49 protein-coding genes (2 of these 49 running past the window's edge) are annotated in these 57069 nt (G+C 71.5%); 34 read left to right on the forward strand and 15 right to left on the reverse strand.

Annotated elements, in window-relative coordinates; all coding sequences use genetic code 11:
* Positions 1–195, forward strand: the 3' end of a protein-coding gene (locus ACF062_RS19245; protein ID WP_392139592.1) for an SAM-dependent methyltransferase. The gene continues 678 nt to the left of window position 1, outside the view; 195 of the gene's 873 nt are visible here — the last part of the coding sequence; its start codon lies off the left edge, out of view; the stop codon is at positions 193–195.
* A gap of 364 nt (positions 196–559) precedes the next feature.
* Positions 560–1507: a TauD/TfdA dioxygenase family protein gene (locus ACF062_RS19250; RefSeq protein WP_392139594.1), complete on the forward strand. Its 948-nt coding sequence runs from the start codon at positions 560–562 to the stop codon at positions 1505–1507.
* A gap of 24 nt (positions 1508–1531) precedes the next feature.
* On the opposite strand, the gene ACF062_RS19255 is transcribed toward ACF062_RS19250, so the two are convergent.
* Positions 1532–2065 (reverse strand): GNAT family N-acetyltransferase, encoded by a 534-nt coding sequence (locus tag ACF062_RS19255; protein ID WP_392139596.1) that lies wholly within the window; start codon positions 2063–2065, stop codon positions 1532–1534.
* Positions 2066–2198: 133 nt separating this feature from the next.
* Between ACF062_RS19255 and ACF062_RS19260 the strand changes: the two genes are divergently transcribed.
* Entirely contained in the window at positions 2199–2621 is a 423-nt protein-coding gene (locus ACF062_RS19260; RefSeq protein WP_392139598.1) for a hypothetical protein, read from the forward strand.
* Here the strand turns inward: ACF062_RS19260 and ACF062_RS19265 are convergent.
* The 3 genes from ACF062_RS19265 to ACF062_RS19275 all read right to left on the reverse strand — a co-directional run bounded on the left by ACF062_RS19265 (position 2606) and on the right by ACF062_RS19275 (position 5406).
* Positions 2606–3346 carry a cupin domain-containing protein gene (locus ACF062_RS19265; RefSeq protein ID WP_392139600.1) on the reverse strand — a complete coding sequence of 247 codons (741 nt, stop codon included), beginning with the start codon at positions 3344–3346 and terminating at the stop codon, positions 2606–2608. The genes ACF062_RS19260 and ACF062_RS19265 overlap by 16 nt on opposite strands.
* Before the next feature lie 160 nt (positions 3347–3506).
* Entirely contained in the window at positions 3507–3947 is a 441-nt protein-coding gene (locus ACF062_RS19270; protein ID WP_392139602.1) for a subtilase-type protease inhibitor, read from the reverse strand.
* A gap of 289 nt (positions 3948–4236) precedes the next feature.
* Complete coding sequence (locus tag ACF062_RS19275) at positions 4237–5406, reverse strand: diaminopropionate ammonia-lyase (RefSeq protein WP_392139604.1); 1170 nt, start codon at positions 5404–5406, stop codon at positions 4237–4239.
* A 115-nt stretch (positions 5407–5521) separates the two neighbouring features.
* Between ACF062_RS19275 and ACF062_RS19280 the strand changes: the two genes are divergently transcribed.
* On the forward strand, positions 5522–6445 hold the full coding sequence (locus tag ACF062_RS19280) for a LysR substrate-binding domain-containing protein (RefSeq protein ID WP_392140242.1): 924 nt from the start codon (positions 5522–5524) through the stop codon (positions 6443–6445).
* A gap of 15 nt (positions 6446–6460) precedes the next feature.
* On the opposite strand, the gene ACF062_RS19285 is transcribed toward ACF062_RS19280, so the two are convergent.
* The gene (locus tag ACF062_RS19285; RefSeq protein ID WP_223772784.1) at positions 6461–6904 is read right to left on the reverse strand and encodes a DUF3093 family protein; all 444 of its coding nucleotides are present in this window, start codon (positions 6902–6904) and stop codon (positions 6461–6463) included.
* A gap of 149 nt (positions 6905–7053) precedes the next feature.
* Here ACF062_RS19285 and ACF062_RS19290 point away from each other — a divergent pair, with 149 nt between their 5' ends.
* On the forward strand, positions 7054–9828 hold the full coding sequence (locus tag ACF062_RS19290; RefSeq protein ID WP_392139605.1) for an alpha/beta hydrolase family protein: 2775 nt from the start codon (positions 7054–7056) through the stop codon (positions 9826–9828).
* A gap of 115 nt (positions 9829–9943) precedes the next feature.
* Positions 9944–10441 (forward strand): GNAT family N-acetyltransferase, encoded by a 498-nt coding sequence (locus ACF062_RS19295; protein ID WP_392139607.1) that lies wholly within the window; start codon positions 9944–9946, stop codon positions 10439–10441.
* On the opposite strand, the gene ACF062_RS19300 is transcribed toward ACF062_RS19295, so the two are convergent.
* Entirely contained in the window at positions 10349–11224 is an 876-nt protein-coding gene (locus ACF062_RS19300) for a slipin family protein (protein ID WP_392140244.1), read from the reverse strand. The genes ACF062_RS19295 and ACF062_RS19300 overlap by 93 nt on opposite strands.
* Before the next feature lie 117 nt (positions 11225–11341).
* Positions 11342–12175, reverse strand: a complete 834-nt coding sequence (locus tag ACF062_RS19305; protein ID WP_392139609.1) for a hypothetical protein — start codon at positions 12173–12175, stop codon at positions 11342–11344.
* Between the two features lie 170 nt (positions 12176–12345).
* Here ACF062_RS19305 and ACF062_RS19310 point away from each other — a divergent pair, with 170 nt between their 5' ends.
* Positions 12346–13077 carry a class I SAM-dependent methyltransferase gene (locus ACF062_RS19310; protein ID WP_392139611.1) on the forward strand — a complete coding sequence of 244 codons (732 nt, stop codon included), beginning with the start codon at positions 12346–12348 and terminating at the stop codon, positions 13075–13077.
* A gap of 58 nt (positions 13078–13135) precedes the next feature.
* Here ACF062_RS19310 and ACF062_RS19315 read toward each other — a convergent pair whose 3' ends face one another.
* The gene (locus ACF062_RS19315) at positions 13136–13612 is read right to left on the reverse strand and encodes a VOC family protein (protein ID WP_392139613.1); all 477 of its coding nucleotides are present in this window, start codon (positions 13610–13612) and stop codon (positions 13136–13138) included.
* A gap of 103 nt (positions 13613–13715) precedes the next feature.
* A complete protein-coding gene (locus ACF062_RS19320; protein WP_392139615.1) occupies positions 13716–14522 on the reverse strand; it encodes an arylamine N-acetyltransferase in 807 nt (268 codons plus the stop codon).
* Positions 14523–14893: 371 nt separating this feature from the next.
* On the opposite strand from ACF062_RS19320, the gene ACF062_RS19325 reads away from it, so the two are divergent.
* The 3 genes from ACF062_RS19325 to ACF062_RS19335 all read left to right on the forward strand — a co-directional run bounded on the left by ACF062_RS19325 (position 14894) and on the right by ACF062_RS19335 (position 21049).
* Entirely contained in the window at positions 14894–16081 is a 1188-nt protein-coding gene (locus tag ACF062_RS19325; RefSeq protein ID WP_392139617.1) for an epoxide hydrolase family protein, read from the forward strand.
* Between the two features lie 143 nt (positions 16082–16224).
* The gene (locus tag ACF062_RS19330; RefSeq protein WP_392139619.1) at positions 16225–18489 is read left to right on the forward strand and encodes an ATP-binding cassette domain-containing protein; all 2265 of its coding nucleotides are present in this window, start codon (positions 16225–16227) and stop codon (positions 18487–18489) included.
* A 340-nt stretch (positions 18490–18829) separates the two neighbouring features.
* Positions 18830–21049 (forward strand): MMPL family transporter, encoded by a 2220-nt coding sequence (locus ACF062_RS19335; RefSeq protein WP_392139621.1) that lies wholly within the window; start codon positions 18830–18832, stop codon positions 21047–21049.
* Between the two features lie 152 nt (positions 21050–21201).
* On the opposite strand, the gene ACF062_RS19340 is transcribed toward ACF062_RS19335, so the two are convergent.
* A complete protein-coding gene (locus ACF062_RS19340; RefSeq protein WP_223772774.1) occupies positions 21202–21624 on the reverse strand; it encodes a helix-turn-helix domain-containing protein in 423 nt (140 codons plus the stop codon).
* Between the two features lie 105 nt (positions 21625–21729).
* Between ACF062_RS19340 and ACF062_RS19345 the strand changes: the two genes are divergently transcribed.
* Entirely contained in the window at positions 21730–22548 is an 819-nt protein-coding gene (locus tag ACF062_RS19345) for an NAD(P)H-binding protein (protein ID WP_392139623.1), read from the forward strand.
* Between the two features lie 116 nt (positions 22549–22664).
* On the opposite strand, the gene ACF062_RS19350 is transcribed toward ACF062_RS19345, so the two are convergent.
* Entirely contained in the window at positions 22665–23675 is a 1011-nt protein-coding gene (locus ACF062_RS19350) for a hydroxyacid dehydrogenase (protein WP_392139625.1), read from the reverse strand.
* A 504-nt stretch (positions 23676–24179) separates the two neighbouring features.
* On the opposite strand from ACF062_RS19350, the gene ACF062_RS19355 reads away from it, so the two are divergent.
* From ACF062_RS19355 to ACF062_RS19385, 7 genes are all read left to right on the forward strand, one after another.
* On the forward strand, positions 24180–25508 hold the full coding sequence (locus ACF062_RS19355) for an extracellular solute-binding protein (RefSeq protein WP_392139627.1): 1329 nt from the start codon (positions 24180–24182) through the stop codon (positions 25506–25508).
* Positions 25505–26476 (forward strand): carbohydrate ABC transporter permease, encoded by a 972-nt coding sequence (locus ACF062_RS19360; RefSeq protein ID WP_392139629.1) that lies wholly within the window; start codon positions 25505–25507, stop codon positions 26474–26476. Before ACF062_RS19355 ends, ACF062_RS19360 begins: the two co-directional genes overlap by 4 nt.
* On the forward strand, positions 26473–27339 hold the full coding sequence (locus ACF062_RS19365; protein ID WP_223772769.1) for a carbohydrate ABC transporter permease: 867 nt from the start codon (positions 26473–26475) through the stop codon (positions 27337–27339). The genes ACF062_RS19360 and ACF062_RS19365 overlap by 4 nt, the downstream gene beginning before the upstream one ends.
* 56 nt (positions 27340–27395) lie before the next feature.
* Positions 27396–28685, forward strand: coding sequence for an alpha-L-fucosidase (locus ACF062_RS19370; protein WP_392139631.1), 1290 nt, complete (start codon positions 27396–27398; stop codon positions 28683–28685).
* Positions 28686–28734: 49 nt separating this feature from the next.
* A complete protein-coding gene (locus tag ACF062_RS19375; RefSeq protein WP_392139633.1) occupies positions 28735–30177 on the forward strand; it encodes a chondroitinase-B domain-containing protein in 1443 nt (480 codons plus the stop codon).
* Positions 30178–30612: 435 nt separating this feature from the next.
* Complete coding sequence (locus tag ACF062_RS19380) at positions 30613–31263, forward strand: SGNH/GDSL hydrolase family protein (RefSeq protein WP_392139635.1); 651 nt, start codon at positions 30613–30615, stop codon at positions 31261–31263.
* 81 nt (positions 31264–31344) lie between these two features.
* Positions 31345–32193, forward strand: a complete 849-nt coding sequence (locus tag ACF062_RS19385) for an N-acetylmuramoyl-L-alanine amidase (RefSeq protein ID WP_392139637.1) — start codon at positions 31345–31347, stop codon at positions 32191–32193.
* Positions 32194–32211: 18 nt separating this feature from the next.
* Here ACF062_RS19385 and ACF062_RS19390 read toward each other — a convergent pair whose 3' ends face one another.
* Entirely contained in the window at positions 32212–33198 is a 987-nt protein-coding gene (locus ACF062_RS19390; RefSeq protein ID WP_392139639.1) for a LacI family DNA-binding transcriptional regulator, read from the reverse strand.
* Positions 33199–33461: 263 nt separating this feature from the next.
* Here ACF062_RS19390 and ACF062_RS19395 point away from each other — a divergent pair, with 263 nt between their 5' ends.
* The 8 genes from ACF062_RS19395 (at position 33462) to ACF062_RS19430 (ending at position 44357) form a co-directional block, all read left to right on the forward strand.
* The gene (locus tag ACF062_RS19395) at positions 33462–34388 is read left to right on the forward strand and encodes a carbohydrate ABC transporter permease (protein WP_392139641.1); all 927 of its coding nucleotides are present in this window, start codon (positions 33462–33464) and stop codon (positions 34386–34388) included.
* 4 nt (positions 34389–34392) lie between these two features.
* Positions 34393–35331 (forward strand): carbohydrate ABC transporter permease, encoded by a 939-nt coding sequence (locus tag ACF062_RS19400; RefSeq protein ID WP_392139643.1) that lies wholly within the window; start codon positions 34393–34395, stop codon positions 35329–35331.
* Positions 35332–35374: 43 nt separating this feature from the next.
* Positions 35375–36715 (forward strand): ABC transporter substrate-binding protein, encoded by a 1341-nt coding sequence (locus tag ACF062_RS19405; RefSeq protein ID WP_392139645.1) that lies wholly within the window; start codon positions 35375–35377, stop codon positions 36713–36715.
* Between the two features lie 89 nt (positions 36716–36804).
* Entirely contained in the window at positions 36805–38859 is a 2055-nt protein-coding gene (locus ACF062_RS19410) for a beta-galactosidase (RefSeq protein ID WP_392139647.1), read from the forward strand.
* Between the two features lie 72 nt (positions 38860–38931).
* Positions 38932–40965 carry an RICIN domain-containing protein gene (locus ACF062_RS19415; RefSeq protein ID WP_392139649.1) on the forward strand — a complete coding sequence of 678 codons (2034 nt, stop codon included), beginning with the start codon at positions 38932–38934 and terminating at the stop codon, positions 40963–40965.
* A gap of 111 nt (positions 40966–41076) precedes the next feature.
* A complete protein-coding gene (locus ACF062_RS19420; protein WP_392139651.1) occupies positions 41077–41892 on the forward strand; it encodes a PTS sugar transporter subunit IIA in 816 nt (271 codons plus the stop codon).
* Positions 41893–41923: 31 nt separating this feature from the next.
* Positions 41924–43501, forward strand: a complete 1578-nt coding sequence (locus tag ACF062_RS19425) for a PTS ascorbate transporter subunit IIC (protein WP_392139652.1) — start codon at positions 41924–41926, stop codon at positions 43499–43501.
* A gap of 43 nt (positions 43502–43544) precedes the next feature.
* Positions 43545–44357, forward strand: coding sequence for an APH(3') family aminoglycoside O-phosphotransferase (locus ACF062_RS19430; protein ID WP_392139654.1), 813 nt, complete (start codon positions 43545–43547; stop codon positions 44355–44357).
* Positions 44358–44364: 7 nt separating this feature from the next.
* Here ACF062_RS19430 and ACF062_RS19435 read toward each other — a convergent pair whose 3' ends face one another.
* On the reverse strand, positions 44365–45255 hold the full coding sequence (locus ACF062_RS19435) for an endo alpha-1,4 polygalactosaminidase (protein ID WP_392140246.1): 891 nt from the start codon (positions 45253–45255) through the stop codon (positions 44365–44367).
* Positions 45256–45368: 113 nt separating this feature from the next.
* A complete protein-coding gene (locus tag ACF062_RS19440) occupies positions 45369–46250 on the reverse strand; it encodes an SGNH/GDSL hydrolase family protein (RefSeq protein WP_392139656.1) in 882 nt (293 codons plus the stop codon).
* Between the two features lie 150 nt (positions 46251–46400).
* Between ACF062_RS19440 and ACF062_RS19445 the strand changes: the two genes are divergently transcribed.
* From ACF062_RS19445 to ACF062_RS19455, 3 genes are read left to right on the forward strand one after another with little or no spacing between them, the layout of a single operon-like run.
* Positions 46401–47045 carry an HXXEE domain-containing protein gene (locus tag ACF062_RS19445; RefSeq protein ID WP_392139658.1) on the forward strand — a complete coding sequence of 215 codons (645 nt, stop codon included), beginning with the start codon at positions 46401–46403 and terminating at the stop codon, positions 47043–47045.
* A gap of 51 nt (positions 47046–47096) precedes the next feature.
* Positions 47097–47717 (forward strand): DJ-1/PfpI family protein, encoded by a 621-nt coding sequence (locus tag ACF062_RS19450; RefSeq protein ID WP_392139660.1) that lies wholly within the window; start codon positions 47097–47099, stop codon positions 47715–47717.
* A 47-nt stretch (positions 47718–47764) separates the two neighbouring features.
* Complete coding sequence (locus ACF062_RS19455; RefSeq protein ID WP_392139662.1) at positions 47765–48760, forward strand: ArsR/SmtB family transcription factor; 996 nt, start codon at positions 47765–47767, stop codon at positions 48758–48760.
* Positions 48761–48832: 72 nt separating this feature from the next.
* On the opposite strand, the gene ACF062_RS19460 is transcribed toward ACF062_RS19455, so the two are convergent.
* Complete coding sequence (locus tag ACF062_RS19460) at positions 48833–49462, reverse strand: hypothetical protein (protein WP_392139664.1); 630 nt, start codon at positions 49460–49462, stop codon at positions 48833–48835.
* Between the two features lie 211 nt (positions 49463–49673).
* On the opposite strand from ACF062_RS19460, the gene ACF062_RS19465 reads away from it, so the two are divergent.
* The 5 genes in view from ACF062_RS19465 to ACF062_RS19485 are tightly spaced (at most 59 nt apart) and all read left to right on the forward strand, a layout consistent with a single transcriptional unit that may run on beyond the window.
* Positions 49674–51056, forward strand: a complete 1383-nt coding sequence (locus ACF062_RS19465) for an ABC transporter substrate-binding protein (RefSeq protein ID WP_392139665.1) — start codon at positions 49674–49676, stop codon at positions 51054–51056.
* Positions 51053–52030 (forward strand): carbohydrate ABC transporter permease, encoded by a 978-nt coding sequence (locus ACF062_RS19470; RefSeq protein ID WP_392139667.1) that lies wholly within the window; start codon positions 51053–51055, stop codon positions 52028–52030. Before ACF062_RS19465 ends, ACF062_RS19470 begins: the two co-directional genes overlap by 4 nt.
* Before the next feature lie 36 nt (positions 52031–52066).
* Positions 52067–52879: a carbohydrate ABC transporter permease gene (locus ACF062_RS19475; protein WP_392139669.1), complete on the forward strand. Its 813-nt coding sequence runs from the start codon at positions 52067–52069 to the stop codon at positions 52877–52879.
* A gap of 33 nt (positions 52880–52912) precedes the next feature.
* Positions 52913–56098 (forward strand): alpha-mannosidase, encoded by a 3186-nt coding sequence (locus ACF062_RS19480; protein WP_392139671.1) that lies wholly within the window; start codon positions 52913–52915, stop codon positions 56096–56098.
* Between the two features lie 59 nt (positions 56099–56157).
* On the forward strand, positions 56158–57069 hold the 5' portion of the coding sequence (locus tag ACF062_RS19485) for a class I mannose-6-phosphate isomerase (RefSeq protein ID WP_392139673.1). It continues 813 nt past the right edge of the window; the window shows 912 of its 1725 coding nt (coding positions 1–912); the start codon lies at positions 56158–56160; the stop codon falls past the right edge of the window.

A 57069-nucleotide genomic window follows, 5' to 3' on the forward strand; every position in this document is an offset into this window, starting at 1 on the left:
GTCGACGCCCTCTTCGCCGGCTTCGAACCGCTGGAGCCGGGCCTCGTGAACCTCGTCGACTGGCGCCCCGACCCCCAGCAGCCGCCGCTCGCCCCCGTCGACCCCGACCTCGTGCCCTACCTCGGCGCCACCGAACTCAACAAGGGCATCTACGAGTACGGGGGAGTGCTGCGGGCGCGGCCCCAGGAGGGCTGAGCCGCCCGGGGGCGGTTGACCTGGGGCGCATGGCGTCCCACAATGACGACCATGATCCAGCACCTGACCGCCGCCGTACGGACGTTCGGCGTCCCGTGGCGGCGCGGGTGCGAGCGATCGGGCCGCTAGGGCCTGTCTGACAATTCCCGCCTGTCTCGCGGCGCCATGCACGCACTCTCGCCGCACCGGGCGCAGAGCCAGGTACATCCAGTACGAGGCCCTACGCCCGGCACGCCGAGAGCACGCACCTGACGCCGCGAGGCCGCCCTCCGGGCGACGACGCGAATCGTCAGACAGGCCCTAGCCGTACGGAGTCCGCTCCGCCCGGCCCGCCCGCTTCCGCACCCGAAGGATCGTCTCCCCCATGACTGCCACGGACCGCACCACCGTCCTGCCCCACGCCCCTCTGCGGGAAGCCCGCGTCCCCGCCGACGGCATGTACGAAGGCCGCCGCACCCTGCGCCGGCTGCCCGATGGGTGGCAGGAGCAGCCGTACGAACTGATCGACGTCGTGCCCCAGGGCCGCCTCATCGGCGCCGAGATCCGCGGCGTCGATCTCGCGCGGCCCCTCACGCCCGCCGTGCGCGAGGAGTTGAACCGCGCGCTGCTGGAGTGGAAGGTGCTGTTCTTCCGCGGCGCGGCCATCACGGCCGAGCAGCAGCGTGCCTTCGCCCTCAACTGGGGTGAGCTGGAGACCAACCCGCTGCTCGCCCGCGGCTCCGCCGACGACGTCGTCCGCTTCGACAAGGGGGGCAGCGCCACCCCGACGTACGAGAACGTCTGGCACGCGGACGTCACCTTCCGCGAACGCCCCGCTCTCGGCGCCGTGTTGCAGCTGCGCGAGGTGCCGCCGTACGGCGGAGACACGCTGTGGGCCGACATGGCCGCCGCGTACGACAACCTCCCCGACGCCGTGAAGGAGCGCATCGAGGGCGCGCGGGCCGTGCACGACTTCATCCCCGGCTTCGCCCGCTTCTACGGGCCCGAACGGCTCGCCCCGCTCCAGGACCGCTTCCCGCCCGTCACCCACCCCGTGGTGCGTACACACCCGGAGACCGGGCGCCGGATGCTCTTCGTCAACACCTCCTTCACCACGCACATCGTCGGCATGGAGCGGGAGGAGAGCGACCGCCTGCTGAGTCTCCTCGTGCGCCAGGCACATGTGCCGGAGTACCAGGTGCGGTTCCACTGGCAGGCGGGCGACGTCGCCTTCTGGGACAACCGCGCCACCCAGCACTACGCCGTCGACGACTACGCCCCGCACCGCCGCGTGGCGGAACGGGTCGCGATAGCGGGCGACCGCCCCTACTGACTGCCCCCCTACCGACTTCCGCCCCTACAGGGACGCCTCCCAGCGGATCTCGCCGTCGTGGACCTTGTCCGTGGCGGCGAGACCGGCCGCCATCGCGACGGCGGCGGACGCGCCGTGGTCCGGGTGGACGTGCGCGACCAGCGTCCGTACACCCTGTCCCGCCAGCCAGTCCACCAGGCCCCGGGCCGTCTCCGACGCGAAGCCGCGCCCCTGCCAGGGCGTTCCGATCACCCAGGCGATCTCCGCGAGGGCGCCTTGCGCGCCGGGCACGACCGTGGCCTGCACCGTCCCGACCAGAGGCGCGGACTCGCCCTCCTGAGAGCCCTCCCGGAAGCCGACGACCCAGTTGCACCAGGAGACACCGGGGTCGGATGAGCCCGCGAGCATCCGCCGGTAGCGGTTCCGCAGCGCCTCGGCGTCGTCGGGGGAGCCGCCGATGAAGGCGTGCAGCGCGGGATCGCCGAGCACGACGGCCATCTCGGCGGCGTGCTCGACGCGCAGCGGCACGAGGTCGAGTCGGGCGGTGCGGATCTCGTCGGCGGTGATCGGAGGGGGCATGGGCACATTGTGCGCCGGACCTGTGGGCGTCAGACATGTGGGCGGTGTGCGGTGGGCGAGTTCGCATGCCGACGAGGCACCCCTGAGCTGCGGCGACGCATGATTGTCAGTGGTCGGTGCGAGAGTGAACGGCATGACACCACTGCTCTTGAGCGACATCGAGGCGGCGCTGCGCGACAGTTGGGGCGCGGACACGGCCGACCCGCGTTCCGGTGAGACCTGGCCGCCGGACAATCCAGCGCGGGACCAGTGCGGCGTCACCGCGCTCGTCGTGAACGACCTGCTGGGCGGCGAGTTGATACTCGGCGAGGTCCACGTCGCGGGCGAGCGGACGGGATACCACTGGTGGAACCGCCTCGCCTCGGGGATCGAGATCGACCTCACCCGGGGCCAGTTCCTGCCGGGCGAGACCGTGACGGAGGGCGTCGCCGTCGTCAGACCCCCGGAGATCCGCCACTGCCGGGAGGAGTACGAGCTGCTGCGCACACGCGTGTCGAGCAGGCTCGACGCGGTGGCGCGTGAGCGTGCCACGGCGGCCGTTCACGCCACGTCGTAGACGTCCAGCCGTCCACACATGCCGAACTTGCCTCGTGCTGACGGCTGTTCGGCCCGCACGACGGCGTGCGCAAGGTAGTCGGCCTCGCCGCGTTCGAGCCGGTCCAGCTGCGTGGCGGTCGCCCCGGCCGCGGCGGCGGCCCCGGCCCGCCAGCGCTCACGCCACCGAGCGGCCAAGGGGCGTACGAGTGCCAGGGCCGCGCGGTGGAAGACCGCCAGTGGCTCCGGGTCCCCGGCCTCGGTGGCCTCGCGCAGCGCGGTGAAGCCTTCGACGGCGAGATCGCGGCGGCGCAGGGCGGCCGCTGCCAGCTCCGCCTCGTCGCCCTCGGCGGGCAGGGTGACGGCGGCGCGATAGGCCCCGGCGTCGGCGAGGAGCGCGGGCGGCAGGGTCAGGACGGCGTCGCCCGCCTCGGGCAACCCGCAGTTCTGCATGAGGACGTGGAGGGTCAGGTCACCGTCGTTGACCAGGCGGTGGATGGTCCCGGGCGTGAACCACACCAGGGCCCCGGGCGACAGGGGCGTCTCCTGGAAGCCGGCAGCGGTCAGGGTCTGCACGACGCCGCGGCCGCTGGTCACCGCGTACCCCTCCGAACAGGTCAGGTGCACATGGGGAGTTCCGCCGCGCCGCCCGTCGGCGGCCGGCCACTCGTACACCCTCAGCCGTGACACTCCGATGCCGCCGGGCAGTCCTGCGTACGGTGCGGGCGCGTCGGACGGATTCACCATGGGCTCCTCGGCTTCCTCGGGCTCCGCGCCGGGCGGCGGCTTCGGGAAACACTACGGCCCCCGGTGCCCGAGGACACCGGGGGCCGCCCCGCATCCCGGCAGCCTTCCCCCACGAAAGGTCACCGGGACTCCCCTGAGTGTGGATCAGGGTGAGATCTCGTCAGAAGGTCAATGCGGCACCCTCCCCGAGACCCGCCTTCATCATGCACCGGTTGGCGAAGGTGGTGGACCAGCCGACATGCTTGCCGTTCCACACACCGGAGACGGTCACCGTGACCGGCTGCCACTCCTTGGTACACATGACGTTGGACGTGTCGCGCACCAGGTGGGTCGGCTGGCCCCCCACCTCGGCGAGCTCGGCGCAAGCCGCGGCCGGCGTCGGGTGGGTCCCGGCGGGGCGCGGCGCACAGGTCAGTGTCACGGCACGCTCGACTGCCGCGGAGGTGGCGTCCTCGCCCTGGCCGACCGTGAGCACCAGGGCAGAGGGCGCGTAGAGGCTCGTCGGCTTCGGTGCCTCGGCCTGCGCGGTGCCTGATGTCGCGGCGAGGACGCAGGTGGCCGCCGCGGCGGTTGCTCCTATCGTCCTGAGGGTGCGACGCATGGTGGACTCTCCTTCGCTGGTTGCGGTTGGTGACTGCGGTGGGGAGTCTTGCCGGTGCGGAGAGTGAGTGCCAGGCGGATGGTCGATTTCCGGATGTGTGCGTCCGGTGCACGGTTCCCGTACGAGCGTTCGGGCAGCTCAGGAGCGGTGGCCCGGCCGCGCGGCGCTTGTCCAGCATATGGACAAGCGGCATTGGTATAAACGCTAACTACGCCCTGACCTGCGACTATATGAAATTGGTTCTTTTTTCGACCACCTGTATCGACCGGAAATCATCGCTCAGGCGCGGTTAAACGAGGTCCTTGCGAGCCTGCGGAGCTTGTGACGGGGGCACGGCGGCCGCACCCTCGGTGCTGAGCAACACCACCGTCGAGGCGGCTCCGATGCCCAGAGCGGCCCGGCGCCCGGCGCTTCCCTCACCCGTGAGGGCGGCACGCGCCCCCGCGAGGGAGGCGGCGCCGCACGGCCCGGACGAGACGCCCAGGTCCGCCAGGTCACGCATGGCCGCCGCACTGTCGGCGTCGCGGACGGCGATCGCCGCGTCCAGGCCGTCGCGCAACGCGGGCCATGCGAGCGTCGAAGGCGTGCCGCAATTGAGCCCCGCCATCGTGGTCACGCCGGTCTCCACGCTGGTCGGCCGCCCCGCCCGGAGGCTCGCGAGGACGCACGCGGCCACCTCCGGTTCCACGGAAAGGAGCGCGGCGGGCGCCTCACCGGCGGCCGTCGTGACGGACCGCCGGCTCCGGTAATGCGCCACGGCCGCCTGGGCCAGAGACCCCACGCCCACCGGGACCGCGACCAGGGACGGCGACGGCGCGCCCGCCGCGGCCAGTTGGGCGTCCACCTCCGAGAACAGCGTCGCGTACCCCTCGACGATCAGCGCCGGAACCTCCTCGTAGCCGTCCCACGCCATGTCCTGGATGAGCACCGCGTCCGGCGCCCCGGCCGCGTCCGCCGCCCTGCGCACCGCCGCGTCGTAGGACCCGGCCACGGTGGTGACCTCGGCGCCCTCGCCGCCGATGGCGACCACGGCCGCCGGGTGGACGCCCTCGGGGACGAAGACGTGCGCGCGCAGGCCGAGTTGCCGCGCCATTCTGGCCACGGCCCGCCCGTGGTTGCCGTCGGTGGCGGTGACCAGGCACAGCCGCCGGTCGTCCGAGGCCGCCGCAAGGACCCGATGGATCGCCCACGACGCGCCGAGCGCCTTGAACGCGGGCAGGCCGAGCCGCTCCGACTCGTCCTTGACGAAGACCCGCCCGACCCCCAACTCCTCGGCCAGGGCGGGCAGTTCATGCAGGGCGGTCGGTGTATAACCGGGCAGCGCGGCATGGAACGCGTGGGCGTCCGCCCCGGGCGCGGCGCAGGTCCAGGACCGTGCGGCGGGCCGCGCGAACCAGGGGAGCCGGGGGAGGGAGGAGCGGGCGGACGATGACGAAGGGAAGGCGGGGGAATCGGCCATGGGGGAAGTCTCGTGTTCCATCATGGGAACAGCCTGCGGCGCCGCGCTCCCTTCGGTCCAGCGATTCTTTCCGACCGATAATGGTCGGAGAAACCGATGAATGGGAGGCCCGAGGGTGTTCGATCTGCACCGGCTGCGACTGCTGCGCGAACTGAAACACCGCGGCACACTCGCCGCCGTCGCCACGGCCCTCTCCTACAGCCCGTCCTCGGTCTCCCAACAGCTCTCCCAACTGGAGACGGAGGTGGGCGTCCCGCTGCTGGAACCGATCGGCCGACGCGTGCGCCTGACCCCACAGGCCGAGATCCTCGTCGCCCACACCGAGGCGGTCCTCGCCCGCCTGGAACGCGCCGAGGCGGACATCGCCACCTCGCTCTCGGGGCTGACAGGAACCCTGCGGATCGCCTCGTTCCAGACCGCGGCCCTCGCCCTGGTGCCGACCGCGCTCACCCTGCTGCGCGAGGAGCACCCTGCCCTGCGCGTCCACGTCACCCAGGCCGAACCGGAGGCCGCGCTGCCCGCGCTGCTCGCCCGCGACTTCGACCTCGTCGTCGCCGAGGAGTATCCCGGCGACCCCGGCCCCCGCCCCGCCGAGCTCCACCAGGAAGACCTCCGCCAGGATCCCCTGCGCCTTGCCCTGCCCGCCCCGCCGGACGAGGCCGCGTCGCCGCACATGAGGGGCGCACGGTCCGCGCTGCTCGCCTGCGCCGAGCGGCCCTGGGTCATGGAACCGCACGGCAGCGCGGCCCGGCGCTGGGCGACCACGCTGTGCCGCACCGCCGGGTTCGAGCCCGACGTGCGCTTCGAGTCCACCGATCTCCTGCTGCATCTGCGTCTGGTCGAGCAGGGCCACGCCGTGGCGCTCCTGCCCGACCTGGTGTGGGGCGGGCGCCGACCGGCGGTGCGGCTGGTGCCGCTGCCCCGGGGGCAGCGGGCCCGTCGCCTGTTCACCGCCGTCCGCGCGGGCCGCAGCACCCACCCGGCGGTCCTCGCCTGCCGCCAGGCGCTCCGTCAAGCGGCCGACATGCCCGCCGGATGACGGGACGTCGCGGGGTCAGCTCCGGGAGAAGGCCAGCACCGCCGCGAGGTTCATCGGCTGCCGCGTCGACACGTAGACGTACGGCGCGCCGCCGTAGGAGTTCCTCAACTCGATGCGCAGGGCCGTAGGGACGTAGGAACGCAGGAGCAGCAGCGCGTACGGATTCGCCCTGACCGTGCGCCACTCGAAGGCCTCCCGCTCGTCGAGGATCTCGGTGGCCCCGAGCGCCTCGATCGGGATGGTCCGCCCGCCGACGACGAGCGAGCCCGGCGTCACGAGGATGCGCACGCTGCCGTGCGCGTGCACGATCGCGGCGGCCACCGCGATGCCGGCCGTGGCCGTGATCACCGCGGCCATCACGCCGAAGGGAATGGCCCCGAGCCCCAGTCCGAATCCGCCCAGCGCGACCAGGGCCCACCAGGAGCGGGGGACACTCAGCCGCTCTTCGTAGATGTGCATGACCGAATCCTGGCAGGTCGTCCGCCGCCGCGGACAGAGGGTCCGTCGTGAGGCAACGCGATGCCTCCGATTGCCGTCCTCCAAGAGACAAGAGGGGCACATGAGTTCGTTTGCGTGTCCTGAGAAGTGTGATGAGGAGGAGGACCACTTTGAGACGCGTCTCACGAGTGGCGACCACGGCGCTCGCGGTACTCGCGATCGCGGCGGCGGTCCCGGGGGCGGCCCACGCGCTGCCGCCCACCGATGCCCCGCCACCCGCGTCGTCCGCCCGGCCCGGCAGCGACGATGACCTTCCCGAAGGCTGGCGACTGGCCGGTGAGGGAAGCGGTGAGGAACTGGTGTGGGCCTCGCCGAAGCCGGTGCCGATGGGGGACGCCCGGGTCGAGTTCTACTCCGGCGACAAGCTCCTCGGCAGGCCTGTGGCCGCCCAGGACGGCCGCTCGTTCCGGTTGCCGCTCAACGGCGCGAGTGTCGGCCCGGCGAAGAAGCTGCGCGTACTGGCCGGCGGGCGCCGCCTGGACGAGGCGGGCCGTGGCCAGAAGCCGACTGCCCCGCGCGCCGCTTCCCCCGGGGCCCTTCCGCCCGCGGGCGCGGTCGACCCCGGCAAGCCCGGCCGCTACCGCACCGTCAGAGGCGGATACACCCTCAAGTCCGTGCGGCTGCCCGGCTTCCCGGAGTCGGTGGAGATGCGGGCCGACGTGGTCGGGCCCGCCGACGCGCCGGGGAAACGGCCGCTCGCGCTGTTCCTGCACGGCCGTCACTACACCTGCTACGGCACCGGGGACCAGGCAAGCGGGGACTGGCCCTGCCGGGCAGGCATGAAGCCGATCCCGAGCCAGGACGGCTACCAGCAGGCCCAGAAGCTCCTCGCCTCCCAGGGCTACGTCACCGTGTCCATCGCCGCCAACGGCATCAACGGCCAGGACCACCTCGCCGAGGACGCCGGTGCCCAGGCGCGCTCCTCGCTCGTGAGGCTGCACCTCGCCCACTGGGCGGACTGGGCGCAGAAGCCGGCCGACGCCCCCGCGGCCGTGCGCGCCGTCGCCCCCGCCGACCTGTCACGCGTCCTCCTCGTCGGTCACTCCCGCGGCGGCGAGGGCGTCAACAGGGCCGCGCTCGACAGCCTCTACGCGCCGCCCGCCGACCAGGACGGCTACCACGGCCCGGTCCGCTGGAAGATACGCGGCAACGTCCTGATAGGCCCCACCATCTTCGGGCAGAACCCGGTCCCGGACGTCCCCTCGGCGACGATCCTGCCCGGCTGCGACGGAGACGTCTCCGACCTCCAGGGCGAGATCCACGTCGACGGGACGCGCCGTGTCGGCAGCGGCACCGCCCTGCACAGCGCGGTGTACATGGTCGGCGCCAACCACAACTTCTTCAACAGTGAATGGACTCCGGGGCAGGCGAAGGCGCCCGCCGAGGACGACTTCCACTCCGGCGACGACCCCGTGTGCTCCCCGGGCAAGAAGACCCGCCTGACCGCCAAGCAGCAGCAGGCCGCGGGTGCCACGTACATAGCCGCGGCGGCCCGGCTGTTCGTCGCAGGCGACGACCGGGTGCGCCCCCTCCTCGACGGCTCGAACCGGCGCGCTCCCTCGGCGGACCCCGCGCGGGTCTTCACCCACGCCGTCGGCGCCCGCCGCACGGAGGCCTTCCTGCCGGATTCCTCCGCCACGGTCAAGGGTGCCCGGCTCTGCGCGCAGGTGTCCCCCGACGCCGCCCGCGCCTGCCTGCCGCCCGCCACGGCAGGCGCGTCACCGCACTTCGCCGGCTGGGACGTCTCCCCGGAGCCCGGCCGTGACGCGGTGGCGATGCGCTGGACCCGGCCGGGTTCCCCGGCCCGGCTGAGCCCCGCCCGCCCGGTCTCCCTGGCCGGCGCCAAGGACGTGGCGCTGCGGGTGATCGTGCCGCCCAACAGCAAGGGCACCCGGCTCGACGTGACACTCGTCGACAAGGCGGGCCACCGCGCGAAGCTCGGCACCGCCCGCATCGACGGGCTGCCGGGCAGCGACCGGACCGCCTCGTACTGGGGCCGCGAGGTCCGCGTGCCGCTGACGGCACAGGCGAAGGACGAGCTGGACCTGAAACGGGTGAAGACCCTGGAGCTCACCCCGCGCAGCCGCTCCGGCAAGGCCTGGCTGATGGACGCCTGGGGCTGGCGCCCCGGCACCCCCGCAGTCAAGGCGGCCGCCATGCCCCGCGTCGACATCGGCCGGCTGACCGTCGACGAAGGAGACTCCGGGGTGCGGACCTATCACGTCCCGGTACGCGTCTCGGGCAAGGGCAGCGGCCAGGTCCGGCTCTTCGCTCCCAGGCCCGGCTCCGACGAGGTCACGTCCCGGCTGGTGACGGTCCGCCCCGGCGGTCATGCCATCGACGTACCGGTGGAGGTCAAGGGCGACACCCGCTACGGCTACGACCTCGCGCAGGACGCGTTCGCCAAGGCGGTGCGCGGTGCCGTCGTCGGCTCCCACCACGGTGGCGTGACGGCACGCAACGACGACCCGATGCCCGAACTCACCCTTGAGCCCGTCACCGACCGCGTTACAGAGGGCAAGCCGCTGAAGTGGCGGATGACGCTCGCGGAACCCGTCGACGTGGACATCGCTGCCGGCATCGCCTTCCTGCCGGTCGACAGGGGCGCCGAGCTCTCCACGCTCGACGTGGACCCGCGCTGGCTGGAGGACGAAGTCGGGCAGTCGCCCCGGCCAGGGCGTGCGCTCTCCAAGATGGCGGACGGTGAGTCCCTGTACGTCACCCTGCCCGCCGGCAAGAAGAGCGTCGATGTGCGCGTCCCCACCATCAAGGACACCGCGCGCGAACCGGACGAGTCCCTGAAGGCCCAGCTGTTCGTCTACGACCAGAACTGGGAACCGCAGGAGGGCCCGGTGTTCACCGGCACGGTCCGGGACAGCAGGTAGCACGAAGCGGCCGGTAGCACGGGACGGGCGGTCAACTCGGCGTGATGGGCGCCGGGTTGACCGCCTCTCCACGCTTTCGGACCGACACCGCCGACGGCATACGTAGGGTGCAGCCATGCCCAGAGACGTGATCAACGCCGAACTGCAACTCCTGCGCCCCGACCACGCGCCCGCCCTGCTCGCCTTCGAGGAGGAGAACCGCGCCTACTTCGCCGCGTCCGTCCCGGACCGGGGCGACGCCTACTTCCGCGACTTCGCGGCCCGGCACAGCGCCCTGCTCGCCGAGCAGGCGGCCGGGCTCTGCTTCTTCCACGTACTGGTGGACGACGCGGGCGAGGTGCTCGGGCGGGTCAACCTGATCGACGTGGCGGACGGCGGCGCCGAACTCGGCTACCGCATCGCGGAGCGCGCCACCGGGCAGGGCCTCGCCACCCGGGCCGTCCGGCAGGCCCGCGACCTGGCCGCCACCGCGTACGGCCTCACCGAACTGCGCGCCGTGACGACGTGCGACAACCCGGGCTCACGGGCCGTGCTCGCCCGCGCCGGGTTCGTGGCCACCGGCGGCATCCGGCTCGACGGCCGCCCGGGGACCAGCTACGTACTGAGCCTCTGACACCTGCGTCTCCGGTGCGGACTGCTGCTGGGCCCGCTCCAGGAAGCGCAGCAGCTCCACCGGGAAGGGCAGGACGAGGGTGGAGTTCTTCTCGGCGGCGACGGCCACCACGGTCTGCAACAGGCGCAGTTGGAGCGCGGCGGGCTGTGCGGACATCTCCTTCGCCGCCTCGGCGAGCTTCTTGGACGCCTGGAGTTCGGCGTCGGCGTTGATGACGCGGGCCCGCCGCTCGCGGTCCGCCTCGGCCTGGCGGGCCATCGACCGCTTCATGGTCTCCGGCAGCGACACGTCCTTGATCTCGACGCGGTCGATCTGCACGCCCCAGCCGATGGCCGGACTGTCGATCATCAGCTCCAGGCCCTGGTTGAGCTTCTCGCGGTTGGAGAGCAGATCGTCCAGGTCGCTCTTGCCGATGATCGACCGCAGGGACGTCTGTGCCATCTGCGAGACCGCGAACCGGTAGTCCTCCACCTGTACGACGGCGTTCGCCGCGTCGACGACCTTGAAGTAGATGACGGCGTCCACGCGGACCGTGACGTTGTCCCGCGTGATGCCGTCCTGCGCGGGCACGGGCAACGTCACGATCTGCATGTTGACCTTGCGGAGCCGGTCGATGCCCGGGACGATCATGGTGAAGCCGGGGCCGCGCACCTGGCCCGAGAGCCGGCCCAGGCGGAAGACCACCCCGCGCTCGTACTGCTTGATCACGCGGGCCGCCGCCATCGCGTACATGAGGCAGCCCGAGGCGGCCGCGGCGCCTGCTGTCAGCAGCTCCTGAACCATGGCGACCCCCCTGACGTCCGAGTCGGCCATTTATGTCACGATATGCCGGTATATGCCCTGTGGTCGAGCCCTGTGGTCGAGCCCGAGGTGCCGGATGCCGCCGGAGAGCGCCGCGGGTCAGTCCGTGCGGGGCCGGGACTCGTACAGCCACGTGTGGTAGCGGCCCTCGGACTCGTGCCCCGTCGGGTCCTCACCGGCCAGGATCACCTCCCGCACGGCGTCCCGCCGCTCCCGCTCGCTGGTGAAGAGCCGCTGCGGATACGTCCGCGAGGTGTCCATGGCCGTGGCCAGGCCGTGCGCGGCCAGCGTGGCGGCGATACGCCGGTACGGCACGGTCCGCAGCGCGAACGCGCTCACCCACACCGGCGTCCTGGCACAGTCGAGCAACGCGTCGAACGTACGGTGGGAGATGTATCCGATCCCCCCGGTGACGGTGATCAGACCGACGCGGGCGACTGCGTGGCACAGCCCGGAGCTGGGCGGATGCCGTTCGAGATCCTCCGCATACGCCTCGTCCAGCAGGCCCGCGTCCAGCGCGTACCGGGTGGCGTTCGCCGCGGCGTCGAGCCCGATCATCGGCGTGGCGTCCGGGCGCCGCCGCGTGGCGTAGAACTCCTTGTCGCACTCGATGAGTTCCTGCGGCGTGAGCGCGGCGGTCGCGGCGGAGGTGTAGTGCGCGTACAGGTCGGCGAGCGTGAGGTCGTGGTTGAGCAGCGCCGCGTTGATGCCGTAGGAGCAGCACACGTCGAGGACCGTCACGGGACCCTCGCCGCCCGGCATCCGGGAGCGCAGTTCGCGCGTGCGGCGGAAGACGGCCTGGGCGTGGTGCGGGATCTCGTACTCGTAGGGCGCCAGCGTCCGGAAGTAGGCGCGCGGGTCCGGCTGGTCGTAGATGTCGTCGAACCGGGTCTTGCCCGACGGGGTCGCTGTCCTGTGCCGATCTGTGGCCATGGAGCACCTCCGGGAACGAGGGACGGATCTGGGACGGACGTGCACCTCTACCCGACCCGTGCCACCCCCCGGTAGGCCTCCTGGCGGTAACCGGCCACGGCGCCGTCCGGCCGTCTCGGCCGTGTCTGCGGCGTCGTGTGAAGGCCGCCTCCCTGGCTACCCTGGAGCCGATGTTCTCCTCCCAGGGTCCCACGCTGCGCGAGCTGGCCGTCCAGGCGCTCTCCTCCACCGAGCGCGGTTACGACCTGCTCGCCCCGAAGTTCGACCACACGCCGTTCCGCACCCCTGACCGGTTCCTGGCGGCGACCGCCGAGGCCCTGCGCCCGCTCGGCCCCTTCGACGCCGGCCTCGACGTGTGCTGCGGGACCGGCGCTGGCGTCCGGACGCTGCTGCCGCTGTGCCGGGAGCGGCTCTGCGGCGTGGATTTCAGCGCGGGGATGCTGGCCGTCGCCGACCGGGCGGTCCAGCGGCCGGGCGGGAGCGGCCCGAGGGTCCAGTGGGTGCGCGCCGACGCCCGGGCGCTGCCCTTCACCGAGGGCTTCGACCTCGCGGTCAGCTTCGGGGCGTTCGGCCACTTCCTGCCCGCCGAGCGGCCCGCCCTGTTCGGCGGCGTCCACCGGGCGCTGCGCCCCGGCGGTCTCTTCGCCTTCCCGATCGGCGCGCCGCAGCCCGTCACCTCCCCGTGGCACTGGGCCCTGCTCGGCTTCGACCGGATGATGCGCGTGCGGAACCTCCTGTGGCGGCCCCGGTTCGTCATGTACTACCGCACCTTCGCCCTGGGCGACGTACGAAAGGACCTGGTCGACGCCGGGTTCGACGTGTCGCTGCGGCCCCTGGAGGAGTTCGGCCGCCGCCCGGACGGCAGCCCCCGGTGGCGCCTGGTGGTGGCCCGCAAGGGGTGAGGGCCCGCAGGGGGTGGCGGCCGGCGTCCCAGGGGGTGGCGGCCCGCGTCCGTCTGCCTTACGCCTTGCCGTCGGCCGCCGCCCGCAACGCCGCCACGTCGAGCTTCTTCATGCCGAGCATGGCCTGCATGGCGCGCTGGGCCCGCTCGGCGTCCGGGTCGGACAGGAGCTCGACGAGAGCGGCCGGCACGACCTGCCAGGACACGCCGTACTTGTCCTTGAGCCACCCGCAGGGCCCCTCCGAGCCCCCTGCGGAGAGCTTCGCCCAGTAGTGGTCGACCTCCTCCTGGTCGGCGCAGTCGATCGTGAAGGAGATGGCCTCGCTGAAGGTGAACTCCGGGCCGCCGTTGAGCGCCATGAACGGCTTGCCGTCCAGGCCGAACTCCACGGTCAGCACGGTGCCGGCCGGGCGCGGTGCGCCCTCTCCGTAGTACGAGATGTTCTTGATCTCCGAGTTCGGGAAGACCGAGACGTAGAACTCCGCCGCCTCCTGGCCCTCGGTGTCGAACCAGAGGCAGGGTGTGATCGTGGGCATGGCACTCTCCTGTCGCGTACGAGCTGTCTCTGCCTATGCGCGTCTTACCTATGCGCTGTCTCCAGGGTGACCGTCGCACCGACCGGAACTCATCGCCACCCGGTCACCCGGTTTTCCGTACGCTCGGCTCCCGCTCCAGGCGGATGCCGAAATGCCGCTCGTACGCCGCGAGCACCTCCGCCTCCGAGGACAGTTCGGTGACCTGCCGCTCGCCGTCCACGGTGGCGGTGAGGGTGCGGCCGCTGAGGGTGAGCCGTCCGTCATCGGTGACGATCGAGCAGACGAGGGAGCGGGCGAAGTGGGAGGCGGGCGAGGTGCGGTGGTACCAGGCGCCGACCGTGAAATCGGCGAGCGCGCGCGGGCGCGGTTCGAGCAGGTACTGCCGCTTGCCGTCCTTGAGGACCTCCAGGTCGCCCGACGGACCACTCGCCGGATCACCCTCCGCGGACTCCACGAGACGGAACGTGCCGCCGGGGTCGTTCTGCTCGCCCCGCTCACCGAAGGCGAGCGGCAGGTGGCTGTGGGCACCGAAGCCGACGTCCGCGAGCCAGTCGCCGCCGTCCCGCGTGCCCACGCGCAGCGCCAGGTGGTCGTACGGGATGCCGAGCCGCCCCGTGTCGTCGTACACCCGGGCCTGTAGCAGCGTGACGTCGAAGCCGAGAGCCGTCAGGAGGGCGGCGAAGGCGCCGTTGAGCTCGTAACAGAAGCCGCCGCGGCGCGCGTCCACGACCTTGGTCACCAGTGCCCCGGCGGTGAGCTCGATCTCCTCGCCGAGGTGGACCGAGAGGTTCTCGAAGGGAATGGCGCGCAGATGCGCCAGATGCAGGTCGCGCAAGGCCTGCGCGGTGTGGGCGGCGGGGCGCACGGCGCCGATGCGCCGCAAGTAGGCGTCGGTCTGTTCGGTGTCCATGGGGTCAGTGTGGCGGGCAGGCGACGGCCGGGCCAGGGACCACCGGACGCACCCCGCCCCGACCTCGGCCTTAAGACCTCCGGACGACCCGCCTCGCCCTCTCCGTCCCCCGCGCCCGCGCGCGTCAATTGCCGGATGACGTACGCCAGTACGTGTGTATAGTCACCGGTGACGCACGCGTCCCGCCGGGACGCGCCACGACGCGAGACCCAGGAGGTGAGCCCGATGACCACGCAGCACTCTTGCCGGGCCCTCCTGACCGCAGTCCGCGCCTGACGCCTGTTCCTCCCGAACACCGACAGACCGCGCCGCCCAGGAGCAACCGCGCCCACCGCGATCGAACACTCCTGAGCGAAGGAACCGAAACACCCGTGAACACCACGTCTTTGCAGGCCCCTGTCCGAGACTTCCGGGTCAGCGTCTCCGACGACGTCCTGGACGACCTGCGCACCCGTCTTCGACGCACCCTCTTCACCACGGCCACCGACCCGACATACTGGGCGGCGGGCACCGACCCGGACTACCTGCGCGACCTCGTCGCCCACTGGGCGGACGGCTTCGACTGGCGTGCCGCGGAAGCCGCGCTCAACGCCCACCCGCACCACATCGCCGAAGTCGCGGGCACCTCCGTCCACTTCGTGCACCTGCGCGCGGCGCGCACCGACGGCGGCCCCGCCCCGCTGCCGCTGATCCTCACCCACGGCTGGCCGAGCAGCTACGTCGAGATGCTGGACCTCGCCCGGCGGCTCGCCGACCCCGGCGGTCACGGCGGCGACCCCGCCGACGCCTTCGACGTGGTCGTGCCCTCGCTGCCCGGCTTCCTCCACTCCGGGCCGCCCCCGGGGACGTTCACCCGCGAGGGCGTCGCCGGGATCTGGCACGCACTGATGACCGAGGCCCTCGGCTACCGGCGCTTCGGTGCCTTCGGCGGCGACATTGGGGGAGGGGTGACACAGTGGCTGGGCGCCCGCTTCCCCGGGGAGGTCGCCGGCGTGCACATCACCTCCGCGGTGGTCTCCGCCGACTTCGACGCGGACCCGCCGACCGCCGAGGAGCAGGCCTACCTCGACCACCTCGCCGCGTACGACCTCGACGACCAGGGTTACAGCGAGATCATGTGCACCCGGCCCGACACGATCGCCGCCGCGCTGCGGGACTCCCCGGCGGGCCTGCTCGCCTGGATCATCGACAAGTACCGCGACTGGAGCGACTGCGACGGCGACCTGGAGGCCCGATGGGACAGGGACACCCTGCTCACGGTCGCCACCCTCTACTGGGCCACCGGCAGCATCGGCTCGTCCTTCCGGCAGTACTACGACTACGTACGGCACAACAAGCCGGTGCCGCCCGTCTCCGTCCCCGGCGCCGTCACCCTCAGCCATGAACCGGCCAACCTGAACTACCCCAAGAGCCTCGCCGAGCGCGTCTTCACCGATCTGCGCCACTGGAGCACCCCGCGCAACGGGGGCCACTTCATGGCGTACGAGGAGCCCGAGCAGGTCGCGCGTGAACTTCGGGAGTTCTTCCGCCCGTTGAGGACGGCCGGCGCCAAGGGCTGACCTCGGCGGAGTCGAGCCCAGCGCCCCCGTGGTCACCGGCCGCGGGGGCGTTCGCGTTCCGAAAGAGACCCGCACTCTTACTGGGTACGGTGTACGCTTTTGCTGTCTCCCTCTCCCTCTCCGTCCTTGCCAAGGAGTGCTCAGTGAAGACCAGCCCCGCCGACAGCCACAACGTCATCCAGGTCCGCGGAGCCCGCGAGAACAATCTGCGGGACGTCTCCGTCGACCTCCCCAAACGGCGGCTCACCGTCTTCACCGGGGTCTCCGGCTCCGGAAAGTCCTCGCTGGTCTTCGGCACCATCGCCGCCGAGTCGCAGCGCCTGATCAACGAGACGTACACGGCGTTCATCCAGTCCTTCATGCCGAGCCTCGGCCGCCCCGACGTCGACGCGCTGCGCAATCTCAGCGCGGCGATCGTCGTCGACCAGGAGCGGATGGGCGCCAACTCACGGTCCACCGTGGGCACCGCCACGGACGCGTACACGATGCTGCGGATCATCTTCAGCCGCCTGGGCGTCCCCCACATAGGCACCTCGGGCGCCTTCAGCTTCAATCTGCCCGAAGGCATGTGCCCCGAGTGCGAGGGCACCGGCGAGGTCTCCACGGTCGACGTCGATCAGCTCCTGGACCGCGAACTCTCGCTGAACGAGGGCGCGATCACCGTCCCGTACTACGCCGTCGACTCCTGGAGCTGGCAGATCCTGGTCAACTCGGGCTTCTACGACCCCGACAAGAAGCTCAAGGACTTCACCGAACAGGAGTGGGCCGACCTCCTCCACAAGGAGCCGGTCAAGGTGAAGGCGGGCTCCAACGGCTTCACGTACGAAGGCCTCGTCACCAAGATGCAGCGGACCTGGCTCGCCAAGGACCGCGACTCCTTGCAGCCCCACATCAAGGCCTTCGTCGACCGCGCCGTCGTCTTCGCCCGCTGCGCCGTCTGCGAGGGCACCCGCCTCTCCGCCGCCGCGCTCTCCTCGAAGATCGACGGGCTCAACATCGCCGAGTGCTCGTCGATGCAGATCAGCGACCTGGCCACATTCGTGCGCGGGCTCGACGATCCCGGTGTCGCGCCCCTCATCGCCGGGCTGAGCGAGCTTCTGGAGTCGCTGACCGAGATCGGGCTCGGCTATCTCAGCCTCGACCGCACCTCGGGCTCGCTCTCCGGCGGCGAGGCGCAGCGGGTCAAGATGGTCCGCCACCTCGGCTCCAGCATCACCGACGTGACGTACGTCTTCGACGAACCGACCATCGGTCTGCACCCGCACGACATCCGCCGCATGAACGACCTGCTCCTGCGGCTGCGCGACAAGGGCAACACGGTGCTGGTGGTCGAGCACAAGCCCGAGGTCATCGAGATCGCCGACCACGTCGTGGACCTCGGCCCCGGCGCCGGCGAGGCGGGCGGCGAGATCTGTTACAGCGGCGACGTGGCGGGCCTGCGCGCGTCCGGCACCCTCACCGGACGCCACCTGGGCCACCGTGCCCGGCTGCGCGAGACCGTACGCACCCCCAAGGGGCGGCTCTCCATCGTGGGCGCCGACCTGCACAACCTCAAGGACGTCGAGGTCGACATCCCCCTCGGCGTGCTCACCGTCGTCACCGGCGTCGCGGGTTCCGGCAAGAGCTCCCTCATCCACGGCTACCTCTCGGGCCGCGAGGGCGTGGTCGTCGCCGACCAGTCGCCCATCCGCGGCTCGCGTCGCTCGAACCCGGCGACGTACACCGGACTCCTCGGCCCGATCCGCACCGCCTTCGCCAAGGCCAACGGCGTCAAGGCGGCACTGTTCAGCGCCAACTCCGAGGGCGCCTGCCCCAAGTGCAACGGCCTCGGGCTCCTCTACACCGACCTCGCGATGATGGCCGGGGTGGCGTCCGTGTGCGAGGAGTGCGACGGCAAGCGTTTCACCGCCGAGGTGCTCACCTACCGGCTGCGCGGCAAGAACATCAGCGAGGTCCTCGGGATGTCGGTCGCCGAGGCCCACGACTTCTTTCCCGCGGGGCAGGCCCACACCATCCTCGGCCGCCTCTCCGACGTCGGCCTCGGCTATCTGCGGCTCGGCCAGCCGCTCAACACGCTCTCCGGCGGCGAGCGTCAGCGGCTGAAACTCGCCATCCACATGGCAGAGAAGTCGTCTACATACATCCTCGACGAGCCGACCACCGGACTGCACCTGGCCGACGTCGACAAGCTCCTCGCCCTGCTCGACCGCCTGGTCGACGACGGGAACTCCGTGATCGTCATCGAGCACCACCAGGCGGTCATGGCACACGCCGACTGGCTCGTCGACCTGGGCCCCGGCGGCGGTCACGACGGCGGACGCGTGGTCTTCACCGGCACCCCGGCCGAACTCGTCATGCGGGGAGAGACCGTGACGGCGCGGCATCTCCGGGAGTACGTGGCCGGCTGACGCGGACGCGCGAGGCATCCGGGCCACCGGGCGAAACGGGACATCATGCAGGTACGCGGTGAAGGGGAGCCGAATGTTCCGCGCCAATGACGACGAAACTGTTGACACGTGACTGCACCCTGTGGCCTAGACGGGGCCCTCGGCTCTCCTCCCAGGGGATGACACTCCACCGCACGCAGTACAGCGACCGTGGGCCGATAGTCCGGCTCGCAGGCGGACTCCCGCCCCCGGATCGGCGGTGAGGATGGAGAGGCATCCTGCTGGACCCCCTGACGTGCGGTGATCGTGCGTAAGGAGGGTCGTTTCCTGCCTGCCCAACCCGACGGGAGTCCCTTTCGCCGTGGCTACGTTCCTGTACAAACTAGGCCGCCTCGCCTTCCGGCGACGCCGATATGTGGCGCTGCTCTGGGTGGCGCTCCTCGTCGGTGCGGGCGTCGCTGCCTCGACCGCTCCCGCACCGCCCGAGGATTCCTTCTCCATGCCGGGGACCGAGTCGCAGAAGGCCTTCGACGTCCTGGAGAAGCGCTTCCCCGACTCCGGCGCCGAAGGCGCGAGCGCCCGCGTCGTCATACGTGCCCCCAAGGGCGAGAAGGTCACCTCCGCCGACGCGAAGGCCGAGGTCGCCGAGATGGTCGCGGCCATCGGCAAGGGCTCGCAGGTGGCGGGCGTGGAAGACCCGTACAAGGCGAAGACCGTCAGCAAGGACGGCACCACGGCCTACACCTCGGTGACGTACAAGGTCCCCGCCCCCGAGCTCACGGACAAGTCGCGTGACGCCCTCACCAAGGCCACCGACCAGACCCGTGACGCCGGCCTGACCGTCGAGACCGGCGGCGACGCCGTCATGGCCGAGCAGGAGATGGGCGGCAGCGCCGAACTCATCGGCATCGCGATCTCCGCCGTCGTCCTGATCCTCACCTTCGGCTCGCTGGTCGCGGCGGGCATGCCGCTGCTCACCGCGATCATCGGCGTCGGCATCGGCACACTGAGCATCGGCGCGCTCGGCAGCGTCCTCGACCTCTCCGCCACGACCACCACGCTCGCGATGATGATCGGCCTCGCCGTCGGCATCGACTACGCCCTCTTCATCGTCTCCCGCTTCCGCGCGGAGATAGCCGAGGGCCGTACGCCGGAGGACGCGGCGGGCCGGGCCACCGGAACCGCGGGCTCCGCCGTGGTGTTCGCCGGGCTCACCGTCGTCGTCGCCCTCTCCGGCCTCGCCGTCGTCAACATCCCGATCCTCACCAAGATGGGCCTGGCCGCGGCGGGCACCGTGGTCGTCGCCGTCCTCATCGCGCTCACCATGATCCCCGCGCTGCTCGGCTTCGCCGGCCGCAAGGTGCTGCGCCGCAAGGACCGCAAGAAGTCCACCAGCGAACTCCAGGACCCGAACGCCAAGCCCAAGCTCGGCACCCGCTGGGCCCGCTTCGTGCTGCGCCGCCCGCTCGCCGTGCTGCTCGTCGCGGTCGTCGGCCTCGGTGCGGTGGCGGTCCCGGCCGCCAGCCTCGAACTCGGCCTGCCCGACGAGGGCACGGCCGCGCCGGACAGCACCCAGCGCAAGGCGTACGACATGCTGTCCGAGTCCTTCGGCGCGGGCTTCAACGGCCCGCTGATGGTCACCGTCAGCAAGGACTCCGGGGCCGCCGACGCCGCCAAGACCGTCGGCGATAAGCTCGCCGAGGTCGACGGCGTGGCCGCCGTGACGCCCCCCACGCCCAACAAGGCCGACAACACCGCGATCATGAACATCGTCCCCGAGACGGGGCCGAGCGATCACGAGACCGAGGAACTGGTCAAGTCGATCCGTTCCAGCGCCCAGGACATCGGGCCCGACACCGGCTCCGAGATCCTGGTCACCGGCCAGACCGCGATGACCATCGACTTCTCGCAGACCCTGGACGACGCGCTCCTGCCCTACCTGGGCCTGGTCGTCGGCCTCGCGTTCCTGCTCCTGATGCTGGTCTTCCGTTCGATCCTGGTCCCGCTCAAGGCCGCGCTCGGCTTCCTGCTCTCGGTGGCCGCCGCGCTCGGCGCAGTCGTCGCCGTCTTCCAGTGGGGCTGGCTCGCGGACATCGTGGGCGTCGACCAGCCGGGCCCGATCATGAGCATGATGCCGATCTTCATGATCGGCGTGGTCTTCGGTCTCGCGATGGACTACGAGGTCTTCCTCGTGACCCGGATGCGGGAGGCGTACGTCCATGGGGCGAGCCCCGGCGAGTCGGTCGTGACCGGCTTCACTCACGGCGGACGGGTCGTGGCCGCAGCCGCGATCATCATGATCAGCGTCTTCTCCGGCTTCATCATGGAGAACGACGACATGATCAAGATGATGGGCTTCGGTCTGGCCGTCGCGGTCCTGTTCGACGCGTTCGTCGTCCGCATGGCGATCGTCCCCGCCGTGCTCGCGCTGCTCGGCAAGTCCGCCTGGTGGCTGCCGCGCTGGCTGGACAAGGCGCTGCCGAACGTCGACGTGGAGGGCGAGAAGCTGCACAAGGTCCTCGGCGACACGGCCTCGCCCGAGGCGGAGACCGACCGGGAGCTTCAGCCTGTCGGCAGGTGACACGCGGCGGTTCGCGCCGAGCGGGCCGGCCGGGGCATCCCCTTCGGGGGAGCGTCCCGACCGGCCCGCTCGGTCGTTTTCGGGCCCGCACGGCCATTCCGGCAGGCACGGCCACGTCCGGCCGCACGGATTTCTCCCCGGCCTCGGCGCCGTCAGACGTCGTCCCCCTGCGCCGAGTCGTAGTCGGCGCGGGCGGCGGCGATGGCGGGCCGGTGGTCGATGGACCAGTCGGCGAGCGCCTTGACGAGGTGCGTGAAGCTGTGGCCCATCTCGGTCAGCTCGTACTCGACCTGGGGCGGGATCGTCGGGTACACGGTGCGCTTCACCAGGCCGTCACGCTCCAGGCGGCGCACCGTGACGGTGAGCATCCGCTGCGAGATGCCGCCGTGGATCCTGCGCTGCAACTCCTTGAACCGCAGGACCCCCGCGGCGAGTTCGACGACCACGTACACCGACCATTTGTCACCGAGCCGGTCGAGGACGTCCCTGACCCCGCACTCGTCCTGCGGCGTCTCGCAGGTGATCACCGGCTCCCCGGCCGCGGGAGTGGTTACCGCGGTGTGCCCTGCTGACATTCAAGTGCCTCCTTACGCGGCCGGGTTGCCACCGATGAAGATGGCCCCGAGCCGCTGACCAGCGGCTCCACCAAGAGGAACCACTCTCGACGGGGGAACCATCCCATGCTCATGATCACCGGCGCCACGGGCGCCCTCGGCAAGCTCGTCACCGCCCGCCTCGCCCGCGTCGCCGGCCGCGACGATCTCGTCGTCGGTACCCGGGCCCCGGCGCCCGGCGAGCGCCGCATCGACTTCGACGACCCGGCGTCCCTGGACTTCTCCGGTGTCGGCACTCTCCTGATGATCTCCGCGGGGGCTGCCGAGGACGACGTCGTCATCGCCCGTCACGACGCCGCGATATCCGCCGCCGAGAAGGCGGGCGTGCGCCACCTCGTCTACACCAGCCTCAGCGGCGACGGCGACCACCTCACCTATGCGCTGGCCCACCGCTGGACCGAACGCAGACTGCGCGCCTCCTCGCTGGAGTGGACGGTGCTGCGCAACGGCCTGTACGCGGAGTTCCTCGCCGCCGTCGCCGCGCCCGGCCCCGACGGTACGATCGCCGCGCCGCTGGGGAGCGGCCGTCTGGCCGCCGTGGCCCGTGAGGACCTCGCGGAGATCGCGGCACGCGTCGCGCTCGCCTCCGCCGAGCATGTGGGCCGTACCTATGAACTGGTCGGCGAACGCGCCTTGGGCGGCGCCGACTTGGCCGCGGCCCTCGGCGGCTCCTACGAACCGGACACCCTGGCCGCCACCCGCACCGCCGTCATCGAGGCGGGCCAGGCCCTGCCCTTCCAGGTGCCGATGCTGCTGAGCACGTACGCGGCGATCACCGCGGGCTTCCTGGACGGCACATCGATCGGCCGCAACGACCTGCGCCCCCTGCTCGGCCGCGAGCCGCGCCCGGCGATCGAGGCGTATGTGAGGGCGGTACGGGGTTGAGGTTGGGGTGCGGTTTGGTCGGCTGGGGGGTGGTGTGTTGGGAGTGAGGGTGGAGCCGGGGCCATCCGCCCAGGGGCGTAAGCGCGGGGCCGGGGACGGGGCCGACCCCCGGGCCCTCACGCCAAGGACGCCGCGCGGCCCGGATCGATGGCGTGCTGGAGGGGGCGGCCCCTCAGGAAACGTTCCAGCTCGTCGCGTACGAGGTGTCCGAGGCGGTGGCGTTCGGCGCCCAGGGCGCCGGCCACGTGGGGGGTCAGGACGACGTTGGGGAGCGTGAACAGTGGTGAATCGGGCGCCGGTGGCTCCGGGTGCGTGACATCCAGGACGGCGGTGAGGTCCTGCCTGGCCCGCAGGACCTCCGCCAGCGCCTCCTCGTCGATGAGCGCGCCCCGGGCCGTGTTGACCAGCGTCGCGCCCGGCGCCAGGGAGTTCAGCAGCCGCGCCCCGACCGCGCCGCGGGTCTCCGGCAGGAGCGGCGCGTGGAGGCTGACCACGTGGGAGGTGGCGAAGAGCTCCTCGATGCCGACGAGTCGTACGCCCATCTCCCGGGCGGTGTCCGCGCCGGTGAGGGGGTCGGTGGCGAGGACCTCGACGTCGAAGCGGCCGAGGTGCGCCGCGACGAGCCGCCCGATGTGGCCGAGCCCCAGCAGCCCCACGCGTGAGCGGTAGGCGCCCGGGACCTCGACGTCGCGCGGGAACCGGCGGCCGGCGGCCACCTCGCGGCTGACGCGGTGCACCTGCTTCAGCCCGAGGAGGATCTGCGCGAGAGCGAATTCCGCCACCGGGGTCGCGTTGGCCGCCGCCGCGGAGACGATCGGGATGCCGCGCGCCCAGAAGGCGGGCGTGGTCACGTGCCGTACGGAGCCCGCCGCGACGAGCACGGCGCGCAGCGCGGGCGCCCGGGCGAGGAAGGCCTCGTCGAGGACGGGGGCGCCCCAGCCGGTGAGCAGAATCTCGGCACGGCGCAGCGCCTCGGGGTGGTCGCCGAGTCGCTCCCGGGTGAGGGGCGGGCCCTGCCGGTCCACGAGCCGGTCGATGCCGACGAGCACCTCGGGCGGATAGACGTCCGGCCTGCGTGCCTCCTCCATGACGAGCAGTGCGGTGGCTCGGGGTGCCGTCTCGGCCATGTCGATGCCTCTCCTCGGCTGCTGTGCTGACACCGCTGACGCCCTGTCAGCGGTATGGCCCGCGGCCGGGCGGCCGATCGGGTGTGTGCGGAAAAGTCCGGCTGGGTGTCGAAGCTTGGCGCGGCCTGTCCGAAATTTCGGACGAACCATCCGTAGTGGACCATACATCGGATGTCTGAAAAAGCCGCAGGGGGTGGGGAGTTGCCGTCGACGGATCATGGCCCGGCGGGGCGGCGGCATCGTACGCGATCCACGTGAACACGGGCGATCACTGCCCTGTGCAGCCAGAATCGGGCCGAGGGCGGGCAGGTCACGCGTGTCGGCGTCCCCTCGGCGGGTGCGGCACGTGGGGGAGGGGTGCACAGGGAAGTGTGTGTCGGCCCTTCGGGGGCGCCGGGAAAATTTTGTATTCATCGGAGTATTGACCCTGGGATTTGCAGCCCGTTACCGTCCCCGGCAAGCGCTTACTAGAGCCAACCGTGATGCGGCGAAACGGGAGTTGTGATGCGGAGATCGCGGTGGATCGGTGCGGGTTTCCTCGCATCGGCACTGATCCTCACCAGCTGTACATCAGGCCCCGCGGGAGCGGACGTCGAGCAGGACTCCAAGGCGACGCTCCAGTTGTGGACCAGGACCACCCCCGGCGGCCCGGGGGAGAAGGGCACACTCGCGCTCGCCGCCGCCTTCGAGAAGGCCACCGGCCACAAGGTCGAGGTCACCGCCATCTTCGACGACTTCGAGACGAAGCTTCAGCAGCGGGCCGCGCAGCGGGACCTCCCCGACATCGTCATGAACGACGTGACCCAACTCGGCGCCATGCACGAGCAGGGCCTGCTCCGCGAGATCGACCTCGACAAGATCAAGCACAGTAAGCAGCTCATCGCCCAGGGGCTCGGCTCCGGAAAAAGCCTGGACGGCAAGCAGTTCGGCCTGCCCTACTCGGCGCAGGCCACCGCGCTGCTCATCCGCAAGGACTGGCGGGAGAAGCTGAAGCTCGACACCCCCCGGAACTGGGACGACTTCACGGCGATGGCCGAGGCCTTCACCACCGGGGACCCCGACGGCGACGGCAAGAAGAACACCTTCGGCCTCGCCGCCCCGCTCTCCACCAAACGCGGCTACGCCTCCTGGTACTTCTCCAACTTCCTCTGGGCCGCGGGCGGCGACTTCATCACCGAGGCCGGGCACGGCACGTACGAGCCCGCCATGACCACCGAGAAGTCGGTGAAGGCCGTGCAGTGGTTCCGCGACCTCGGCTGCGAGGACAAGGCCATCCAGCCGGGCGCGGTCACCATGGACACCCCGCCCACCAACGAGACCTTCGAGTCGGGACGCACCGGCATGTTCGCCGTCGGCCCCTACCTGCTGCCCCGCTTCGACGAGGTGCTCGGCAAGGACAAGTACGAGGTCGTCCCGATGCCCAAGGGCCCGAAGGACGCGACCGTGCTCGCCGAGGGCGGCACGATCTACCTGATGGCGGGCTCCGAGAACCAGGCGGGCCAGGACGCCTTCGCCGACTTCGCCGTCTCCGCCGAGGGCCAGCGGACCGGGATGCGCGGAGAGACGGGCTTCACCGTGCAACTGCCCGTCAACAAGACGGTCGACATCTCCGAGGTCCGCCCCGACCCCCGCTGGAAGACCTACGCCGAGGTCTACCGCTCCTCCGGACGCTACGCCCCCTCCATCCCGAACTGGTCCGCCGTGCGGCAGACCACCGCGGAGACCGTCAACGCGCTGATGGCCGACTGCGACCTGGACACCCGCGGCGAACTCCGCGACCTCGACAAGAAGCTCGCCGACATCCTCGAGGAACAGGGAATCGCCGCGTCATGAGCCTCGACCAGGTGAAGCGGGCCCCGCTCCCCGAGCGGCGCGCCCACCGCGCCGCGGGATGCGGGGCCGACGGGGCCGCGGCAGGCCACCGCGGACGCGACCGTCGGGCGGGCCGGTGGTGGACGCCCTGGCTGTTCCTGGCACCGGCGCTGCTCCTCTTCCTGTACTTCAAGTTCATCCCCATGGCCAACGCGCTGACCATGTCCTTCCAGGAGGTCCAGCCCTACCTCGGGAACCGGTGGGTCGGCACCGAGAACTACGCCACCGTCCTCGGCTCCGACGGCTTCCGCGACGCCGCCTGGCACACGGTCGTCCTCGCCGCCGGGCAGACCGCCGGCTCCATGCTCCTCGGCCTGGCGCTCGCCCTGCTCATGGAGGGCCGGGGCCGCCGCCTGGGATTCGTGCGCTCCGCCGCGTTCCTGCCGGTCGTCGTGCCCATCGCCGTCGTCGCCGAACTGTGGCGCATCATGTACCACCCGACCGAGGACGGCATGGTCAACTCCCTCCTCGGACTGGTGGGATTCGGCCCCTCGGGGTTCATCAACGACCCCGACTCCTCGCTCGTCTCCATCATGGTCACCGGCATCTGGCGGGGCGCCCCCTACGACATGATGATCTTCCTCGCCGGGCTCGCGAGTGTGGACCGGGGGCTGTACGAGGCAGCGAAGGTCGACGGCGCCTCCCGGTTCCAGCGCGTGCGGCACGTGACGGTGCCCGGGCTGCGGTCGGTGTTCTCGATCCTCTTCATCCTCGCCGCGATCCGCGGACTACGGGTCTTCACCGAGGTGTTCCTGCTCACCAACGGCGGCCCCGACGGCTCCACCGAGGTCGTGATGACCCTGATCTACAAGCTGGGCCTCGAACAGAACCGGCTCGGCGTCGGAGCGGCGGGAGCCGTCCTGCTGTTCCTCATGACGCTGTTCCTCACGATCGTCGTCCACCTGGTGCGACGCAGGGAGAACAAATGAACGCCCCCACCGAGACCGCGCTCGGCCTGACCGAGAGCAGGAGCCCCGGCGGGCGGCTCCTGAAGGCCCTCACGTACCTGCTGGTCCTCGTCGTCTTCGCCGGACCACTGCTCGCCCTGCTGGTCAGCGCCTTCAGCAAGGTCAAGGACCCCACCCAACTGAGCGTCATCCCCTCGGCCGCGACCCTGGACAACTTCAGGATCGCCTTCGACCAGGGCGTGCTCGCGTACCTGCTGAACTCCTTCTTCGTCGTCGGCTTCGGCCTGCTCCTCCAGGTGGCCGTCTCCGTCCTGGCCGGTTACGCGCTGGCCCGCAAGGTCTTCCCCGGGATGACGCTGGTCCTCGTCGCGATCCTGGCGACCCTGATGCTGCCCGAGGAAATCCTCGCCCTCCCGCTGTCCCTGATCCTCGCCGATCTGCCGGTCGTCCACTTCAACCTCATCGGCACCCTCGCCGGCATGATCGTCCCCCTCGGCGCCTGGGGGTTCTCCATCCTGGTGATGACCGAGTTCATGAAGGACGTGCCCAAGGAACTCGAGGAGGCCGCCCGCATCGACGGCGCCGGTGACCTGCGTATCTTCGCCCAGATCATCCTGCCGATGTGCAAGCCGGCGCTGGGCGTCATCGGGGTCTTCGGCTTCACGATGATCTGGGACCAGTACCTGCTGCCGCTCCTCGTCGCCACCGACTCCTCGTCCTACACCCTGCCGCTGGCGCTGCGCACCCTGCGCATCGACCCCGACGTCACCCCGGGCGTGGTCCTCGCGGCCTCTCTGCTGGCACTGCTCCCCTCCGTGATCGTCTTCCTCTTCTTCCAGCGCTCCTTCGTGCACGGCCTGTCGTCCGGCGCCCTCAAGGGCTGAACGCGGCACGGCCGTACGAGATCCATGCGGCGCCACCTCGAAAGGATCCCCCTCCCGTGACGCAGAGCGCTGACACGACCTGGTTCACCCACGACCGGTTCGGGATGTTCGTCCACTGGGGCCTGTACTCCCTCGCCGCCCGCCACGAGTGGGTCAAGAACCGCGAGAAGCTCACCGACGAGCAGTACCAGGTCTACTTCGATCACTTCGACCCCGACCGCTATGACCCGGTCCGTTGGGCGAGGACCGCCAAGGCCGCCGGCATGCGGTACGTCGTACTGACCACCAAACACCACGACGGCTTCTGCCTCTGGGACAGCGACCTCACCGACTACAAGGCGACCAACACGCCCTGCGGCCGCGACCTCGTCGCGCCCTTCGTCGAGGCGTGCCGCGCCGAGGGACTCAAGGTCGGCTTCTACTACTCCCTCATCGACTGGCACCACCCCTCCTTCCCCGTGGACGGCACCCACCCGCAGCGCGACGACGAGGAGTTCAAGGCCGCCGCCGCGGACCGGGACATCCGCGACTACCGGCGCTATCTGCACGGCCAGGTAAGGGAGTTGCTGACGCGCTTCGGACGCGTCGACTACCTCTTCTTCGACTTCTCCTACGCCGGACGCCACTGGTGGGGCGGCAAGGGCGCCGACGACTGGGACGCGCCGACGCTGCTGGAGACGGTCCGCGGACTCCAGCCGCACATCCTCGTCAACGACCGCACCGGCCTCCCCGGCGACTTCATCACCCCCGAGCAGTACCAGCCCGCCGGCCCGATGTACGACGGCGAGGGCCGGCCCGTGGTCTGGGAGGCGTGCCAGACGCTCAACGGAAGCTGGGGCTACGACCGCGACAACCTCGACCACAAGAGCGCCGACCTGTTGATCCGCATGCTCGTCGACGGCGTCTCCAAGGGCGGCAACCTCCTGCTCAACGTCGGCCCCACCGGCCGCGGCGACCTCGACCCGCGCGACGTCGCCGTCCTCGGCGAGCTGAGCCGGTGGACGGACCTGCACGAGCGGTCGATCCGAGGCTGCGGCCCCTCGTCCTTCACCGCCCCCGCCGACTGCCGCTACACCCGGCGCGGCGACCGGCTCTACCTCCACCTCTTCTCCTGGCCGCTGCGCCACCTTCACCTGCCGGGCCTCGCAGGCCGGGTGCGCTACGCCCAGCTCCTGAACGACGCGTCCGAGATCACCCGCGTCGAACTCGCCCCCGGCCGGCCCGCGCTCAACACCGAGTTGGGCGGCCAGCCCGCCGGAACGCTCACCCTCCAGCTCCCCGTCCGGCGTCCCGACACCCCCGTCCCCGTCATCGAGCTGTTCCTCGACACCCCGGCGGACAGCTGACGCCACGTACCGCCCCGACCCTCGAACCCCACCCCCCCCCGGAGGCATCATGCAACGCCGCACGTTCCTCACCGGCACGGCCCTCGGAGCGGCGCTCGCCGCCGTGCCGCTCGGCAGCATGCGCATGGCCGGCGCAGCGCAGAGCGAGCCGTCCGCCACGGCGACGGCCCGCTCCCTCAACGACCTCCAGAAGGCGATCGACGGCGCGGCACCCGGCGCGCGGATCGTCCTGGCCGACGGCACCTACACCGTGCCGCCCGGCAGCTCCGTCAAGGTCTCGGGCAAGAACGGCACCCAGGCCGCGCCCATCACCATCACCGCCGCGTCCCGAGGCGGCGTCGTGCTCCGCGGCGAGCGCGGCTTCGTCTTCGACAAGTCGAGCAACATCACCGTCACCGGCTTCTCGTTCCGCCAGAGCACGACCCTGGAGATCCCGGCGACCTGCTCGCGGATCCGCCTCACCCGCAACGACTTCCAGCTCGCCGACGTCGAGGGCCTGCACTGGGTGATGGTGCGCGCCGACGACACCAAGGTCGACCGCAACCACTTCCACGGCAAGAGCACGCTCGGCGTCTACCTCTGCGTCGAAGGCGCGGGCAGCACGGCCATGGCCCAGCGGGTGCACATCTTCAGGAACCACTTCTCCGACCACACCTTCGCCGGGGCCAACGGAGGAGAACCGATCCGGCTCGGCGTCAGCCCCCGGGCCCTGTCCGCCGCCCACGCCACCGTGGAGTACAACCTCTTCGAACGCTGCGACGGCGACCCCGAGGCCATTTCCGTGAAGTCCTCGGACAACACCGTCCGGTACAACACGATCCGCGACAGCGCCGGCGGCATCGTCCTGCGCCACGGCAACCGCACCCGTGTGGAGAGCAACTACCTGCTCGACGGCAAGGACGGCCTGCGCGTCTACGGCAACGACCACCTCATCGTCAACAACTACTTGGCGGGCCTGACCGGCCGGGCCCTGGTGATCGGCAGCGGCAGCACCCGTGACCACCACAGCGGCGAGAGCGCGGAGGAGCGGCGCGGCAACGACGCCTGCGACCGCGCGGTGATCGTCCACAACACCCTGGTGAGCAACGCCGAGACGCTCCTCGGCGAGTCCAGGACCTACGAGCCGCAGCAGGTCGTCGTCGCCGACAACCTGCTGGTGAGCGACTCCGGCAAGCTGGTCGACATGGGCGCGACCACCGGCTTCACCTGGCAGGGCAACATGCTCTGGGGCGCGGCGGCCGACGGGAACATCCCCGCGGGCGGCTACACCCGGCGCGACCCCGGGCTGCGCCAGGACGCCGACGGGATCTCCCGGCTGACGGCGGGCAGCCCGGCGATCGGCAAGGCGACGCTGACGAGTCCCGCCGTCACCGACGACATCGACGGCCACCCGCGCGGCAGCGCACGCGACATCGGCGCCGACGAGTACACGACGGCGGCACCGCTGCGCCGCCCCCTCACGGCGGCGGACGTGGGCCCGGACGCCTCATGAGCGCGGGCGCCCCGACGACGAGGAGACCGGGCCTGCCGTCACCTTCCGGAAACTGCCCGCCGCCGAGGTCGCGCGCCGCGCCGCGGAGGCCGGGCTCGACGTGATCGAGTGGGGCACCCGACGTCCACGCGCCCCCGGCGAGCGGCACGGCCTCGCCTGCTGCTCCTACGGGACGTACTTCCGTGCCGGTCCCGGTGACATGGCCGCATTCCCCGCGCTCGCCCGCACCGCGGTGCTCCTCGGAGAGCCGCGGGTGCGGGTGTGGGCGGGCGGCGTCCTCGCCCTGGAATCCCACACGGGCACCCTCACGGACACCACCACCTCCACGCTCCGGCTGCTGGACGAACGGCACCTGAACCCCGACGCGCTCCTGGAGTTCGTGCCGGACGACGAACCCGCCGTACAAGGAACAACCAAGGCACCAAGGAAGAGGACATGCACGTCACGGCAGCCGACAGACTCCTGTTCATCGGCGACTCCATCACCGACGCGGGCCGCGACCGCTCGGACGGCACCTCGCTCGGTGACGGCTACGTCGACCGGATCGCGCGAGCCCTGCGCGCCCGAGCGGGTGCCGCACCCGCCGCCGTCATCAACAAGGGCCTCAACGGCAACCGCGTATACGACCTCGAAGCCCGCTGGGCCACCGACGTCATCGCCCCGCGGCCCACCCTCGTCACGGTCAAGATCGGCATCAACGACACCTGGCGGCGCTACGACCGGGGACTGGCCAGCCCCGTCGCCCGGTTCGAGGCGTGCCTCGACAGCCTCCTCGCGTACACCGCGCAGAAGCTCGCCGCCCGCCTCGTCGTCATCACCCCCTTCCTGCTCCCGGCCACCCCGCACCAGCAGCGCTGGCACGAGGACCTGGCCCCCCGCACCGAAGCGGTCCTGCGCGCGGCGCGCGCCAACGCGGCGACGGTGGTGCGCGCGGACCTGGTCATGGCCCGCGCGGCCGAGAAGCACGGGGCGGCGGCGCTGGCCCCCGACGGGGTCCATCCGAGCGCGCTCGGGCACGAGCTGCTCGCCGGGGCGTGGCTCACCGCCGTGCTGCCCCCGGCCGACCGCCCCGCCGCCCCGGCGTGAGCCACCCGGGCCCGGTCGCCCATTCCCCCATGTGGCGTATCCCGAGGGGCACCCGCGCCGGTCCCGGGGGAGCGTCGTGCCATGCGTGCCTTCCCCGCATCCGCCGCGCACCGCGTCCCCGGCGCCGTGCGCGTCGTGCTGTGCTGGATACCGGGCACGGCGGCCCTCGGGCTCCTGCTGGCGTGCGCGGCGGGCATCGATCCCGCCGCGTCCGCCGCCTCGGCCGGTGACGGCGGGGCGTCCACGCCGACGGTCGTCTCCGGGTACCGTTCCGTGATGCCCGCCGCCGCGAACCCGGCGCGCCGGGCGGCCACGGAGTTCCGGGCGACGCGCCCCCGCATCGTGCCGCGCGAGGCCTGGCTGGCCCCCGGCACCCCCGAGCCGCCGCCCGCCCGCTACGCCGACCGGGTCGAGGCGCTCTTCGTCCACCACACCGACTCCCCGAACCGCTACGCCTGCGCCGACGCGCCGCGCATCATCCGCTCCCTGTACGCGGGGCAGGCCGGCGGCCGGAAGTGGGACGACATCGGCTACAACTTCCTGGTGGACCGCTGCGGCACGCTGTACGAAGGGCGCGCGGGCGGCGCCGAACGGCCGGTGGTGGGCGCGCACACGCAAGGGTTCAACCAGCGCTCGGCGGGCGTCGCGGCGATCGGCACCTTCACCGCGGGGACGCCGGTGCCGCGGGCCATGGCCGACGCCCTCGCGGCCCTGGCCGCCTGGAAGCTCGGCCTCGCGGGCATCGATCCGCGCGGCACCGCGCTGCTGGTCTCCACCCACAGCATGAGCCGGTTCCCCGAGGGCACCGACGCGGTCCTCCCGGCGGTCGCGGGCCACACGGACGGTTACCCCACGCACTGCCCCGGCGCCGCGCTGACCGCCCGGCTGCCCGCGATCAGGGAGGCGGCGGCCCGTCTCCAGGGACGCTAGGGCCTGTCCGGGGGCGCCCTATCCAGGGGGCGGCGCCGTACTGTCGCGCAGGACCAGCCGCGTGGGCACCAGCGTGGTGCCGCGCTCGGCCTCGCCCTGCCGGACCTGCCGCAGCACTCCTGCCACGCAGCGCCGCCCGACCTCGGCGAAGTCCTGGTGGACGGTGGTCAGGGGCGGCAGGAACGACCCCGACTCGGGGATGTCGTCGAAGCCGATCACGCTGACGTCGTCCGGCACCTTGCGACCCCGCTCGTGCAGGGCCCGCAGCAGACCGAGCGCCATCTGATCGTTGGCGGCGAACACCGCCGTGCAGTCGTCCCGTTCGGCGATCTGGAGGCCCGCGCGGTAGCCGGACTCCGCCGACCAGTCGCCCCGCACCGGCGGCGGTGCGAAGCGCCCCTCCTCGGCGAGCGCCGCCCGCCAGGCGTCGGCGCGGCGCTGCGCGGCGTACGACTCCTCGGGCCCCGCCAGGTGCCACACGGTGCGGTGGCCGAGGCCGAGCAAGTGCCGTACGGCGGCGCGGGTCCCGCCGGCCTGGTCGGTGTCGACCACGGTGTAGCGGTCACCGGCGTCCGAGTCCGCCACGACGACCTGCACGTGTGGCGGCAGGTCGATGGTCGCCGCGTCGAGCAGGTGCACCTCCATGATGACGATGACCGCGTCGACGGCGAGTTCACCGAGCCGGGAGAACGCGCCGCGGACCTCGTCCTGGGTGGGCACGGCGACCGGGAGCAGGGTGACGGCGTAGCCCTCCTCGGCCGCCGAGGTCGCGATCGCCTCCAGCGTGCGGACGTTCCCGGTGGTGGAGAGCGTGAAGGTGATGACGCCGATGGTGCGGAACTCGCCGCGTTTGAGGGCGCGGGCGGCGCTGTTGGGCCGGTACCCGAGCTTCTTCATGGCGGCGAGGACCTCGTGCCGGGTCTCCTCGGTCACGCCCGCGTAGCCGTTGGAGACGCGGGAGACGGTCTGGGAGGAGACGCCCGCGAGACGGGCGACATCCGCCATGGAAGCGCTCGTGCGCCGGCCGGTCCGGGCCCGGCCGCTCTCCCGCGCCCGTGCCGCACTCCGCGTCGAGGTGCTGTCCGCTGCTTCCACGCTCTCCCTTGACCCCCGTCAGCGGGGCGGTGTAGACATGCCGCCACCAGATGTTTACGTAAACATATCACTCCGCGTCCTACTCGGCTGTCCCCTTCGGAACGCGATGTTTACGCAAACATCGCGGTGGTGGGCTACGCCGGTTCCGAGATGGACGAGCGAGGAACGACGACATGACGACGCTTCAACCGCCGGTGGCCGCAGGACGGCGTCCGTCCCGGCCCCCCTCGCGGCGCTCCCGCCGCTCATGGACGGGATGGGGGTTCATCGGCCCCTTCGTGACCGTCTTCGCCCTGGTCTTCCTGGCGCCCCTCGCGTACTCCATCTATCTCAGCCTCTTCCGGGAGCAACTCATCGGCGGCACCACTTTCGTGGGCCTCGACAACTACCAACAGGCCCTGGGGGACGACCAGTTCTGGGCGGCCTTGGCGCGCGTCTCGCTCTTCCTCGCGGTCCAGGTGCCGATCATGCTCGGTATCGCCCTGCTGGTCGCCCTGGCCCTGGACAGCGGCCGCCTGTACGGCAAGGACTTCTTCAGGATCTCGGTCTTCCTGCCCTACGCGGTGCCGGCCGTGGTGGCTTCACTGATGTGGGGCTTCATGTACGGCAGCCGCTTCGGGCTCGTCGGCGACATCAACGCCGCCCTCGGTGTCTCCCTGCCCGACCCGCTCTCCCCGGGCCTGGTGCTCGCCTCGATCGGCAACATCGTCACCTGGGAGTTCGTCGGCTACAACATGCTGATCTTCTACTCCGCGCTCCGCGTCATCCCGCACTCCCTGTATGAGGCGGCACAGATCGACGGGGCCGGACAGTGGCGCGTCATAGCGGCGATCAAGCTGCCGGCGATCCGTGGCGCCCTGGTCATCGCCACCATCTTCTCGATCATCGGCAGCTTCCAGCTCTTCAACGAGCCCGCCATCCTCCAGAAGCTCGCGCCCAACGCGATCACGACCGACTACACCCCCAACTACTACACGTACTCGCTGTCCTTCTCCGGCCAGCAGCACAACTACTCCGCGACGGTCGCCATCGTCATGGGCCTGATCACCATGGTCGTCGCCTATGCCGTCCAGCTGCGCGGCATGCGCAAGGGAGCGTGAGCCCATGACCGGCCTGAGCACCACCCCCGTCTCCCGGCCCACGACGAAGCGGCCCGCCGTCGCCCCGCGGCTGCGCGTCCAGAGCCGCCGCGCGACGCGCCGCCCCAGGCGCAGTGTCCTGCTGACCGTCCTCACCGGTGCCGTGCTGCTCTACAGCCTCGTACCGCTCGTGTGGCTGCTGCTGAGCGCCACCAAGACACAAGAGGGCCTCGCCGGCTCGTTCGGGCTGTGGGTCGACGGGGACTTCGCGCTGTGGGACAACATCCGCGAGACCCTCACGTACCAGGACGGCGTCTTCCTCCGCTGGCTCCTCAACACCCTGCTGTACGTGGTACTGGGCGCCGGCGGCGCCACCTTCCTCGCGGTCCTGGGCGGGTACGCGCTCGCCAAGTTCGACTTCCCCGGCAGGCGCGGCGTGTTCGCGGTCGTCATCGGGGCGGTCGCGGTGCCCACCACGGCACTCGCGGTCCCGACGTTCCTCATGTTCAGCGAACTGGGCCTGACCGACACGCCCTGGGCGGTCATCGTGCCCTCCCTGATCTCGCCGTTCGGCCTCTACCTGATGTGGGTGTTCGCGACCGAGGCGGTCCCGAAGGAACTGATGGAGGCCGCCCGCATCGACGGCGCCGGCGAGCTGCGCACCTTCTTCCAGGTCGCCCTGCCGCTGCTCGCGCCCGGCACCGTCACCGTGCTTCTCTTCACCACCGTCGCGACCTGGAACAACTACTTCCTGCCGCTGATCATGCTGAAGGACCCCGACTGGTACCCGCTGACCCTCGGCCTCGACGCCTGGAACAAACAGGCGTCCACGGCCGGCGGCGAAGCCGTCTTCAACCTCGTCATCACCGGATCCCTGCTGACGATCGTGCCGCTGATCGCGGCCTTCCTGCTGCTCCAGAAGTACTGGCAGTCCGGGCTCGCCGCAGGAAGCGTCAAGGAGTAGTCCCCCTTTTCCCCAAGCACCCCCTAGAAGTGGAAGCATCGCCATGCCCAAGCGCTCCCGCCGCCTGCTGCGCGGCACAGGTCTCCTCTGCGCCCTCGTCCTCGGGGCGAGTGCCTGCGGCGGCTCCGACGACGACAACTCAAGCCAGAAGCCGGTGGGTTCGGCCGACCTACAGGCCGCCCTCGAGAAGGGCGGCACCGTCACGGTCTGGGCGTGGGAACCCACCCTCAAGCAGGTCGAGGCCGACTTCGAGAAGAAGTACCCGAAGGTCGACATCAAGCTGGTCAACGCGGGCACCAACAACGACCAGTACAAGGCCCTTCAGAACGCCATCTCCGCGAAGAAGGGCGTCCCCGACGTCGCCCAGATCGAGTACTACGCACTCGGCCAGTACGCCCTGACGAAGTCCGTCACCGACCTGACGCCCTTCGGCGCGGACAAGCTCGGCGACTCCTACTCGCCGGGCCCGTGGAACTCCGTGAAGTCCGGCGACGGCATCTACGGCCTGCCCATGGACTCCGGCCCCATGGCGCTCTTCTACAACAAGAAGGTCTTCGACAAGTACGAGATCGCCGTGCCGACGACGTGGGACGAGTACGTCGAAGCCGGCCGCGAGCTGCACGAGGCGAACCCCAAGGCGTACATCACCAGCGACGTCGGGGACGCGGGCCTGACCACCAGCCTCCTGTGGCAGGCCGGTTCGCGCCCGTACGAGGTCGACGGCACCAAGGTCGGCATCGACTTCACCGACGCCGGCGCCAGGAAGTACACCGACACGTGGCAGGAGCTCATCGACGAGAAGCTCGTCGCACCCGTCGTGGGCTGGAGCGACGACTGGTACAAGGGCCTCAGTGACGGCACCATCGCCACCCTGCCCATCGGCGCGTGGATGCCCGCCAACTTCGCCTCCGGGGTCAAGGGCGCCGCGGGCGACTGGCGCGTCGCGCCCCTGCCGCAGTGGACGAAGGGAGCCGGGGCGAGCGCCGAGAACGGCGGCAGCTCCCTGGCGCTGCCCGCGCTCGGCAAGAACAAGGAACTCGCCTACGCCTTCATCGAGTACGCCAACTCCGGCGACGGCGTACGGACCCGCATCAAGGGCGGCGCCTTCCCGGCGACCACCAAGGACCTCAAGTCCAAGGCGTTCCAGGACACGGAGTTCCCGTACTTCGGCGGCCAGAAGGCCAACAAGATCTTCGCCGAGTCCGCGGCGAACGTCCCCGCCGACTGGAAGTACCTGCCCTACCAGGTCTACGCCAACTCGATCTTCAACGACACCGTCGGCAAGGCCTATGTCTCCCGGACGCCCCTGGCCAAGGGCATCGAGTCCTGGCAGGAAGCCTCGGTCAAGTACGGCACCGAGCAGGGCTTCACGGTCGAGAAGTAGCCGACGGCAACTCCCCGCCCGGCCACCCCGCGGCCGGGCCACCCGTACCCCGCGCCGCCCGTGAGCGGCGGCGCACCGGAAGGACCACCATGACCTCCCCCCTCCCCGTCCGGCTCCCGGCAGGCCCGGACGGCACCCCGCGCCCCCGCCTCGCGTACGGCGCCGACTACAACCCCGAGCAGTGGCCGCGCGAGGTGTGGGAGGAGGACATCCGGCTCATGCGCGAGGCGGGCGTGAACCTCGTCTCCGTAGGGATCTTCTCCTGGGCCCGCCTCCAGCCCACCGCCGGTACCTGGGACTTCACCTGGCTTGACGAGGTCATGGACCTGCTCCACGAGGGCGGCATCGGCGTCGACCTGGCCACCGCCACGGCCTCCCCGCCGCCCTGGCTCACCACGGCGCACCCGGAGATCCTGCCGGTGACCGCCTCCGGCGAGACCCTGTGGCCGGGGGCGCGCCAGCACTGGCGGCCCACCTCGCCCGTCTTCCAGACGTACGCGCTGCGCCTGGTACGCGAGATCGCAGGGCGCTACGCCGGCCACCCGGCCCTCGTGGCCTGGCACATCTCCAACGAGCTGGGCTGCCACAACGTCTACGACCACTCCGACGACGCCGCCCGCGCCTTCCGCGACTGGCTGCGCGTGCGCTACACCACCCTCGACGCCCTCAACCACGCGTGGGGCACCGCCTTCTGGTCCCAGCACTACAGCGACTGGCAGCAGATCCTGCCGCCCCGCCTCGCCGCGTCGCACCCCAACCCCACGCAGCAGCTGGACTTCAAGAGGTTCTCCTCCGACGCGCTGAAGGAGTACCTGCGCGCCGAGCGGGACGTCCTGCGCGAGATCACCCCGGACACCCCCGTCACCACGAACTTCATGGTGATGGGCGGCATCAAGGGCATGAACTACGCCGACTGGGCGCACGAGGTCGACTTCGTCTCGAACGACCACTACGTGCGCCCCGGGCCCCAGGCGCGGGACGAGCTGTCCTTCTGCGCCAACCTCACCAGCGGCATCGCGGGCCACCGCCCGTGGTTCCTCATGGAGCACTCCACCAGCGCCGTCAACTGGCAGCCCGTCAACGTCCCCAAGCGACCCGGCGACCTGGCCCGCGACTCGCTGCTGCATGTCGCGCACGGAGCCGACGCCGTCTGCTTCTTCCAGTGGCGCCAGTCGGCGGCGGGCGCCGAGAAGTACCACTCGGCGATGGTCCCGCACGCCGGGGCGGACAGCAAGGTCTTCCGCGCGGTGACCGGCCTCGGGCGCACCCTTGAGGCGCTCGCGCCGGTCACGGGCGCCGCCAGGGAACCCGCGCGGGTCGCCGTCCTCTTCGACTGGGAGTCGTGGTGGACGAGCGAACAGGACTCCCACCCCACCTCGCTCCTCGACTATCACCAAGAGGCCCTCGACTGGTACTCCGCCCTCCTCGCCCTCGGCATCCGGGCCGACGTCGTCACCACGCGCTGTGACCTCGACACGTACGACCTGCTGATCGCGCCCGTGCTCCACGTGATCCCCGAAACGCTGGCCAAGGACCTGACGCGCTACGTCGAGAGCGGCGGCCACCTGGTCACCACGTACTTCTCCGGAGTCGTCGACGAGAACGACCACATCTGGCTCGGCGGCCACCCCGGCGCCCTGCGGGAGCTCCTCGGCATCCGCATCGAGGAGTTCGGGCCGCTGCCCGCCGACGACGGCGTCGAGCTGGACAACTCCACCACGGGCACGGTGTGGACCGACCGGATCACCGTCACCGGCCCCGAGGTGGAGATCCTCGCCCGGTACCGGACCGGCGCGTACACCGACCGCCCCGCCGTCACGCGCCGGACGGCGGGCCACGGCTCGGCCTCGTACGTCTCCACCCGCCTGGGCGCCGACGGCCTCACCGCGCTGCTGCCGCGACTCCTCGCCGCCGCCGGTGTCGACAGCGAACTGCCGCCGGCCGCGCGGGGCCGCGTCGAACTCGCCGTACGGCGCGGCGCCGACAGCCGCTATCTGTTCCTCGTCAACCGGACCGACCAGCCGGTGCCCGTGCCCGGGCTGACCGGCGAGCTCGTGATCGGGCCGAAGCGTGACGACAGCGGTGGAGGCGTCCTCGTCCTGCCGCCCAGGGGCGTCGCCGTGCTGCGACAGCCCGCCGACTGACCACGCCCCCGCCGCCCGACCTCTCTGTACAGCGCCACTCCGCAGCGACCGCACACGAGTTGGGAGCACACGTTGGCACGCCGTAACCGCACGCGACGCCTCATCCGGACCGTCGGTGTCACTGCACTCGCCACCGGGGCCGCCCTGGTCACCGTCCCGCAGCCGACGGCCGCGGCGGCCGCCGCCGTCACCGTCCGGCCCGACCCCTCCTACCAGCAGCAGAAGTTCCAGGGCTGGGGGACCAGCCTCGTCTGGTTCGCCAACGCCACGGGCGGCTACCCCGAGGAGATACGCCAGAAGCTGGCGAGCCTCCTCTTCGACGACGACGGCCTCGCCCTGAACATCGCCCGCTACAACATCGGCGGCGGCAACGCCCCGGACGTCAGGGACTACCTGCGCGCCGGGGGAGCGGTCGAGGGCTGGTGGAAGGCCCCGGAGGGCACCACCCGCGAGGACACCGACTGGTGGGACGCCGACGACCCGGCGCACTGGAAGCCCGGCGCCGACGCCGCCCAGCGCTGGTGGGTCGACCGGATCAAGAACGACATCGACCACTGGGAGACCTTCAGCAACTCCCCACCCTGGTTCATGACCAAGAGCGGATACGTCTCCGGTGGCTTCAACGCCGCGGACGACCAGCTCAAGACCGAATCGGTCGACGACTTCGCCGCCTACCTCACGGGCGCCACCGAGCGCCTGGAGAAGGCGCACGGCATCAAGGTCGACACCCTCGACCCGTTCAACGAGCCGAACACGACCTACTGGAGCACCCGCCTCGGCCCCGACGGCCAGCCGGTGGGCGGCCGCCAGGAGGGCGCCCACATCGGTCCCGAACTCCAGCAGAAGGTCATCCGTTCCCTCGCCCCCGTGCTGAAGGAGTCCGGGACGGACGCGAAGATCTCCGCGATGGACGAGACCAACCCGGGCATCTTCGCCCAGAACTGGAACACCTACCCCGACCAGGTCCGCTCCCTGGTCGCCCGGATGAACGTGCACACCTACGGCACCGGCGGCCGGACGACCGTACGCGACCTGGCGAAGGCGGCGGACAAACCGCTGTGGATGAGCGAGGTCGAAGGCGACTGGGGCGACGGCCAGGACTTCGACGACATGTCGCCCGGCCTCGGCCTCGCCCAGCACATGGTCGACGACCTGCGCGAACTGGAGCCCCGCGGCTGGGTCTTCTGGCAGCCCGTGGAGGACTACGACAACATGAAGCCCGGCGGGGAGTCCGCGAAGGGCGGCAACTGGGGCAGCATCCAGCTGCCGTTCAGCTGCACCGCCAAGGACACGCTCGCGACCTGCCCCATCCGTACGAACACGAAGTTCGACACGGCCCGCAACTTCACGCACTACATCAAGCCCGGCGACCGTCTCATCAAGGTCGACGACACCTCCAGCGCCGCCGCCGTCGCCAAGAACGGCAGGGGGGCCACCGTCGTCCACGTCAACCGCACCACCGCGGACCGCGCGGTCACCGTCGACCTGTCCAAGTTCGGCCGGGTCAGCCGCGGTGCCACGGTCACACCGGTGGTGACCAGCGCCGGGGGCAGACTCGAACGGCACGAGGCGGTCGAGGTCACCGACCGGAAGGCCACCTTCACCGTGCCCGCGGAGTCGGTGACCTCCTTCGTCGTCGACGGCGTCTCCGGCGTCGCCAAGGACGCGGCCCTGCCGCAGCAGGGCCACAGCTACCAGCTGACCGGTGTGCAGAGCGGCAAGGACCTCACCACCGCCGCCGACGGCACCGGCCTCGTCATCAAGGCCGCGAAGGAGGGTGACACCGCGCAGCGCTGGCAGCTGCGCCCGACCGGTGGCGACACCGGCAGCAGGCAGCGTTACGTCGTCACCTCCCAGGCGGACGGCAAGCGCCTGGCCGTCCGGGACGGCGCCCCCGTGCTGGAGCCCGACCGGGGCCACGCGCGTACATCCGCCCAGTGGCTGATGTCGACGACCGGTGACGGGACATGGACCCTCATCAACGCCGCCACCGGGCGCCTCCTCGAAGTCGGCGGGCAGGCCACGCACGACGGAGCCGCCGTGACGACCTGGACACCGAACTCCGGTGCCAACCAGCGCTGGCAGGTCGTCGACACCACGCGCTGAGCGGCACGCCCCACGGACCCGGCCGGGAGCGGCGACATCCACCCCGGCCGGGTCCCGGCATCCGCCGTCGATGTGACAGGCGGCCCGCGCACGTCGGCGAGAATCATGTGCATGGCAGCGCTGAACGAGATCCTCCCCGTGGAAGCCGTCCTCCTCGACGCCCCGGCGGCCGACTGGCGCGAAGCCGTCCGGCGCGCCGGTGACCTGATGGTCGCGACCGGCGCCGCCACGGACACGTACACGGCCGAGATGATCGAGAACGTCGAGCGGAACGGGCCGTACATCGTCATCGCCCCCGGCCTCGCCTTCGCCCACGCCCGGCCCTCGCCCGCGGTCCTCGGCACCGGCATGTCCTGGGTGCGGCTCGCCGAGCCCGTGGAGTTCGGGCACGAGAGCAACGACCCCGTCGAACTGGTCGTCGGCCTCGCCGCCGAGGACGCTCGCGAACACACCGCGGCGATGGGCGCGCTCGCCCGGCTGCTCGCGGACCCCGGCACCGCGCGTGTCCTGCGCGAGGCCCCCACGCCGCAGGCCGTGCACGCCCTTCTCGCGGCCGGAGAGCCGGCCGCGGCGCGCGGCGGCGGAGAGCCGCACAAGATCCTGACCGTGTGCGGCAACGGCGTCGGCACAAGTCTGTTCCTCAAACAGACCCTCGAAGGCGTCCTGGACCGCTGGGGGTGGAGCGCGTACGTCACCGTCGAGGCGACGGACACCATCTCGGCCAAGGGCAAGGCGAACGAGGCCGTCGCCATCCTCACCTCGCGGGAGATCGCCAGGACGCTCGGCGATGTCGGCATCCCGGTGAAGGTCGTGGAGGACTTCACCAGCCCGGCCGAGGCCGACCGCGTCCTTCGCGACACCTATGACGTCGGCGACACGTACGACGTCCGAGGCACCTACGACGTCCGCGACCCCTACGACGCCTGACGACGACCCGGGCAAGGAGAAAGAACCCACCATGGACTGGCTCGTGTCGATCGCCGAGTTCCTCGTCGACGAAATCCTCAGCCAACCCGCGTACCTCATCGGCCTCATCACCGCCGCCGGACTGATCGCGCTGAAGAAGTCCGCCGGGCAGATCGTCGGTGGTGCCATCAAGGCCACGCTCGGCTTCCTGCTGATCGGGGCGGGCGCCACCCTCGTCGTCGGCGCCCTGGCCCCGCTCGGCGAGATGATCCAGGGCGCCACCGGAGCGCACGGCGTGATCCCCACCAACGAGGCGATCGTCGGCATCGCCCAGGAGAAGTACGGCGCCCGCGTCGCCTGGCTCATGATCCTCGGCTTCGCGGTCAGCCTGCTCCTCGCCCGCTTCACACCTCTGCGCTACGTCTTCCTGACCGGCCACCACATGCTGTTCATGGCGACTCTGTTGACCATGGTGCTCGCCGGCTCGGGGCAGGCGTCGTGGGTCGTGGTCGTCGTGGGCGGCGTACTGCTCGGCATCCTCCTGGTGGCGCTGCCGGCCTTCGCGCACCCCTGGACGAAACGCGTCACCGGCAACGACAGCGTGGCGATCGGCCACTTCGGGACGGCCGGATACATCGCGGCGGGAGCGACGGGCCGGCTGGTGGGGCGCCGCAGCCGCTCCACCGAGGAGATGAACCTCCCCGAAGGGCTGCGGTTCCTGCGCGACTCGATGGTGGCGACCGCCCTGTCCATGGTGCTGATCCACCTCGTCATGTCGCTCGTCTTCCTCGGCAAAGTGGGCAAGGAGGCCGCGTTCAAGGCGTTCGGTGAGAACGGCGCGGCGGGCGCGAGCGGCGTCGGCGACTACGTCATGCAGTCCGTGATGCAGGGCCTTCAGTTCGGCATCGCCGTCGCCGTGATCCTCTTCGGCGTCCGCACCATCCTCGGTGAACTCGTGCCCGCCTTCCAGGGCATCGCGCGCAAGCTGGTGCCGGGGGCGGTGCCCTCGCTCGACGCGCCGATCGTCTTCCCCTACGCCCAGAACGCCGTCCTCGTCGGCTTCGTCTCCAGCTTCATCGGCGGCCTCGTCAGCCTCGGCCTGCTCGCCTGGATCCTCCACCCCGCGTTCGAAATCGCCCTCGTCCTGCCGGGCCTCGTCCCGCACTTCTTCACCGGCGGCGCGGCCGGCGTCTACGGCAACGCGACCGGCGGCCGCCGGGGCGCGGCCCTCGGCGCCTTCGTCAACGGCGTCCTCATCACCTTGCTGCCCGCGCTGCTCCTGAAGGTCCTCGGCGCCTTCGGCGAGGAGAACACCACGTTCGGCGACGCCGACTTCGGCTGGTTCGGCACGCTCATCGGGTACGCGGCCAAGGCGGGCGGGGCCGGTGGTGTCGTCCTGACGCTGCTGATCGGCGTCGCCGTCCTGCTCGGGGCGGTCGTCGTCCAGAAGCGGGTCGTGGAGACGGGCTGGGACCCGGGCGCCCACCGCGACGCCCTGCTCCCGCCCGTCGGGACCCCGGCCCCGGCCGCGGCGGGCGGGGACACGGCCGGCACCCCGGTGACGTACGGCAAGATCGCCCCGCCGCGCGGCGCGCCCAAACCGCCTCCGCCTCCGTCCCCGGGGCGCTAAAAATCAGTGGGGCTTCGACCGGACTGATGCCATGCTCCTGATCATGGACAGTGCCGGACACGATTTGCGCGCGCGGTACGCCGCGTATCGATGGACCCCCGCGGCGAGTGGCGCGTCGGGCGCCGAGGTGCACCGCCTCACCGACACGGGTGGTGCCGGGCCCGATCTGTACGTCAAGGTCGCCGCCGCCACGTACGGCCTCTCGGGCGAGGCCGACCGCCTCGCCTGGCTCGCCGGGCGGGGCATCCCGGTGCCCCGCATCGTCGAGCGGGGCACCGACGGGGACGTGGCGTGGCTGGTGACGGAGGCGGTGCCGGGCAGGCCGGCCGCCGAGCGGCTGCCCGAGGACAGGCGTCCCGCCGTGGCCGAGGCGCTCGCGGACATCACTGCCGCCCTGCATGAACTGCCCCTCGCCGACTGCCCGTTCGACCGGAGCCTCGCGGTGACGGCGGCGCAGGCCGTCCGCAACGTCCACGAAGGCCTCGTCGCGCTGGACGATCTCGACGAGGAGCGCGCGGGCTGGTCGGGTGAGCGCCTCCTGCAAGTGCTGCACCGCACCCGCCCCGCCTCGGAGGACCTGGTGGTCACCCACGGCGACCTCACCCCGGAGAACGTGCTGATCGACCCGGAGACCTGCCGCGTCACCGGAGTCATCGACGTGGTCCGCCTCGGCCGCGCGGACCGGCACGCCGATCTCGCCATCGTCCTGCGGGAGTTGGTGAGCGAGGACGACCCGTGGTTCGGCCCGGAGTGCGCGGAGCGCTTCGTGGAGCGGTACCTCCAGAGGGTCGCGGGGAAGGTCACCGTCGACGAGGACCGCCTGGCGTTCTACCGGCTCCTCGACGAATTCTTCTGACGGCCACTCAGCAGTGCCGGTACACGTACCCCGCCTCGCCCTTGGGCCGCACATCACGATCGCGCAAGGTCACCGACAGTTCCTTGCCCCAGGAGCGGCAGGCGGCGGTGAAGTCCTCCGTCTCGTACTCGATGTCGAAGACCCTCCCTTCGTACGCCTCTTCGAAGGCCCTGCACTCCTGGTAGCGGGCGCACTCCTCGGTCACGGCGAAGTCGAAGCCGATGGTGCGGCGGCGGTCCAGCAGGTCGGTGGTGTTCTTCTGGGCGATGGCCAAGCCCTCGTCGTGGGAGCGGCGGGCCAGGAGGCGGGCGAAGGACGCCGCGTCGTCGGCGGTGAGCAGGCCGTCGGAGCGTTCGTAGGAGTCGAGATTGTCCGGCTCCACCGCGTCGAAGCCGTCCCGCGCGCAGCCCTCGATCCACTCGCCGACGACTTCGGCCAGCGCGGAACGCTTGGCCTTGGTGGAGATGTCCAGCAGGGGCTCCTGCCAGTCCTCGTCGACGACCGTCCGCCCGTCCTCGCCGCGCAGCAGCAGCTCGGGGTGCTCGCGTTGCCACCAGCGCGCGGCCTCCTTGCCGGGCTGGGCCTGGAAGGCGTTGACGTAGCAGATGTTGTAGCGGTCGGGGGCGGGGTCGGCGGTGCGGTCGCGGGCGACGGCCCGTACCTTCGCGGGCGGCCGGTAGGGGCCGCCCAGCTGGTAGTCGAAGGCCGCGTCGGCGGGTGGCCGGCGGACGCCGTCGGCGGAACCGGAGGGGCGGCCCGCGGACGTGCCGGACCCGTCGCGGCCCGGGGCGTCGGACGAGCAGGCGGCGAGCGGGCCGAGGGCGGCGAGGAGCAGGACGCCGCCGACGCCCGCTCGTAGGGTCCGCCCGAAGCGGTTCTTGCTGGTGGGCCACTTGATTCCGGTCACATGACCAGGATCGCAGCCGCTCACCGCCGGCCCGCACGCGGGGAGCCCGGTATGGGCGGGTTCGCCGGGCTGGGCGGTGTGGCCGCCCGGCGTTCCCGTCGCCGTCAGGGCAGGTTGAGGACCTCGGCGGCCCGCGCGGCCATGCCGGCCTCTCCGGCGGCGTTCGGGTGCACGGGCACGAAGTTCGTGCCGAACAGCACGGGCTCGATCCACCGCTCGCCCGCCGGGCGGCAGGCGTCGTGGGCGTCGGAGGCGGCGGCCATGTCGACGAACGTGGTGCCGGTCTCGGACGCGGCGCGCTGCGCGGCTCCGTTCAAGTGGGCCTGGAGATCGCGGAGGTAGGGGACATCGCCTTCCGCGACGGGCATCTTGGCGAAGCAGCCGGGGACGGCCTTCGCCGGGGTGATCCACGGATAGCCGAGGATCGCGACTTCGGCCTTCGGCGATCTGGCCTTGATCTGGTTGAGGGAGGCCTTGATCGCCGGGTAGGTCTTGGACTCGATCTGGTCCTTGAAGGTGTTGCCGTACGTGTCCTTGCAGGGGGAGCCCTTGCCGCCGGAGAGGACGCCCGAGGTGCCGCAGGCGAGGATCGCGTTGATGAACGTGTTGTTGTCGTTGCCGCCGATGGTGAGCGTGACCAGTTCCGTGTCGCTCTTCAACGCGTCGAACTGCGGGGCGACGCCCGGGTATTGCGCCGTGGTGAAGTCCTTGGTCTGGGCTCCGCCGCAGGTCACGTCCGTCAGCTTGGCGCCGAGCGAGGCGGCGAGGAGGCGCGGGTAGTTCTTCGAGGTGCGGGCGCACAGAAGCGGCGCGCCCGGGTCGAGGGGCAGTACGCCCGACCCGGCGCTGTAGCTGTCGCCGAGCGCGACGTAGCGCAGAGGCTCCGAGGCGTCGGCGGCGGCCGGGCCCGCGCCGAGGCCGAGCGTGGCGACTCCGGTGACGGCGGCGAGAGCCGCGACGGTCCGATGCTGTGCGGGCATCCGCATGGACGTACTCCTCCGGGCGGGTGGGGGGCGGGGGCCCCAGGGTTCGGCAACGTAATGCACGACTTCCACGGCAACTACGTGTGGGGATGCGTGTCCTGGGGCGGCTTTTTGGCATCCGTGTGACAAGGGGGACTGGCAGACTGCCTGGCCATGAGCAGATGTGAAACGACTGTGGGCGGCAGCGGCAGCGGCAGCGGCAGTGGCAGTGGCAGCGGCAGTGGAGTCGGCGTCGGCGTCGGCGTGACGTTCGGACTGCTGGCCGCGTGGGCGCTGCACGACGCGGAGGAAGTGGCCTCGGTGCCGGGCTGGGCCCATGCCCGGGTGCCTGAACTGCGAGAACGGTTCCCGCGCGTACCGGAGCGCATATGGCGGCAGTTGGAGTCGGTCGACCGGCGGGAGTTCACGGCCGCGGTCGCCGGAATGGGCGTCGTGGTGGCCGCGGCCGCCGCCGACGGGCACCGCACCGGCGGCCGCTCCGCCTTCTACCAGGCCGCTCTCAACGGCTTCGGGATGCACGGCCTGGTGCACCTGGCGCAGGCCGCCGCCGTCCGCTCGTACACGCCGGGATCCGCCACCTCGCCGTTGGTGGTGATCCCCTTCACTCTCTGGGCCCGTGGCCGACTGCGGGACGCGGGCGTCCTGCGTCCCGCACGCCCCCGTGACGCCGTGCGAGGCCTCGCACTCGCCGCGGCGGCCACGGCCGGGACCCACATGCTGGCGCGACGGCTCGTGCGCGAGGGGCGGCCGGAGTCCGCGAATCCGGGCCCGCGTATCGGCGACGCCGCCCGGCCATGAAGCCCCGAGCAACCGGCCAGGTATGACCGGACGCTGGATATGCTGCCGCGCATGGACATAGTGATCCCGCTCTTCGACCGCTTCGAGCCGCTCGACGCGATCGGGCCGTACGAGATCCTCGGATACGTGCCGGACGCCACCGTGCGGTTCGTGGGCGCCGAACCCGGCCTGGTACGGGACGTGTTGGGCTCCCTGCCGGTGCACGTACCGACCGGGTACTCCGAGGTCGAACACTGCGACGTCCTGCTGATCCCGGGCGGGGGCAGCTTCCAGACCATGGTCGGCGACCCCCAATTCCTGGACTGGGTGCGCCGGATCCACGCCGGCACCCGCTTCACCACCTCCGTCTGCACCGGCTCCTTGGTGCTGGGCGCGGCCGGCCTCCTGGACGGACTGACCGCCACCACCCATTGGGACGCGGCCGCCGACCTGGAGGCGTACGGCGCCGTCTACACCCCCGAGCGGGTGGTCCGCCACGACCGGGTGATCACCTCGGCCGGAGTCTCCTCCGGCATCGACATGGCCATCCGGCTGGTCGCCCTGCTCACCGACGAGGTGACCGCCCAGGCCATCCAGCTCTACACCGAGTACGACCCGCAACCTCCCTTCGACACCGGCTCGGTGGCCAAGGCCCCGGCCGAGGTGCTGGAACGGGCCCGCGCCCTGGGCTAGCCAGGGCTCTGGTTCGGCTGAGAACCCTGGCCACAAGGGGGAAACGAATGCTCCGCATCCACTTCACCGATGCCGACCTGAACCGGACACGTATCGCGGCCGCCCCCGACCCTCTCTGGGAGATCTGCACGAGCCTGCACCGTTTCCAGTCCCGCCAAGGGCGTTGGGCCTACGCGGACTGGTACCGCACCTCCCGGACCCGACTGCACGCCACCGGGTTCAACCGCACCCTGCGTACCCTCTTGCTGCCACTGGTCCCGCGCGCCACGTACTTCCCCGACTTCCTCACCCCTCCCGAGAGCGTCGACGGGCTCGATGCCGGGCTGGAAGCCATCCTGAGCACGCCGCGACGCCGGGTCCTGCACGAGATCAGCATCCTCGACCGCACCAGCGGCGCCCCCGCCTGGGCGCACCGCCTCGCCGAGCCGGACACACGCCGGGAACTGGTCCAAGCCCTGCGCGACTACCACGACACCATCATCGCCCCGTACGGCGACCGCATCCGAGCCCGCATCGAAGCCGAGCGGTCCGCGCGTGCCCGCGCCGTACTCGGCCATGGAACCGAAGGCGTTCTCCAGGGCCTGGGGCCGGGCCTCCAATGGCGGCGCCCGGTCCTGCACACCGTCTATCCCGAGGACCGTGACCTGCACCTCGACGGCCGCGGACTGCTCCTGGTCCCGTCCTACTTCTGCTGGGGGAACCCGGTGTCCTTCAGCGACACGACGCTGGACCCCGTCCTGCTCTACGCACTCAACCACGAGCCCCACCGCACGGCGCTCCCGGCGGACCTGGGATCCGGCGCGCCCCTGGCGTCCCTGCTCGGCCGCACCCGCGCCGCCGTCCTGCGCGCCGTCGCCGCGGGAGCCACCACCGGCGAACTCGCCCGCGCCGCAGGGGTATCGGCGCCTTCGGCCAGCCAGCACGTCACGGCCCTGCGGGACGCCGGCCTGGTCGTCAGCCACCGATACGCGTCATCCGTGCTGCACACCCTGACACCGCTCGGAGCCGCACTCCTGCGGGCCAACACGCCGACGCCCCGATGACCCCTGTCGGATCCAGGAGCCTGGAGCAAGGGTTCATCACCTATGCGGCACGTCGGCGATGGCGGCCGGGGGCTAGATCCGTGGTGCGCCCGGGCTGGATCCCTGGTGCGCCTCGGCCAGACCATTCGGCCTCCGGAGAGCCGCCAGTAGCCGCTTGCGATGGCGTCTGCGCCGGACGGCGGTGACGACGACGATGGCGGCGCAGACGCCGATCCCGAGGACGGGCAGAGCGACGGCCGGGATCAGCCGGCCCGCGAGCGAGACCAGGCCTCCGGGGTCCCCGACGGCGTACCGGGAGAGGGCCGGCGACGAGCAGGTGACCGCGTGGTCGCCTGCCCGCTGCACGTCGATGGCGTAGAGCAGATGCCATGTTTCGTCACGGGTGAGGAACACGTCGGTGCCCGGATCGGTGAGGCCCGGGTCGCCCGGCCCGGTGATGTCGCACTCCGGGCCGGGCGACCGGCCCGGGTACTTGACCCAGATCGACTTCTCGTCCTCCGGCTCCAGCCGCAGGGTGACGGTGTCGCCGTTGGCGAACTGCCGGCCGGTGTCCACCGCGTCGATCGCGTCGTTGATCCGGTATACGGCGAGGGCCACGCCCAGCGCGATCAGCACGACGGCGCTCGCGACCGCTGTGACATACCAGTGACGGCCGGGCCGGAGTTCGTTCGCCGGTATCCGCGGCGGCGGGAGGAGCTGCATCGACACACCTTAGACCGCCCGGACCACCCGTACTGCCCGGTCAGCGCGCTGCTGGGCGCAGTGGACCGGAGCCCGGACGCCGCACATCAGGGAGTCGGCCGAACGAGCGGCTTCTCGAACCATTGACATCCCATGCGCCCGCCAGGAAGCTCCATGACGTCCGTGTTAACGCTAACAAGGGGCGAGTCACGCACACCTGAGGGGGCCAGCCATGTCAGGTCGTCGTCACCCGGGGCCGAGAACACCGGACGAGCCGAGCGCGCCGAGCGGACAGCGCGTGCCGAGCGCACACCGCGCGCCGGCCGTGCCGCCCGTAAGCCCTGACCGCCGCACCGTCCTCCTCACCGCCGCGACCGCCGTCACGACCGGCGTCCTCGCCGCCGCTTGCGGCACCGCCGAGGGCCGGCCCCCGGGCGAGGTCGCCGTCCTCGGCGACAGCCCGGCGTGGGAGAAGCCGATGGCCGCCGCCGGCGCGGCCATGAGAACGGTGGCGACGCTGCGCATGGTCCCCGAGGTCAACCCGTCCCTGGAGTCGTTCGAGCAGGTCGTGAAGTCCTCGCTGCGGACCAGCAGGACACCGGACATGCTCAAGTACTGGTCCGGCTACCGCCTGCGGGACCTCGCCCGCACCGGCGGCATCGAGGATCTGACCCGGCAGTGGGACCGCGCCGTCGCCAAAGGCTGGGTCGACGCCTCCCTGCGCGAGGCGTTCACCTACCGGCGGCGCGTCTACGGCCTGCCGATGAACCTCGCGTACTGGGTGTTCTTCTACAACCCCCAGGTCTTCCGCGAGCACCGGCTGAAGTCCCCCGAGACCTGGGGCGCCTTCCTCGCCGCCTGTACGCGACTGAAGAAAGGCGGCGTCACCCCGCTGCACGGCACGGCCGACGGCCGCTGGCCCTCGTTCATCTGGTTCCAGGAGATCCTCAGCCGCCAGGACCCCGTCTTCTACGACGACTTGATGAACGGCCGCGAGCGGTACACCGACCCCCGCGCCGAACGCGCCCTGCGCACCATCGCGTCCTTCTTCGACAAGGACTGGTTCACGCCCATGGACATGAACCACCCCGACGCGGCCGCCGCCATGCTGCACGGCGAGGTCGGCATGGTGCCCTGCGGCACCTGGCTCGGCTCCACGCTCGCGGGGGCGGGCGGCGAGCCGGGGAAGAACCTCGGCGCCTTCGTGCTTCCGATGGCCGATCCGAAGGCCCGGCCCGCCGTCATCTTCGAGTCCAGCGCCCTTGTCGCCACCGTCAAGGGACCCGACCGTACGGAGGCGCTGCAAGCCACCCGCAGCTGGTTGCACCCCGCCGTCATGAAGGCCTTCTCGCACACACTCCAGGACGGTTGCCCCAACCCGCGGGTGGCGGCCGCCAACCCCGTCATCGGCTCCCTCGCCGCGAAGGTGCGCGGCGACAAGCTGTGGCTGCTCAACCGCTTCTGGGAGCAGGGCCCGCCCGAACTCGTCGAGGCGACCGTCGACGACCTCGCCGGCTTCCTCCTGAACCCCTCCTCGGCCCGGGAGACGCTGCGCACCATGCAGGGCCGCGCCGACGAGGCGTGGCGCGTGTGGCGGGAGGCGGAGAAGACATGACCGGGACCGCCACCTCCGCCGGGCACGGGGCCGTGAAGCCGGTGCGCGTACGCCGCCGGGTGCCCGTGCGCACCCCGCACCAGGCCGCGAAGGCGGGCGGCGGCAGGCTGGGCGGCCCCCTGGCCGCCCTGCCCTGGGCGCTGCCCGCCTTCGCCCTCGTCGGCGTCCTGCTGGTCTATCCCTTCCTCCGCAGCGTCTACGGCAGCTTCTTCGAGGACAACGGCTTCACCAGCCGCTTCACGGGCCTGGACAACTACGCGCGCCTCACCGACGACCCGATCTTCGGCAGGTCGCTGCTCAACACCCTCCTGTGGGTGGCCGGTACGCTGCTCCTGCCCGTCCTCGCCGGACTGCTCATCGCCGTCGCCACCCATCGGATGCGCTTCGGCGGCATCGTGCAGCTGATCATCGTGCTGCCGTACGCGATCTCGGCCACGGCCACCGCCGTCCTGTGGAACTCCATGCTGACCTCGGACGGCGCCGTCAACCAGGTGCTGCGCGGCATCGGCCTCGACGGCTGGGCGCAGACCTGGCTCCTGGAATGGCCGCAGAACACCCTCTCGATGATCGTCGCCAGTACGTGGCAGGCGACCGGCCTGAACGTCGTCCTCTTCGCCATCGGCCTGCGCGCCATCCCGCGCGAGACCGTCGAGGCGGCCGCGCTGGACGGGGCGGGCGGCTGGCGGATGTTCCGGCACATCACGCTGCCCCAGCTGCGCGCCGTGACCGTCGTCGTGGTGGGCATGGCGATCGTGAACAGCCTCAAGGCGTTCGACATGATCTGGATCCTCACCAAGGGCGGCCCGTCCCGCTCCTCGGAGACCCTCGCCCTGAGCATGTACCGGGAGGCGTTCCGGCTCTTCCACGTGGGCTACGGCTCGGCGATCGCGCTCGTCCTCTCGGTGATCGTCGTCGCCTCGTCCTGGATGTATCTGCGCCGCCAGATGCCCGACACCGACACCGCCAAGGGCTGAGAGCCGAGAGCCGAGAGCTGAGAGGGGAGAAGCGTGATGGGACGCGTGGTGCGCAACATCCTCGTCACCGGCTGCGTGGTGCTCTGGCTGGCCCCGCTGTACCTGCTGGTCGTCAACGCCCTGACACCGGCCGCCGAATACGCCGGCAGGCCCGAGTGGACCGTCCAGGGCTTCGCCCTGTGGGAGAACCTCAGGACCGCCTGGGACGTGGCCGGCATCGGCGACAGCTTCCAGGCCTCGCTGCTCTACTCGGTGGTCTGCGGCGTCGCAGCGGTCCTGGTGGCGGCCATGGCGGCCTTCGCCGTCGTCGTGCTGCCGATCCCGAGGCCCGCGTTCTGGTTCTGGCTGATCTACTCCGGCACCCTCTTCCCCCTCCAGATCTTCCTCGCCCCGCTCTTCGGCCTCTACGCGGACGCCGGCCTGTACGACACGAGGATCGGCCTGATGCTCGTGTACACGGCCTGGGCGGTGCCCTTCGCCTTCTTCCTCGTCCGCAACCAAATGACCACGATGCCACCGGAGTTGACGGAAGCTGCCCTGCTCGACGGCGCCTCCTTCCGGCAGATCTTCTGGCGCGTCCACGTCCCCCTCATGAGGGCGGGCCTCGGCGCGGCCTTCCTCTTCCAGTTCACGGCCGTCTGGAACGACCTGCTGCTCGGCATCACCCTCAGCCGCAGCCCCGAGGTCCAGCCGGTCATGGCGGCCCTGGCAACCCTCAGCAACGCCTACGCCTCCACCGGCCCGCCCGTCATCCTGGCTGGCGCGCTCATCGTGTCGGCGCCGACCCTCGCCCTCTTCCTGGTGTTCCGCGGCCTGTTCCTGCGCGGCGTCACCGCAACCGCCCGCTGACCCGACCACACCCAGCCCCCGGGAGTGATCCGCATGACGACACGGGCCCTGGTCCGCACCACCGACTGGGACGACGACCGGATACGCGACAGCCTGCGCTCCGGCGTGGTGAGCGCCGAGGGAACCCTGGCGGACGGCACCACGTTGAAGCTCACCGAGGAGCCCCTGCTGCGCCACGCCGCCGACGGCACCCTCCTCCAGTCGCTGCGCGTCGAGCCCGGCAACGGCACGTCGGTGCCAGGTGAGTTGTGCGTACGGACGGAATCGGGCGCCGCGCTGTACGTCGAGCGGGTCACCGGACCGGGCCGCTCCGTGCGGCTCCTGGTGCCCGCCGTCGACGCGGCGACCCGCGTCACCGTCGCCCTCCCGCACGGGCGAGACAGGCGAGAGGGGCGGAACGGCATCGACGTACGCCTGACCCCGCAGCGCCGCTGGACCCTGCACCTCGTCCACCACTCCCACCTCGACATCGGCTACACCGACCCGCAGGGCGCGGTCCTGGCCGAGCACCTGTCCTTCCTCGACTCCTGCCTGGAGCTGACCCGCGCCACCGACGACTGGCCCGACCGGTCACGGTTCCGGTGGTGCGTCGAGTCGCTGTGGTCCTTCCGGCAGTGGGCGAAGGCCCGCCCCGCCGAGCAGGTGGCGGAGTTCGTCCGCAGGGTCCGCGAGGGACGCATCGAACTGACCGCGATGCCGTTCAACCTGCACACCGAGACATGCTCCACGGACGAGCTGCACGAACTCCTGCGCCTCGCCCACGACATACGCGACGAGCACGGCGTCGACATCACCTCCGCCATGCAGACCGACGTGCCGGGCGCCGTCGTCGGACTCGTCGACGCACTCGCCGCGGCAGGCGTCAAGTACCTTTCCGTGGCCCACAATTGGGCCGGGCGGTCCGTGCCCCACCTCGTCGGCGGCGAGAAGCTGCCCCGCCTCTTCCGCTGGCGCGCGCCCAGCGGCAACAGCGTCCTGGTGTGGGTCACCGACACCCCGCACGGCCTCGCCTACATGGAAGGCCCCCTGCTCGGCTTCGACACGAGCTACGCCGACGTCGACGACCTGCTGCCCGCCTACCTGACCTCCCTCGCCACCCACCCCTACCCCTACCGCGGCGGCATCTTCGGCTGGGCCATGGACCACACCGAGGTCAAGCGTGAACCGTACCCCTGGGACATCCTCCACCTGCGCGTCCAGGGCAAGTTCGGCGACAACGCGCCGCCCCGCCGCATCATCGCCGACACCGTCCGCCGCTGGAACGACACCTGGGCCCACCCCCGGCTGCGGCTCTCCCGCAACGAGGACTTCTTCACCGACGCCGAGGCGCGGCTCGGCGACGAGATCCGCACCTTCGAGGGCGACTGGACCGACTGGTGGGTCGACGGGGTCGGGTCGGGCGCGCACCCGCTCTCCCTGGCCAGGACCGCCCAGTCCGTGGTCGCCGACGCCCAGACCACCGGCACGCTCGCCGCCCTCCTCGGCGCCACGGGGGCCGAGGACGACAGCGCGGACGCCGCCGGGGTCTATGAGGCGGTGTCGCTCTTCGACGAGCACACCTGGGGCGCCGGCGACCCGTGGACCCACGGCGACGAGGGCGGCCACTCGGGCGAACAGCAGTGGCACTGGAAGTACGGCCAGGCGCTGCGCGCCCACGACGACGGCAACGCCCTCCTCGCGCGCGCGAGCGCCCGCCTCGGACAGCGGCTCACCGCCCCGCCGGAGGCCACCGCCTCGTACCACGTCGTCAACACCTGCTCCTGGCCGCGCACCGACGTCGTCCGCGTCTTCCTGCCGGAGAGCACCGTGCCGCTCCCGTGCCCGGTGACCGTGCGCGACGCCCGCGACGGACGGCTCCTCGCCCACGAGGAGCGGCCGCAGACCAACGACGACCACCGCGACGCCGGACGCTTCCTGCTCGTCCGTGTCGACGACGTGCCGCCCGTCGGCTCGGTACGCCTGGACGTCAACGCCACGCCGGGCCGCACCGGGCGGGACGCGGACGGCGCGCCGGTGAAGGCCGCCACCGGCTGGAACCCGACCGGCGGCACCGAGCGCGAGGACCCGGCCGTAACCGCCGCCGAGGCGCTCGCCCACCCCGCCCCGATCCTCCTGGAGAACGAGCACCTCGCCGTCCGCGTCGACCTCGCGCGCGCCTGCGTCGCCTCGGTCGTCGACAAGGCGACCGGCCGCGAACTCGTCCGCCGGGACGCCGTCGTGGGCTTCAACGCCTACCTCCACGACAGCTACACCACGGCCGGGGCGTTCAACCACAACTCCAGCCGTACGACCGCCTCGGACCGGCTCGAACACCTCGGCGTCCGCGCGGTCGCCCCGCCCGCCGCGCTGATCGCCCGCCGCTCCACCGCCACCGGCGAGTCCCTCACGTACGAGACCCGCCCGGCGGGCGCCAATCGGCTGCGCACCACGCTCACCCTGCCGCACGGCGTGCCGCGCCTCGACATCGAGAACCGTCTCGACAAGGACGCCACGCTCGGCAAGGAGAGTGCCTACTTCGCCTTCCCGTTCGCCTTCGACGCTCCCGCCGTCCGCATGGAGGCCTCCGGTGGTGTCACGGGCAGCGGCCTGCCGGTGGTGCCGGGCTCCGCCCTGCACATGCGGGCGGTCCGGCGCTGGGTGACGCTCCACGAGGACGCTCTCGCGGTGGCCTGGTCCACGCAGGACGCGCCGCTCGTGCAGTTCGGCAACATCGCCCTGCCATACGCGCCGTTCCCCAAGACCATGGACCACGACGAGCCCGCCACGGTCTACTCCTGGATCCACAACAACCTCTGGGACACCAACTTCCCGAGCGCCCAGGGCTTCGCCTTCACCTTCCGCTACAGCCTGGCCTGCGGCTCCACCCCCGACGGCCTCGGTCCGCACACGGCCGCCGCCTGGAGCCGCCCCCTGCGCGCCGTCCGAGCCAGGGGGGTCTCGGACGGCGCGCCCTCCCACCACGCCTTCGCCGCCGTCGGCGATCCGCGGGTCCGCCTCGTCGGCGCCACCACGCCCCGGCCGGGCCACGTCCTGCTGCGGCTCCAGTCGTTCGCCGAGGATCCGCTGTCCTGCCCGGTCCGAGCCCACTTCCCGGTCGCCGCCGCGCACCACGCGGACTATTTCGGCACGGCGGGCGTCCAACTGCCTTCGGCAGATGGCCTGGTGAGCGTCGAGCTGCCCGCCCTCGGGACGGCCGCCGTGCTCTTCGTACGTCCCTGAGACTCCCGCGAGTGTCACCGCAGTCCGCAGTTCTTGTACGTCCGCATGAAGGAGAACGTGTGTACCGGCTCGACCCGCGCTATGCCCCGGCCCCGGGAGCCGTCCTCGCCACCGGCTGGCGGGCCGTCGCCGCCCGGCTTGGCCACGCCCAGGCCCCCGCCACCGTCGCCGTGGACGGCCCGCCCACGGTCGACTGGGACCGTCTCGCCACCCGCCTGACCGAGGAACTGGCCGCGCTCGGCACGCCCGTGCGGACCCTGGACCTGCGCGCCCACCACGCCCCGCCCGACGCCGTGCGCCGCCGCACCGACGCCACCGACGACCCCCACTACGCGCGGCTCGCCGAGAACCCCCTGCGGGACCTCTTCGACGACCTGCCCGATCCACCGCGCCCCGCGGCGGGAGAACTGCTGCTCGTGCACGGGCCCGGTGCCTCGCTCCTCCCGCACGACCTGCTCTGGTACGCCGACCTGCCCAAGCGCCACGCCGAGTCCGCCGTGACCGCGGGCGCCGGCCACAACCTCGGACTGCCGCGCGAACGGGGCGACGTACGGCGGCTCTTCTACGTCGACTGGCCCATCCTCGACCGCCACCGCGACGCACTCGCCCCCCGCCTCGACGGCTGGCTCGACGTACAGGACCACGACCGCCCCACCTACATCGACGGCGACGGCCTGCGCGCCACCCTCGCGGACCTGTCCCGGCGCCCGGTGCGCACCCGGCCGTACTTCAACTCCACGCCGTGGGGCGGGCATTGGGCGCAACGCGCACTCGGCTTCGACCGCGGGGCCCGCAACACCGCCCTCGGCTACGAACTGATCGCCCCCGAAGCCGGCGTCCTCATCGGCACGCACCCGGGCCAACAGGCCGAGATCCCGTTCCAGCTGCTCTGCGTTCTGCACCCCGACGCGATGCTCGGTCCCGAAATCAGCGCCCGCTTCGGCACGTCCTTCCCGATCCGCTTCGACTAC

This window comes from Streptomyces sp. NPDC015345, assembly GCF_043078805.1.
Classification (GTDB): Bacteria; Actinomycetota; Actinomycetes; order Streptomycetales; family Streptomycetaceae; genus Streptomyces.

What these genes read in the sequence shown, in the direction of transcription:
- ACF062_RS19300 (WP_392140244.1), bottom strand. Translation starts at nt 11,224, where the DNA reads ATGGTTCAGGAGCTGCTGACAGCAGGCGCCGCGGCCGCCTCGGGCTGC.
- ACF062_RS19260 (WP_392139598.1), top strand. Translation starts at nt 2,199, where the DNA reads ATGACACCACTGCTCTTGAGCGACATCGAGGCGGCGCTGCGCGACAGT.
- ACF062_RS19265 (WP_392139600.1), bottom strand. Translation starts at nt 3,346, where the DNA reads ATGGTGAATCCGTCCGACGCGCCCGCACCGTACGCAGGACTGCCCGGC.
- ACF062_RS19450 (WP_392139660.1), top strand. Translation starts at nt 47,097, where the DNA reads ATGGACATAGTGATCCCGCTCTTCGACCGCTTCGAGCCGCTCGACGCG.
- ACF062_RS19385 (WP_392139637.1), top strand. Translation starts at nt 31,345, where the DNA reads ATGCGTGCCTTCCCCGCATCCGCCGCGCACCGCGTCCCCGGCGCCGTG.
- ACF062_RS19475 (WP_392139669.1), top strand. Translation starts at nt 52,067, where the DNA reads ATGGGACGCGTGGTGCGCAACATCCTCGTCACCGGCTGCGTGGTGCTC.
- ACF062_RS19430 (WP_392139654.1), top strand. Translation starts at nt 43,545, where the DNA reads ATGGACAGTGCCGGACACGATTTGCGCGCGCGGTACGCCGCGTATCGA.
- ACF062_RS19380 (WP_392139635.1), top strand. Translation starts at nt 30,613, where the DNA reads ATGCACGTCACGGCAGCCGACAGACTCCTGTTCATCGGCGACTCCATC.
- ACF062_RS19460 (WP_392139664.1), bottom strand. Translation starts at nt 49,462, where the DNA reads ATGCAGCTCCTCCCGCCGCCGCGGATACCGGCGAACGAACTCCGGCCC.
- ACF062_RS19395 (WP_392139641.1), top strand. Translation starts at nt 33,462, where the DNA reads ATGACGACGCTTCAACCGCCGGTGGCCGCAGGACGGCGTCCGTCCCGG.
- ACF062_RS19250 (WP_392139594.1), top strand. Translation starts at nt 560, where the DNA reads ATGACTGCCACGGACCGCACCACCGTCCTGCCCCACGCCCCTCTGCGG.
- ACF062_RS19320 (WP_392139615.1), bottom strand. Translation starts at nt 14,522, where the DNA reads ATGGACACCGAACAGACCGACGCCTACTTGCGGCGCATCGGCGCCGTG.
- ACF062_RS19345 (WP_392139623.1), top strand. Translation starts at nt 21,730, where the DNA reads ATGCTCATGATCACCGGCGCCACGGGCGCCCTCGGCAAGCTCGTCACC.
- ACF062_RS19470 (WP_392139667.1), top strand. Translation starts at nt 51,053, where the DNA reads ATGACCGGGACCGCCACCTCCGCCGGGCACGGGGCCGTGAAGCCGGTG.
- ACF062_RS19270 (WP_392139602.1), bottom strand. Translation starts at nt 3,947, where the DNA reads ATGCGTCGCACCCTCAGGACGATAGGAGCAACCGCCGCGGCGGCCACC.
- ACF062_RS19410 (WP_392139647.1), top strand. Translation starts at nt 36,805, where the DNA reads ATGACCTCCCCCCTCCCCGTCCGGCTCCCGGCAGGCCCGGACGGCACC.
- ACF062_RS19360 (WP_392139629.1), top strand. Translation starts at nt 25,505, where the DNA reads ATGAGCCTCGACCAGGTGAAGCGGGCCCCGCTCCCCGAGCGGCGCGCC.
- ACF062_RS19400 (WP_392139643.1), top strand. Translation starts at nt 34,393, where the DNA reads ATGACCGGCCTGAGCACCACCCCCGTCTCCCGGCCCACGACGAAGCGG.
- ACF062_RS19340 (WP_223772774.1), bottom strand. Translation starts at nt 21,624, where the DNA reads ATGTCAGCAGGGCACACCGCGGTAACCACTCCCGCGGCCGGGGAGCCG.
- ACF062_RS19315 (WP_392139613.1), bottom strand. Translation starts at nt 13,612, where the DNA reads ATGCCCACGATCACACCCTGCCTCTGGTTCGACACCGAGGGCCAGGAG.
- ACF062_RS19295 (WP_392139607.1), top strand. Translation starts at nt 9,944, where the DNA reads ATGCCCAGAGACGTGATCAACGCCGAACTGCAACTCCTGCGCCCCGAC.
- ACF062_RS19390 (WP_392139639.1), bottom strand. Translation starts at nt 33,198, where the DNA reads ATGGCGGATGTCGCCCGTCTCGCGGGCGTCTCCTCCCAGACCGTCTCC.
- ACF062_RS19285 (WP_223772784.1), bottom strand. Translation starts at nt 6,904, where the DNA reads ATGCACATCTACGAAGAGCGGCTGAGTGTCCCCCGCTCCTGGTGGGCC.
- ACF062_RS19425 (WP_392139652.1), top strand. Translation starts at nt 41,924, where the DNA reads ATGGACTGGCTCGTGTCGATCGCCGAGTTCCTCGTCGACGAAATCCTC.
- ACF062_RS19275 (WP_392139604.1), bottom strand. Translation starts at nt 5,406, where the DNA reads ATGGCCGATTCCCCCGCCTTCCCTTCGTCATCGTCCGCCCGCTCCTCC.
- ACF062_RS19305 (WP_392139609.1), bottom strand. Translation starts at nt 12,175, where the DNA reads ATGGCCACAGATCGGCACAGGACAGCGACCCCGTCGGGCAAGACCCGG.
- ACF062_RS19350 (WP_392139625.1), bottom strand. Translation starts at nt 23,675, where the DNA reads ATGGCCGAGACGGCACCCCGAGCCACCGCACTGCTCGTCATGGAGGAG.
- ACF062_RS19445 (WP_392139658.1), top strand. Translation starts at nt 46,401, where the DNA reads ATGAGCAGATGTGAAACGACTGTGGGCGGCAGCGGCAGCGGCAGCGGC.
- ACF062_RS19405 (WP_392139645.1), top strand. Translation starts at nt 35,375, where the DNA reads ATGCCCAAGCGCTCCCGCCGCCTGCTGCGCGGCACAGGTCTCCTCTGC.
- ACF062_RS19480 (WP_392139671.1), top strand. Translation starts at nt 52,913, where the DNA reads ATGACGACACGGGCCCTGGTCCGCACCACCGACTGGGACGACGACCGG.
- ACF062_RS19255 (WP_392139596.1), bottom strand. Translation starts at nt 2,065, where the DNA reads ATGCCCCCTCCGATCACCGCCGACGAGATCCGCACCGCCCGACTCGAC.
- ACF062_RS19420 (WP_392139651.1), top strand. Translation starts at nt 41,077, where the DNA reads ATGGCAGCGCTGAACGAGATCCTCCCCGTGGAAGCCGTCCTCCTCGAC.
- ACF062_RS19355 (WP_392139627.1), top strand. Translation starts at nt 24,180, where the DNA reads ATGCGGAGATCGCGGTGGATCGGTGCGGGTTTCCTCGCATCGGCACTG.
- ACF062_RS19375 (WP_392139633.1), top strand. Translation starts at nt 28,735, where the DNA reads ATGCAACGCCGCACGTTCCTCACCGGCACGGCCCTCGGAGCGGCGCTC.
- ACF062_RS19440 (WP_392139656.1), bottom strand. Translation starts at nt 46,250, where the DNA reads ATGCGGATGCCCGCACAGCATCGGACCGTCGCGGCTCTCGCCGCCGTC.
- ACF062_RS19365 (WP_223772769.1), top strand. Translation starts at nt 26,473, where the DNA reads ATGAACGCCCCCACCGAGACCGCGCTCGGCCTGACCGAGAGCAGGAGC.
- ACF062_RS19455 (WP_392139662.1), top strand. Translation starts at nt 47,765, where the DNA reads ATGCTCCGCATCCACTTCACCGATGCCGACCTGAACCGGACACGTATC.
- ACF062_RS19310 (WP_392139611.1), top strand. Translation starts at nt 12,346, where the DNA reads ATGTTCTCCTCCCAGGGTCCCACGCTGCGCGAGCTGGCCGTCCAGGCG.
- ACF062_RS19465 (WP_392139665.1), top strand. Translation starts at nt 49,674, where the DNA reads ATGTCAGGTCGTCGTCACCCGGGGCCGAGAACACCGGACGAGCCGAGC.